This window comes from Pseudomonas sp. GW821-FHT01C01 (assembly GCF_059422645.1).
Map to the genome: position 1 here is coordinate 1 of NZ_JBWKXF010000040.1, position 56,312 is coordinate 56,312.

At 60.5% G+C, this 56,312-nt stretch carries 48 protein-coding genes; 21 read left to right on the plus strand and 27 right to left on the minus strand.

Features of this window, described 5'->3' with window-relative positions; translation table 11 throughout:
- Window positions 1–80: 80 nt before the first annotated feature.
- A complete protein-coding gene (locus tag AC07XF_RS21025; protein WP_495027988.1) occupies window positions 81–815 on the minus strand; it encodes a thioesterase II family protein in 735 nt (244 codons plus the stop codon).
- 225 nt (window positions 816–1,040) lie between these two features.
- Window positions 1,041–2,213: an MFS transporter gene (locus tag AC07XF_RS21030; protein ID WP_495027989.1), complete on the minus strand. Its 1,173-nt coding sequence runs from the start codon at window positions 2,211–2,213 to the stop codon at window positions 1,041–1,043.
- A 256-nt stretch (window positions 2,214–2,469) separates the two neighbouring features.
- Here AC07XF_RS21030 and AC07XF_RS21035 point away from each other — a divergent pair, with 256 nt between their 5' ends.
- On the plus strand, window positions 2,470–4,293 hold the full coding sequence (locus tag AC07XF_RS21035) for a glycoside hydrolase family 15 protein (protein WP_495027990.1): 1,824 nt from the start codon (window positions 2,470–2,472) through the stop codon (window positions 4,291–4,293).
- A 333-nt stretch (window positions 4,294–4,626) separates the two neighbouring features.
- The gene (locus AC07XF_RS21040; protein WP_495027991.1) at window positions 4,627–5,016 is read left to right on the plus strand and encodes a hypothetical protein; all 390 of its coding nucleotides are present in this window, start codon (window positions 4,627–4,629) and stop codon (window positions 5,014–5,016) included.
- An 11-nt stretch (window positions 5,017–5,027) separates the two neighbouring features.
- Here the strand turns inward: AC07XF_RS21040 and AC07XF_RS21045 are convergent, their stop codons facing one another.
- Window positions 5,028–6,011 carry a GlxA family transcriptional regulator gene (locus AC07XF_RS21045; RefSeq protein WP_495027992.1) on the minus strand — a complete coding sequence of 328 codons (984 nt, stop codon included), beginning with the start codon at window positions 6,009–6,011 and terminating at the stop codon, window positions 5,028–5,030.
- A gap of 88 nt (window positions 6,012–6,099) precedes the next feature.
- Here AC07XF_RS21045 and inhA point away from each other — a divergent pair, with 88 nt between their 5' ends.
- Complete coding sequence (gene inhA / locus AC07XF_RS21050) at window positions 6,100–6,786, plus strand: isonitrile hydratase (protein WP_495027993.1); 687 nt, start codon at window positions 6,100–6,102, stop codon at window positions 6,784–6,786.
- Window positions 6,787–7,121: 335 nt separating this feature from the next.
- Here inhA and AC07XF_RS21055 read toward each other — a convergent pair whose 3' ends face one another.
- Window positions 7,122–7,610 carry an SRPBCC family protein gene (locus AC07XF_RS21055; RefSeq protein WP_495027994.1) on the minus strand — a complete coding sequence of 163 codons (489 nt, stop codon included), beginning with the start codon at window positions 7,608–7,610 and terminating at the stop codon, window positions 7,122–7,124.
- Between the two features lie 198 nt (window positions 7,611–7,808).
- Between AC07XF_RS21055 and AC07XF_RS21060 the strand changes: the two genes are divergently transcribed.
- Window positions 7,809–8,207, plus strand: a complete 399-nt coding sequence (locus tag AC07XF_RS21060; protein ID WP_495027995.1) for a GFA family protein — start codon at window positions 7,809–7,811, stop codon at window positions 8,205–8,207.
- Window positions 8,208–8,270: 63 nt separating this feature from the next.
- Window positions 8,271–8,672: a lysozyme inhibitor LprI family protein gene (locus AC07XF_RS21065; RefSeq protein WP_495027996.1), complete on the plus strand. Its 402-nt coding sequence runs from the start codon at window positions 8,271–8,273 to the stop codon at window positions 8,670–8,672.
- 119 nt (window positions 8,673–8,791) lie between these two features.
- Here AC07XF_RS21065 and peaD read toward each other — a convergent pair whose 3' ends face one another.
- The 4 genes from peaD to peaA form a co-directional block, all read right to left on the minus strand.
- A complete protein-coding gene (peaD, locus tag AC07XF_RS21070; RefSeq protein WP_495027997.1) occupies window positions 8,792–9,910 on the minus strand; it encodes a quinohemoprotein amine dehydrogenase subunit beta in 1,119 nt (372 codons plus the stop codon).
- A gap of 23 nt (window positions 9,911–9,933) precedes the next feature.
- Window positions 9,934–10,257, minus strand: a complete 324-nt coding sequence (gene qhpC / locus AC07XF_RS21075; RefSeq protein WP_007971075.1) for a quinohemoprotein amine dehydrogenase subunit gamma — start codon at window positions 10,255–10,257, stop codon at window positions 9,934–9,936.
- A 1-nt stretch (window position 10,258) separates the two neighbouring features.
- The gene (gene peaB / locus AC07XF_RS21080) at window positions 10,259–11,689 is read right to left on the minus strand and encodes a quinohemoprotein amine dehydrogenase maturation protein (RefSeq protein WP_414873285.1); all 1,431 of its coding nucleotides are present in this window, start codon (window positions 11,687–11,689) and stop codon (window positions 10,259–10,261) included.
- Between the two features lie 96 nt (window positions 11,690–11,785).
- Window positions 11,786–13,366, minus strand: coding sequence for a quinohemoprotein amine dehydrogenase subunit alpha (peaA, locus tag AC07XF_RS21085; protein ID WP_495027998.1), 1,581 nt, complete (start codon window positions 13,364–13,366; stop codon window positions 11,786–11,788).
- Between the two features lie 549 nt (window positions 13,367–13,915).
- On the opposite strand from peaA, the gene AC07XF_RS21090 reads away from it, so the two are divergent.
- Entirely contained in the window at window positions 13,916–15,406 is a 1,491-nt protein-coding gene (locus tag AC07XF_RS21090; protein ID WP_495027999.1) for an aldehyde dehydrogenase family protein, read from the plus strand.
- A 13-nt stretch (window positions 15,407–15,419) separates the two neighbouring features.
- Here AC07XF_RS21090 and AC07XF_RS21095 read toward each other — a convergent pair whose 3' ends face one another.
- The 7 genes from AC07XF_RS21095 to AC07XF_RS21125 all read right to left on the minus strand — a co-directional run bounded on the left by AC07XF_RS21095 (window position 15,420) and on the right by AC07XF_RS21125 (window position 24,821).
- Window positions 15,420–16,508 carry an acyltransferase family protein gene (locus AC07XF_RS21095; protein ID WP_495028000.1) on the minus strand — a complete coding sequence of 363 codons (1,089 nt, stop codon included), beginning with the start codon at window positions 16,506–16,508 and terminating at the stop codon, window positions 15,420–15,422.
- Between the two features lie 93 nt (window positions 16,509–16,601).
- Window positions 16,602–17,897, minus strand: coding sequence for a flavin-dependent monooxygenase QhpG (gene qhpG, locus AC07XF_RS21100; protein WP_495028001.1), 1,296 nt, complete (start codon window positions 17,895–17,897; stop codon window positions 16,602–16,604).
- Complete coding sequence (gene qhpE, locus AC07XF_RS21105) at window positions 17,894–18,571, minus strand: subtilisin-like serine protease QhpE (protein ID WP_495028002.1); 678 nt, start codon at window positions 18,569–18,571, stop codon at window positions 17,894–17,896. The genes qhpG and qhpE overlap by 4 nt, the downstream gene beginning before the upstream one ends.
- Window positions 18,561–20,279 (minus strand): ABC transporter ATP-binding protein, encoded by a 1,719-nt coding sequence (locus AC07XF_RS21110; RefSeq protein ID WP_495028003.1) that lies wholly within the window; start codon window positions 20,277–20,279, stop codon window positions 18,561–18,563. Before AC07XF_RS21110 ends, qhpE begins: the two co-directional genes overlap by 11 nt.
- Window positions 20,279–22,183: a sigma-54-dependent Fis family transcriptional regulator gene (locus AC07XF_RS21115; protein ID WP_495028004.1), complete on the minus strand. Its 1,905-nt coding sequence runs from the start codon at window positions 22,181–22,183 to the stop codon at window positions 20,279–20,281. The genes AC07XF_RS21110 and AC07XF_RS21115 overlap by 1 nt, the downstream gene beginning before the upstream one ends.
- A 231-nt stretch (window positions 22,184–22,414) precedes the next feature.
- Window positions 22,415–23,440, minus strand: a complete 1,026-nt coding sequence (locus tag AC07XF_RS21120) for a histone deacetylase family protein (protein WP_495028005.1) — start codon at window positions 23,438–23,440, stop codon at window positions 22,415–22,417.
- A gap of 151 nt (window positions 23,441–23,591) precedes the next feature.
- Window positions 23,592–24,821, minus strand: coding sequence for a Zn-dependent hydrolase (locus AC07XF_RS21125; protein ID WP_495028006.1), 1,230 nt, complete (start codon window positions 24,819–24,821; stop codon window positions 23,592–23,594).
- 834 nt (window positions 24,822–25,655) lie between these two features.
- Here AC07XF_RS21125 and AC07XF_RS21130 point away from each other — a divergent pair.
- From AC07XF_RS21130 to AC07XF_RS21150, 5 genes are all read left to right on the plus strand, one after another.
- Window positions 25,656–26,507, plus strand: a complete 852-nt coding sequence (locus AC07XF_RS21130; protein ID WP_495028007.1) for a sugar phosphate isomerase/epimerase family protein — start codon at window positions 25,656–25,658, stop codon at window positions 26,505–26,507.
- 14 nt (window positions 26,508–26,521) lie between these two features.
- Window positions 26,522–27,592 (plus strand): isopenicillin N synthase family dioxygenase, encoded by a 1,071-nt coding sequence (locus AC07XF_RS21135; RefSeq protein WP_495028008.1) that lies wholly within the window; start codon window positions 26,522–26,524, stop codon window positions 27,590–27,592.
- Window positions 27,593–27,638: 46 nt separating this feature from the next.
- Window positions 27,639–28,433: an ABC transporter substrate-binding protein gene (locus tag AC07XF_RS21140; protein ID WP_442097333.1), complete on the plus strand. Its 795-nt coding sequence runs from the start codon at window positions 27,639–27,641 to the stop codon at window positions 28,431–28,433.
- 64 nt (window positions 28,434–28,497) lie between these two features.
- The gene (locus AC07XF_RS21145) at window positions 28,498–30,045 is read left to right on the plus strand and encodes an amino acid ABC transporter permease/ATP-binding protein (RefSeq protein ID WP_495028009.1); all 1,548 of its coding nucleotides are present in this window, start codon (window positions 28,498–28,500) and stop codon (window positions 30,043–30,045) included.
- Window positions 30,046–30,104: 59 nt separating this feature from the next.
- On the plus strand, window positions 30,105–30,893 hold the full coding sequence (locus AC07XF_RS21150) for an SDR family oxidoreductase (RefSeq protein ID WP_495028010.1): 789 nt from the start codon (window positions 30,105–30,107) through the stop codon (window positions 30,891–30,893).
- 104 nt (window positions 30,894–30,997) lie between these two features.
- On the opposite strand, the gene AC07XF_RS21155 is transcribed toward AC07XF_RS21150, so the two are convergent.
- From AC07XF_RS21155 to AC07XF_RS21175, 5 genes are read right to left on the minus strand one after another with little or no spacing between them, the layout of a single operon-like run.
- On the minus strand, window positions 30,998–31,831 hold the full coding sequence (locus AC07XF_RS21155) for a class I SAM-dependent methyltransferase (RefSeq protein WP_495028011.1): 834 nt from the start codon (window positions 31,829–31,831) through the stop codon (window positions 30,998–31,000).
- Window positions 31,825–32,982 (minus strand): acyltransferase family protein, encoded by a 1,158-nt coding sequence (locus AC07XF_RS21160; protein WP_495028012.1) that lies wholly within the window; start codon window positions 32,980–32,982, stop codon window positions 31,825–31,827. Before AC07XF_RS21160 ends, AC07XF_RS21155 begins: the two co-directional genes overlap by 7 nt.
- Window positions 32,979–33,863: a class I SAM-dependent methyltransferase gene (locus tag AC07XF_RS21165; RefSeq protein WP_495028013.1), complete on the minus strand. Its 885-nt coding sequence runs from the start codon at window positions 33,861–33,863 to the stop codon at window positions 32,979–32,981. The genes AC07XF_RS21160 and AC07XF_RS21165 overlap by 4 nt, the downstream gene beginning before the upstream one ends.
- A complete protein-coding gene (locus AC07XF_RS21170; protein WP_495028014.1) occupies window positions 33,860–35,155 on the minus strand; it encodes a glycosyltransferase in 1,296 nt (431 codons plus the stop codon). Before AC07XF_RS21170 ends, AC07XF_RS21165 begins: the two co-directional genes overlap by 4 nt.
- Window positions 35,149–36,726, minus strand: a complete 1,578-nt coding sequence (locus AC07XF_RS21175) for a glycosyltransferase (protein ID WP_495028015.1) — start codon at window positions 36,724–36,726, stop codon at window positions 35,149–35,151. Before AC07XF_RS21175 ends, AC07XF_RS21170 begins: the two co-directional genes overlap by 7 nt.
- Before the next feature lie 422 nt (window positions 36,727–37,148).
- On the opposite strand from AC07XF_RS21175, the gene AC07XF_RS21180 reads away from it, so the two are divergent.
- The 9 genes from AC07XF_RS21180 (at window position 37,149) to AC07XF_RS21220 (ending at window position 47,381) form a co-directional block, all read left to right on the plus strand.
- The gene (locus tag AC07XF_RS21180; RefSeq protein ID WP_495028016.1) at window positions 37,149–38,063 is read left to right on the plus strand and encodes a GDP-mannose 4,6-dehydratase; all 915 of its coding nucleotides are present in this window, start codon (window positions 37,149–37,151) and stop codon (window positions 38,061–38,063) included.
- Window positions 38,060–39,031, plus strand: coding sequence for a GDP-mannose 4,6-dehydratase (gmd, locus tag AC07XF_RS21185; protein ID WP_007988274.1), 972 nt, complete (start codon window positions 38,060–38,062; stop codon window positions 39,029–39,031). Before AC07XF_RS21180 ends, gmd begins: the two co-directional genes overlap by 4 nt.
- Window positions 39,032–39,034: 3 nt before the next feature.
- Entirely contained in the window at window positions 39,035–40,477 is a 1,443-nt protein-coding gene (locus tag AC07XF_RS21190) for a mannose-1-phosphate guanylyltransferase/mannose-6-phosphate isomerase (protein WP_495028017.1), read from the plus strand.
- A complete protein-coding gene (locus AC07XF_RS21195) occupies window positions 40,478–41,275 on the plus strand; it encodes an ABC transporter permease (protein WP_495028018.1) in 798 nt (265 codons plus the stop codon).
- A complete protein-coding gene (locus tag AC07XF_RS21200; protein WP_495028019.1) occupies window positions 41,275–42,528 on the plus strand; it encodes an ABC transporter ATP-binding protein in 1,254 nt (417 codons plus the stop codon). The genes AC07XF_RS21195 and AC07XF_RS21200 overlap by 1 nt, the downstream gene beginning before the upstream one ends.
- Entirely contained in the window at window positions 42,525–43,892 is a 1,368-nt protein-coding gene (locus AC07XF_RS21205; protein ID WP_495028020.1) for a glycosyltransferase family 4 protein, read from the plus strand. The genes AC07XF_RS21200 and AC07XF_RS21205 overlap by 4 nt, the downstream gene beginning before the upstream one ends.
- A complete protein-coding gene (locus AC07XF_RS21210) occupies window positions 43,876–45,006 on the plus strand; it encodes a glycosyltransferase family 4 protein (protein ID WP_495028021.1) in 1,131 nt (376 codons plus the stop codon). The genes AC07XF_RS21205 and AC07XF_RS21210 overlap by 17 nt, the downstream gene beginning before the upstream one ends.
- On the plus strand, window positions 45,007–46,137 hold the full coding sequence (locus AC07XF_RS21215; RefSeq protein ID WP_495028022.1) for a glycosyltransferase family 4 protein: 1,131 nt from the start codon (window positions 45,007–45,009) through the stop codon (window positions 46,135–46,137).
- 326 nt (window positions 46,138–46,463) lie between these two features.
- Entirely contained in the window at window positions 46,464–47,381 is a 918-nt protein-coding gene (locus AC07XF_RS21220; RefSeq protein WP_495028023.1) for a LysR family transcriptional regulator, read from the plus strand.
- Here the strand turns inward: AC07XF_RS21220 and AC07XF_RS21225 are convergent.
- From AC07XF_RS21225 to AC07XF_RS21250, 6 genes are all read right to left on the minus strand, one after another.
- Window positions 47,378–47,989 carry an RraA family protein gene (locus AC07XF_RS21225; RefSeq protein ID WP_495028024.1) on the minus strand — a complete coding sequence of 204 codons (612 nt, stop codon included), beginning with the start codon at window positions 47,987–47,989 and terminating at the stop codon, window positions 47,378–47,380. The genes AC07XF_RS21220 and AC07XF_RS21225 overlap by 4 nt on opposite strands.
- Window positions 47,982–48,374: a RidA family protein gene (locus tag AC07XF_RS21230; RefSeq protein ID WP_495028025.1), complete on the minus strand. Its 393-nt coding sequence runs from the start codon at window positions 48,372–48,374 to the stop codon at window positions 47,982–47,984. The genes AC07XF_RS21225 and AC07XF_RS21230 overlap by 8 nt, the downstream gene beginning before the upstream one ends.
- Before the next feature lie 18 nt (window positions 48,375–48,392).
- Entirely contained in the window at window positions 48,393–49,772 is a 1,380-nt protein-coding gene (locus AC07XF_RS21235) for an MFS transporter (protein ID WP_495028026.1), read from the minus strand.
- A 311-nt stretch (window positions 49,773–50,083) separates the two neighbouring features.
- Window positions 50,084–51,025: a 2-hydroxyacid dehydrogenase gene (locus AC07XF_RS21240; RefSeq protein ID WP_495028027.1), complete on the minus strand. Its 942-nt coding sequence runs from the start codon at window positions 51,023–51,025 to the stop codon at window positions 50,084–50,086.
- Complete coding sequence (locus AC07XF_RS21245) at window positions 51,022–51,777, minus strand: class II aldolase/adducin family protein (RefSeq protein WP_007988289.1); 756 nt, start codon at window positions 51,775–51,777, stop codon at window positions 51,022–51,024. Before AC07XF_RS21245 ends, AC07XF_RS21240 begins: the two co-directional genes overlap by 4 nt.
- A complete protein-coding gene (locus AC07XF_RS21250; RefSeq protein ID WP_495028028.1) occupies window positions 51,774–53,075 on the minus strand; it encodes an MFS transporter in 1,302 nt (433 codons plus the stop codon). The genes AC07XF_RS21245 and AC07XF_RS21250 overlap by 4 nt, the downstream gene beginning before the upstream one ends.
- Window positions 53,076–53,230: 155 nt before the next feature.
- Here AC07XF_RS21250 and AC07XF_RS21255 point away from each other — a divergent pair, with 155 nt between their 5' ends.
- On the plus strand, window positions 53,231–54,190 hold the full coding sequence (locus tag AC07XF_RS21255) for a LysR family transcriptional regulator (RefSeq protein WP_495028029.1): 960 nt from the start codon (window positions 53,231–53,233) through the stop codon (window positions 54,188–54,190).
- Window positions 54,191–54,202: 12 nt separating this feature from the next.
- Here AC07XF_RS21255 and mrdA read toward each other — a convergent pair whose 3' ends face one another.
- Window positions 54,203–56,095 (minus strand): penicillin-binding protein 2, encoded by a 1,893-nt coding sequence (mrdA, locus tag AC07XF_RS21260; RefSeq protein ID WP_495028030.1) that lies wholly within the window; start codon window positions 56,093–56,095, stop codon window positions 54,203–54,205.
- Window positions 56,096–56,312: the final 217 nt, after the last annotated feature.

Sequence of the window (56,312 nt, forward strand, 5' to 3'; positions counted from 1 at the left end):
CGCGAAGGCGGTGTGTCAGTCACATGCATAGCGTCTGATACACCGCCTTCGCGAGCAAGCCCGCTCCCACATGGACCGAGTCAGGCGCTGACTGCCATGGAATGCCGCCGATGATGCCCCTCAAGCTGGTCCTTGATCACCCGCAGCACCTTGGCCTCCTGCTCATGGATGAAGAAGTGCCCGCCGGCCAGCATGTCCACCGAGAATCTGCCGCGGGTTTCCTGGCTCCAGCCAATCAATTGCTCGGTGGTGGCGCGGTCGGCCTTGCCGCCGAGCACGTGCACCGGGCACTTGAGCAACGGGCGCTGGATCGGTGCGAAACGCCCGCACAACAGGAAGTCCGCACGCAGCACCGGCAGGGTCAGGCTCATCAGTTCTTCGTTAGCCAGGATCTCTTCGCTGGTGCCGTTGAGGGTGCGCAATTGCTCGATCAGTTCGGCGTCGGTTTTCGGCTGGGCAAAACCACGATCGTAATCGGCGCGCAGCGTCGGTGCAGCAGTGCCGGAAGCGAACAGCGCCACCGGCTCGGGGCAACCTAGCGAGCGAAATGCGTGGGCCATCTCACAGGCCAGCAACGCGCCCATGCTGTGCCCGAACAACGCATACGGTGCCTTGAGCGTGGCTTTCAGTTCCTGGGCCAATTGCAGCGCCAGACGGCGCATGTCGGTGTGCAAGGGCTCGCCATAGCGCGCACCCCGCCCCGGCAGTTCCACCGGCTGTAGCTTGAGCCACTCCGGCAGTTTTCGCCGCCAGCGGCTATAGACCATGGCACTCGCGCCCGAATAGGGCAGGCACAGCAATGTCAGCGGGGTCACCGGGCTTACCTCGAAAGTTGTCTGCCAAGAGAACGGATGAGGCACGCAGGGAATTAGTCATGCATCGGAGTCGAACTGCACACTGACCTGTGGCGAGGGAGCTTGCTCCCGCTGGGTTGCGCAGCGACCCAAAACATTCGTCCAGTTACACAGCATTCGCCAGTTTTACGACTGCTTCGCAGCCGAGCGGGAGCAAGCTCCCTCGCCACAGGTTCTGTGTTTCGCCTATTTAAGGTGGCGATAGCTCGGGATTGCGGAACCGAGCACCACCGCCCCCGCCGCAATCGCGAGCCAGAACCCGCTGCGTGCGCCGAAGGCGTCCACCAACCAGCCGGAGCCGGCGGCGCCGATCGCTACGCCGATGCTCAGCCCGGTGACCAGCCAGGTCAGGCCTTCGGTGAGTTTGGCCGGCGGTACGATCTGCTCCACCAGGGCCATGGCGACGATCAGCGTCGGGGCAAAAAACAGGCCGGCGACAAACACCGCCAGCGACAAGCCGAAAATATTCACCGCCAGCAGCAACGGCAAGGTAGTCACCGCCGTTGCTACCCCGCCATACAAATACAGGCGCGGTAGCGGCACTTTCGAGCGCAGTGCGCCGAACGCCAACCCGGCCAGGCACGAGCCGATGGCGTACACCGACAGCACGATGCTCGCCGCCGCCGGTTGGCCCTGCTGCTGGGCGAAGGCGACGCTGACCACGTCCACCACGCCGACGATGGTGCCCATAGCGACCATCAACAGCATCAGCAATTGAATGTCGCGAGAACGGATGATCGAACCCTGGTGATGTTCTTCATGGGGATGTACCGGCGGCTCCGTGCCGCGTTGCAGGACGAACGCGGTGACGCCAATGGCCAGCGCCAACAAGGCCGCCAACGGCCCGGCCTCGGGAAACGCCACCACACACAGGCCAACGGAAAGCGGCGGTCCGACGATAAAGCAAACTTCATCCAGCACTGACTCCAGGGCGTAGGCGGTCTGCAGCTCAGGGCGACCGCGATACACCTCGGTCCAGCGCGCCCGCACCATCGCCGACATGCTCGGCATGCAGCCGGCCAACGCCGCGAAGACAAACAGCGTCCAGTGCGGCGCCTGCAACCGAGTGCACAGCAACAACAGCAACAGTGCCCCGCCGCCGAGCAACGCCGCCACCGGCAGAATCCGCCCCTGACCATATCGATCCACCAGCCGCGATACCTGCGGCGCACAAAACGCCGTGGCCAGGGCGAACGTCGCCGCCACTGCGCCCGCCAATCCATAGCCACCCTGCAACTGCGAGAGCATGGTGATCAGGCCGATGCCGGTCATGGAAATCGGCATGCGCGCGAGCATTCCTGCCAGTACGAAGGCACGACTGCCAGGGGCTTTGAACAACTCGCGATAGGGGTTTGCCATGGGACTGGTCTCATCAGGGGACTGCACGTTGCCATAACGGCTGATTGCGGGGGAAGCGTGGAATTGTTGGTTGAATGTGAAGGCCCCTTCGCGAGCAAGCCCGCTCCCACAATGGCCGGCGTACACCGCTCAAATGTGGGAGCGGGCTTGCTCGCGAAGAGGCCTGCAAAACCGCCACAACCACCCCGCCAAATGAACTCTCGGCCGCCCAAACCAGTCACTTACTTAGGCCCCAGATTCCCGGAGTTTCGCGACAATGGCTGATCATCCCGAACGCCAAAGCCCCATCGACGCCCACGGCATCATCGGCGACATGCGCAGCGCGGCGCTGGTCAACGACAAGGGCAGTGTGGATTTTTTCTGCTGGCCGGAATTCGACAGCCCATCGATATTCTGCTCGCTGCTGGACACCCCTGAGGCGGGGATTTTCCAGTTGTCACCGGACTTGCCCGACGCCCGCCGCGAACAGATTTACCTGCCCGACACCAACGTGCTGCAAACCCGTTGGCTCAGTGATCGAGCGGTGGTCGAAGTCACCGACCTGCTGCCCGTTGGCGACACCGAAGATGACCTGCCGCTGCTGATGCGGCGGATCCGTGTGGTCAGCGGCCGCGCCGCGTTCCACATGCGCTGCGCTGTGCGCCATGACTACGCTCGTGCCAGCACCCGCGCTCGCATGGACAAAGACGACGTGATCTTCGAGGCCGCCGATCAACCATCCCTGCGGCTTTCGTCGGATCAGGCTTTACGCATCGACGACAACGCGGCGGTCGCCCGATTCACCCTCGACCAAGACCAGAGCAGCGAATTCCTGCTCGGCGCCATCGACGATCCGCGCTTCAAGAAAGGCGCCGCCGAATTGAGTCTGCAGCGCACCCTGAAGTTCTGGCGCGACTGGATCGGCCAGTCCAACTACCGCGGCCGCTGGCGCGAGATGGTCAACCGCTCGGCCCTGGCGATGAAGCTGCTGACCTCGCGCAAACACGGCGCCATTCTCGCCGCCGCCACCTTTGGTCTGCCGGAAAGTCCTGGTGGCGAACGCAACTGGGACTACCGTTTCACCTGGATCCGCGACGCTTCGTTCACCGTCTACGCGTTTATGCGCCTGGGCTTCGTTGAAGAGGCCAACGCCTACATGCGCTGGTTGCGCGGGCGGGTCAGCGACTGTCGGGGCAAGCCAATGAAACTCAACATTCTGTATGCCATTGACGGTCGCCAGGAGTTGCCGGAAATCGAGCTGGCACACCTGTCCGGTCATGGTGGCGCACAACCGGTGCGCATCGGCAATCAGGCGTATGAACAGGTTCAGCTCGATATCTTTGGCGAGCTGATGGACGCGATTTACCTGGTCAACAAATACGGCGAAGCCATCTCCCATGAAGGCTGGAAACACACTGTGGAAGTGATCGATCAGGTCTGTGAAACCTGGGAACAAAAGGATGTCGGCATCTGGGAAATGCGCGGCGAGCAACACCATTTCCTGCATTCACGGCTGATGTGCTGGGTCGCCCTGGATCGCGCCATCCGCCTGGCGTCCAAACGCTCGCTGCCCGCCCCGTTCGCGCGCTGGGACCAGACTCGCCAGGCGATCTACGCCGACATCTGGGAAAACTTCTGGAGCGAAGAGCGCGGGCATTTCGTCCAGCACATCGGCGGCACCGGCCTGGATGGTTCGATGCTGCTGATGCCGCTGGTGCGCTTCGTCAGTGCCCGCGACCCACGCTGGCTGGCAACCCTGGAAGCCATCGAAAAGAACCTGGTGCGCGACGGCATGATCTACCGCTATCGCAACGACGACAGCCAGATCGACGGCCTGCCCGGCAGCGAAGGCGCCTTCGCCGCGTGCTCGTTCTGGTACGTCGAATGCCTGGCCCGCGCCGGCCGGCTCGACAAGGCCCATCTGGAGTTCGAACAACTGCTCCGGTACGCCAACCCGCTGGGGCTGTACGCCGAAGAGTTCGACAGCCACGGCCGGCACATGGGCAACACCCCGCAAGCCCTGACACACCTGGCGCTGATCAGTGCAGCGTGTTTCCTGGATCGGAGGTTGAGTGGGGAGAAGGTTGTTTGGCAGCCTTGAGAACGCGTCGCCCCTTTCGCGAGCAAGCCCGCTCCCACACTTGATCTTGGCCGGACACAAAATTTATGCCCATTAAAAAGCAAATGTGGGAGCGGGCTTGCTCGCGAAGAGGCATCAGCCACAACACAAGATTGACTAAATACCGCCGGGTGAACCGGTGACCGGTGTAAGCCAATATCCTGCAACTACTAAACAAACCTGCCCGATTATCAGCAAGTAAGGCATCTCCATTGCCCGAAAACGATTGTTGCCAGCCGCTACCACCCCACCTACCATCCTCGATCAACGGGTACAGCGGAGCTGTCCAACACAACCCGAATTCAAGGAACCAGAATGACCCAACGCATCCATCGCAGCATCGACTCCCCGTTCCGAACCGGTTTGAACCGCGAAGAGCTCTGGGAGGCTGACGACAAAGGCCTGATCAAATGCTGGGAAGTCGGCCGCCAGCGCGCCGCTCGCTTCCCCGACCTCGCCCAACAGTGCCGCGCCGGCGAGTTGCCGGTACTGGGCTGGAAAGGTGGCGTCAGCCGCAGCCTGAAGAAACTCGAAAAGTACGGTTCGCTCAAATACCTCGCGCAGTGGCAAGGGCTGCGCGGGGAAGATCTGGACGTGGATCTGGCACAGGAGCAGGCACTGACCTGTTCACGGACAGGCATGGTGGTGACGTTTACGCCGGATCCGGCGAAGTATTTCAATCAGGTAGCGGAAACGGAAGCCTGATAGCAAGGGGCTCAAGTCATGGCGGAATCTGCTCCAGCACCGACCGAAAAGCGCTCCCGATAAGCCTGCGGTGTCACCCCCATGGCCCGCAGGAAACTGCGGCGCAGGGTTTCTTCGCTGCCGAAGCCGCATTGCACCGCCACCCGCTTGATCGGCACGCCAGTGTCGCTGAGTAAACGCCGCGCGGTTTCGACGCGGATCAGTTCGATGGCCCGGGCCGGGGTCTGGCCAGTGTCGGCGCGGTAGTGGCGCACGAAACTGCGTTCACTCATACCGGCCTGCAAGGCCAGGGTCGGAATGCCAAGGTCCTGGGTCAGGTTTTCGCTGATCCAGGCGTGAAGTTCGTCGAATCGATTGCCTTCTTTTTGCAGGGACAGGGTCACGCTGAATTGTGACTGACCACCCGGACGCTTGAGAAACACCACCAGTTGCCGGGCGACTTCCAGGGCCATGGTGCGCCCGAGGTCTTGTTCGACCATGGCCAGCGCCAGGTCGATGCCGGCGGTCACCCCGGCCGAGGTCCAGATCGGACCGTCGTTGATGAAGATCGGGTTGGGCTCGACGTGCAGTTGCGGGTGCTGCTGCGCCAATTGCTCGCAACGGGTCCAGTGGGTAACCACGCGCCGGCCATCGAGCCAGCCGCTGGCCGCCAGCAGAAACGCACCGGTGCACACCGAGGAAATCCGCCGACAGCCCCGCGCGTGTTCGCGAACCCAGGCAACCAATGGCGCATCCTGCGCCGCTGCGTAAACACCCCAGCCACCGGCGATGATCAGGGTATCAGTGCCCTCATCCGGTAACGGCTCGGCCAACAGCGCCAACCCCGCTGACGACATTACCGCCCCGCCGCCGCTGGCAATCACCGTCGGCGCGTAGGGTGGCGGCAGGCCTTGCTGACGGGCAATGTCGTTGGCCGAAGCGAATACCTGCAACGGACCGGTAACGTCGAGCAATTGCACGTTGGCGAAAGCGAGTACGTGAATGGTTTTATGCATTTGGCGTAATTCGTGGGGATATTGGCGTATACGCCAAAGCCTACGGGCCTACAGTTAAACCGTCCACCCACTTCACGAGAAAAACACCATGACGTTGCAGATCGGTTTTCTGTTGTTTCCACAGGTTCAGCAACTGGATCTGACCGGCCCTTATGACGTACTGGCCTCGCTGCCGGATGTGAAAGTGCATCTGGTCTGGAAGGACCTGATGCCGGTCACTGCCAGCACCGGCCTGATGTTGAAGCCGACCACCACCTTCGACGATTGCCCGGCGCTGGACGTGATCTGCGTTCCCGGCGGCAGCGGTGTCGGGCCGTTGATGGAAGATGACCAAACCCTGGACTTCCTCAAGGCCCAGGCCGCCAACGCCCGGTACATCACGTCGGTATGCACCGGCGCGCTGGTGCTTGGCGCGGCGGGATTGCTCAAGGGCAAACGCGCCACCACCCACTGGGCGTATCACCAATTGCTGGCGCCATTGGGGGCGACACCGGTGAAGGATCGGGTGGTTCGCGACGGCAATCTGCTGACCGGGGGCGGGATCACCGCCGGTATCGATTTTGCCCTGACCCTGGCCGCCGAGCTGTTCGACCAGGCCACCGCCGAGCTGGTGCAACTGCAACTGGAATACGCCCCGGCCCCGCCGTTTACCGCGGGCTGCCCCGAGACGGCCCCGGCCAGTGTCTTGGAAGAGGCTCGCAAGCGGGCTGCCGGCTCGTTGAAACTGCGGGCGGAAATCACCGAGCGCGCCGCGGCGAAACTCGACCAACAGTGAAAAAATGGCGGCAGGAACCCGGTTCCTGCCGCCACGGCTTTTCATACGCCCATAAAAAAACCCGCCGAAGCGGGTTTTTCCAAGACCATGACGACTCCTTGTCGTAGCGTTCCTTGCATATGGTCGATCATCCATGATCCTGAGCACATCCTGTGCTTCAGTGGGTGAGGCCAGAATACGCATCGGATCCAATCTGCAACAGGCGACATCGTTACCAGCGCGTGTAAGACATTCGCTATAAGCCCCCTTCCGAAAACCCTTAGACACCCCAGGCTCCGAGCCTGGAGGTCGCGAGTTTAAAGGCCTCCAGCTGACTTTCGACTGCCAGGCTCTCGTCAGTCACCCTGAAGCTCGTGGGCCTTGGCCCTTTCCACAAGAAACTGTTCGATGTTGTTCATCTGCTCATCCCAACCACGGCTGTCCATCCGGAACGCCTTGAGGCGACGATGCTGGGGAATGTGGTCGAAACCCGACTCGGACACCTTGAGAAGCGTGCCGTCATCCATGTCTTCGAGCTCGAACTTCACCAGGGTAGTGGGTTCCTGGGAGTAATCGAACTCTAGCTCTACCGCGTAAGGGTGCCAGCGAAACGAAAACAGCCGCTCCGGCTCGACCCGCTCTACCAGTACATTCCAGCGCAAATGCTCATAACCGGGATAGGTTATCTGCCCCTGGGTCCACTCACCGGCAACAAAACGCTTGCCCTCCAGCGCCACGCCAAACCACTTCCCGAACTCCTCGGCATGGGCTATCACACGCCAGACCTGCGAACGTTTCGCCTTGAGCAGGATTTTCCTTTCGATGCGATCAGATGCTGGGTTCATAAGTCACCTCCTGTACTTGAACAGTAGGTCAGTAAGACCACAAGACCAACCCTAAAGTTGTACCAATCGGGATGTGCAATCAACCATGCCCGAGATATTCGGTTGCATTTACGACGATAAGTTCTGGGGCAAGAGAATAGTCAGAGAATCGAAGCTGCTAACGTTCCCCATTGAAATCGCCCTTGAAAGGAGTCATCCATGAACACTCTGCGCGGCAGCTGCCTGTGTAAAACCGTCGAATACCAACTCGATAGCCTCGACATGCCCATCAGTCACTGTCACTGCCAAACCTGTCGCAAGGCTCACGCGGCGGCTTTTGCATCGACCGCCGGGGTCATGCGCGAGCACTTTCGCTGGACCAAAGGCCAGGATCGCCTGAACCGCTACGAATCGTCGCCGGGTAAGTTTCGGCATTTCTGTTCGGTCTGCGGTTCACACTTGATGGCCGAACGGCTGGCCCAGCCTCACGTTATTGTTCGTGTGGCGACACTGGATAGCGACCCGCAGATGACGCCCCAAGCGCATATCTGGACGTCTCATGATGTGCCATGGCTTGAATACGAATCGGTGGAAAAGCACTCGCAATGGCAAGCGTAGTGGGCGGAGTCCATCTCGGCGCTACACTGCATCTCTACATTCGGTCACTGCGAGCACTCCAGCATGAACCCACGCTTACTATTGGCGCTGACGCCCCTGTTGTTCACCTCAATGGCTTTCGCCGTGGACTGCGACAACGCCAGCGACCAGGCGACGATGAACCAGTGCGCGGCGCAGCAGAATACAGCCGCCGACAAGGAATTGAATGCGCTGTACCAGCAGATCACTTCGCGACTCAAGAGCAATCCGGACAGCAAGAAGCAGTTGGTGAGTGCGCAGCGGGCGTGGGTTGCGTTCCGCGATGCCGAGTGCAAGTTCTCGGCGTCCGGGGTGACGGCGGGCAGTGTTTATCCGCTGATCTACAGCAACTGCACCACGGAACTGACCAAGGCACGAACCCAGACGTTCAAGAACTACCTGAAGTGCCAGGAGGGGGATTTGAGTTGTCCGGTGCCGGGGGTTTGATTTTTCGGTGCTTTTGAGGGCCTCTTCGCGAGCAAGCCCGCTCCCACAGTGTTTGTGAACACCACAAATCCACTGTGGGAGCGGGCTTGCCCGCGAAGGCGTCAGTTCAGGCGCCGCAACTACCGGACAAAAATCTGCGCCGTGGTAATCGCCATGTCCCCGCCCGGCATCTTGATGCTGCCGATCTGCTTCAGGCTGTCGGCATCGAAGATCGCCACATCGTTGAAGGTCCCCGCCAGGTAGATCTTGCTGCCGTCCTTGTTGAAGGAAATGCAGTAGTAGGAGTGATCGAGCGTGGCGGACTGGAGCATTTTCTTCTGTTTGATGTCGTACTTGGCCAGGCGGTTGAGCACGCCAAACATCAGGTTCGGATCCTTGGGCGAGCGCATGCCGCTGAAGTAGATTTCGGTCAGGGGGCCAAAATCGGTGGTTTCGGTCTTGCCGGTCTTCAGGTCGACGCTGAACAGGCCGTACAGGTATTCGGCCGTGGCCGGGTCCTGTTTCTTGTCCTTGAACTTCGCCGCGGTGTAGAGCAGCGAGAAGTCATGCCGGTAAGTCTGCTGGTTCCACACGTAGAGCACGTCCGGCGCGCTGTAGTTCGGACGTTTCCAGTGACGGCTGGGGATCAGCACGTCGAACTTGCCGGTCTGCACATTGACCTTGTAGACATCCGCCCCCGCCACATACAAGGTGCCGTCGTCGCCACTCTGCATGATGGTCAGTTGCCGTGGCGCCGGGAAACTGCGCACAGGCTTGGCGTCCATCCCGGCGTCGGTGGCATACACGTCGAGCCGAGGCTGCTGCACTTCGTAGCGATCGTTCATCATCAGCGTCGGGTTGGCGATGGTGAACAGCTCCTTGCCGTCGTGGCTGAGGGTGAAGGCGAACATCGACTTCGCTTTCTCCCCCGGTTTCTGGGTGATGCTGGCGTGGAACACCTGTTTGCAGCTGTCCAGTTCGACGCCGTAGACATCCGCGTAGTGATTGTTCAGCACATAGGCGGTCTTGCGGTCCGGCGACAGCTGCACGGTACCGGGGCCGAAGGCATCGGGCATCTTGCAGGTCTTGAACAGGGTGTCGGTGGCCAGGTCGATCACGTGCAGGTTGTTCGGGTAATTGGTGGTCAACATGTATTCGTGACCGTCTTGCAACGCGGTGTTTTCATCGGCCAGGACACTGACCGAACAACTGCTCAGGACGGCAAACGCGGCCAGGCCGCAGGCTTTGATATTACGCATGCTGGAATCCTTCTGATATCCGATCACTTGTCTTTCGGGAAGACAGTGCCGAGGTTGCGCCAGTTTTCGTTGGACGCCTGGGCATCCTTGTTCCAGTCCGGGTAGGTGCTCATCATGTCGGGCACCTGGGCCGGCCACCAGCAAGGGTCGGAGCAACCGTAGAGGTCGGCCTCCATCGGCTGGCACAGCGACGACACACCGCCAAACGCATCGATTTCCCAGCCCGGGTCGGTGGTCGAGGCGCAGCCCGCCACGGAACTCATGGCCACCACTTCTTCAATGCGGTTTTCATCCGCGGCCTGATCCAGCTTCAACGCTTTGTTATTGATTGCCTTGAGATGTTTCATATCAGTGAGCCTTGCGCGGAGTGATGTAACTGCTGATGAACGCAGGGTTGTTGGCCATGATCCGGGTGTAGACCTCGATGCCGAAATCGACCCAGTCACGCATCAGTTCGCAATAGTGATAAGTCGGGTGGGTCGGATCGCCGTACCGCGCGTAGCTCTCGTGGTAGCAGCCGCCGGAACACAGGTTGCGGATCTGGCAGTCTTCGCAGCCAGTGTTGGTGCGGTCCAGGCGCTGGGACAGGAAGTCGTTCAGCTCCACCTGCTTGACGCCGCTGTGGACGTTGCCGAAGGTCGGCAGACTCGAACCGGTAAAGCGGTGGCACAGGTTCAGCTCGCCTTTGTGATCCACCGCCAGCATCTTCAGGCCCGCGCCGCACGGCAGGGCTTTTTTGTGCCCTTCATGAATGTCGGTGATCAACTGGTGCAGGTTGGAGAAGCCGATGTTGCGGTGTTCCAGCGCCGCTTCCAGATAGCGCCGACCGAGTTTTTTCATATTGGCGAAAACTTCGATCAACTCGTCGCTGGTCAGGTTGAACGTGCTGATGTCGCCGGAGGTCACCGGGGCAAAGCCGACTTCGGCGAACCCCAGTTCGTTGAACAGGTGATCCCAGATGGTTTCGACGTCGGTGACGCCGGTGGTCAGCGTCACCCGCGCCCCCACCGGACGGCTGTTGTAGCGCGACAGCAGCATCTCGGCCTTGCGCCGCACCACGTCGTACGTGCCCTGGCCGCCCACGGTGATGCGGTTGCGGTCGTGCACGGTTTTCGGCCCGTCGATACTCACCGACAGCCCGAAACGGTGGGCGTTGAGGTAGTCCACGGTTTCTTCGGTGAGCAGCGTGGCGTTGGTGGTCATCACGAACTCGACGAACTTGCCGGCCTCGCGAAAACGCTTCTCACAGTAATCGACCATGTACTCGATCAGCTTGCGGTTACTCAGCGGCTCTCCACCGAAGAACACCACGGTGAAACGCTCTTCATCCGGGGATTCGCGCAACAGCATTTCGACGGAAGCAATGGCCGTTTCCACGTCCATCTTCTTGCCGGCCGACGGCTTGTCGAGGTCTTCCTTGTAGCAATAGGTGCAACTCAGGTTGCAGCCGGTGTTGACGTTCAGCACCACGGTGTTGATCGCCGTGCGCTCGACCCGTTTGGTGGCGATGTCCGGGGTCAGCGGTGAGCCGTCGCTGACCAGTTCCAGGGCCATCAGCTCGCGCAGGGTTTCGGTGACTTCCTCACCGTTGAAGCGCGCGGCCAGGCGCTGGATCAGGTCGTCCGAGGAACAGCCAGGACCGCGCAAGGTATCGATGATGGTGCCCGTCAGTTCATCGCTGGCGAACAGCGAACTGCTGGGAATGTGAAACAGCATGCGGTCGGCATCGACCTGCACTTCGTGCAGGTTGCGTTCGACCAGATTCAAGATAGCGCCCATTGCCAACCTCCTGTGCAAGCCCCGGTTTGCGGGGACTTGCGATCATTCCGAAAAGTGTCTGATGTCTTTGCTTTCAACCAAGCTCACGTTTCAACATCACGGAATGGGTGGATTGTTCCAGCGTTGCACGGTCACGATCATGTGGCCTTCGCCGGTCAGGGATTTCCCTGCATCGTCGATGGCGGCGATCACCTTGAGGTTGCCGGCATTGTTGGTGGACATCTTGCGCGCCGGGTTGGGCCCGGCATCGCCCGGTGTGAATACGCCCGCATCGGCCTGCATGGTGCCGGCAAACTTGACGTCTTCGTCTTCCTTGGCGCGGTCGTCAAAGGCCTCGACCTTCCACTGCGCCGGGAACACGCCGATACGGTACGGCTTGCCGTCAGCGCCCTTGCCCCAGGCTTCCGCGTCGAAACGGCCCTGAACTTTCGGCGTCGAACCACCGCCTTCGCCGATCCGCGCCACCGAAAATTCAGGCACGACCTTGACTGCATCGATCTTGCTGTACACCGACAGGCTCGGGCCTTTCAGTGTGCCGACGCTGACCGCACGCACGCCCGGCTGGGCATTCGCCGCAGCCTTGAGCTTGACCCGCATGCGTTCCGGGGTTTGCTCCAGCACTTCGACCACTTCCACGCCTTTGCCGAAGTCAGGTTTGCCGCTCAAGCCGCTGCCGACCAGGGTGACTTCGCTTTCACTGCCGGCCTTCACATAGCCCGGCTGCACCGCCAGCAAACGGTTGGAACCCTGTTTGGCGGCGACGAAGTCCAGGCCGCGCTCGTCGTGCTCGGCCTCGAACATCCGGCCCAGCAGCGCATTGCCTTGCGCGGCGAACACCTGGCGCATGGTCACGCCATCGATGGTCACGTTGCCGCGCCATTCGTAGCCGGTGTACAGGATGGCGCTGCCGTCACCATTGAACGGGCTGCCGTCGGCGTACTGGCCCTTGATGCTGACCTTGAAGGTGTCGCTGCCATCGGCACTCACGGTCATGACACCCGCCAGCTCACCCTTGCCCGGCAAGTGGCCGCTGAAGCTCCAGTCACCCACCAGCGCCTCGGCTTTCGGCGCCACGCTCTGCCATTTTTTCCACGCCGGGTTGTCCAGCGGATAACGCTTGGCCAGCAGCGGCACCATGTCTTTGCGGGCGATGTCGAACCAGTCGCGGTCGCGGGCCAGCGCCTGGTACTCTAGGGACGGCCACTGACCGAGGTGGAAGTTCACCAGGCGTTCCCATTCCTGCGCCGGACGCCGTTGCAAGGCGACCCGCGCCCCGGAGTGGCAGCGGCCGCACATCTGGCTGGTCTGGTCGTCGAAGTGCTCGACGGTATTGAGCCGCCGCTCCAGCGCATAGCGCACGCCATCGGTCTCGCTCGGCGCCAGGCCCTGGGTGTCGGCCAGGTATTTGACCAGCGTGCGACGGTCGTCATCGCTGATCTGCAAACCGTGCATGGTCTGCATGCGGGCGATGCTCATCAACCAGCCTTCCGGCGTTTTGCGCTGGTGGCTGATACGGCTGAGGGCGTTATCGGCTTCGGGGGTGTGACAGCCCTGACAGGTTTCCTTGAGGATGGTCTGGGCGTCGCGGGCTGCCAGGCTATGAGGCGAATGCAGCGCTACACAAGCGGCTACGGCCAGCAGGCTGGCGCTCATACCTGATCGGAGTTTTCTCTTCATCAACGTCGAACCTCGCACGGTGCGTTCTTATTTTTGTGGCTTATCGTTTTTATGGTTTCTGCCGTCGGCGGTGAACCGCTGACGGAGGCAAGAGAAACGTCTGCGATGAGCAATACACGGAGCGTGCCAGCTTGTTAAAACCTCTTTGAATCAATGATTTGCCGGAAAAGGCAGGGGTTTTGGCAGTACAGCCATCGCGGGAACACGTTTTATTTCGCGACAACAGTTTCACTCTGAGACGAGCATAGGTGAGCCACGTCGATGGGCGATGACCAATGATCGTTTTGCTTTCTGCAGGAGCTGGCTTGCCAGCGATGGACTCTCAGGCAACGCGCTCACTCTGTAAGTACGCGTTATCGTTAACGACCATCGCTGGCAAGCCAGCTCCTACAGGGCGCCAGGAGTGTGTCAGCGGCGTCTCAGTTTGCGACAGTCCTGCGCTCGTTCAAGAGCTGCTTTTTCCGCCGAAGCCTGCTAACACGGCTCTTTTGGCAAACTGGCACAACCGTTGCGAATGACCTCGCCACACGAACAAGACGAGGTTTCATCATGTCGCTCCCAAATGTGCTTCCCGCCACTTCGGCATTCATCCAGCGCGCCCCGCGCATGCTAATCGGCGGTGACTGGGTCGAGGCCGCCGACGGCCAGACCATGCCGCTGCACAACCCGGCCACCGGTGAGGTGCTGTGCGTGGTGCCACGGGCAACGCCGGAGGATGTCGACCGCGCGGTACTCGCCGCCCGCCAAGCGTTCGACGACTCGGCCTGGACCCGCACCCGTCCCCGGGAGCGGCAGAACCTGTTATGGAAACTCGCCGACCTGATGCAGCGCGACGCCGAACTGCTGGCGCAACTGGAATGCCTGAACAACGGCAAAAGCGCGGCCGTGGCCCAGGTGATGGACGTGCAACTGGCTATCGACTTCCTGCGCTACATGGCCGGTTGGGCGACCAAGATTGAAGGCTCTACGGTTGACGTTTCGGCACCGCTGATGCCCAACGACCAGTTCCACAGTTTCATCCGCCGCGAAGCGGTCGGCGTGGTCGGCGCCATCGTCGCCTGGAACTTCCCCCTGCTGCTGGCCTGCTGGAAACTCGGCCCGGCCCTGGCCACCGGTTGTACCGTGGTGCTCAAACCCGCCGACGAAACCCCGCTGACCGCGTTGAAACTCGCTGAGCTGGTGCTGGAAGCCGGGTATCCCGAAGGCGTGTTCAATGTGGTCACTGGCACCGGCATCACCGCAGGCTCAGCCCTGACCCACAACCCACTGGTGGACAAACTGACCTTCACCGGTTCCACCGCCGTGGGCAAGCAGATCGGCAAGATCGCCATGGACTCCATGACCCGGGTCACCCTGGAGCTGGGTGGTAAATCGCCGACCATCGTCATGGCCGATGCCGACCTGAAAACCGCCGCGGCCGGGGCCGCCAGCGCGATTTTCTTCAATCAGGGCCAAGTCTGCTGCGCAGGTTCCAGGCTGTATGTACAGCGCAAGCATTTCGACAATGTGGTGGCGGACATCAGCGATATCGCCAACGCCATGAAACTCGGCAACGGCCTGGACGCGAGCGTCGACATGGGACCGTTGATCTCGGCGCGCCAGCAGGAACGGGTTTATGGCTACATCGAAAAGGGCCGGGAAAGCGGCGCGACTATCGCCTGCGGCGGAGAGCAGTTCGGCCCGGGTTTTTTCGTCAAGCCGACGGTGATTGTCGATGTCGACCAGAAGCACTCACTGGTGCAGGAAGAAATCTTCGGCCCGGTGCTGGTGGCCATCCCGTTCGATGACGAAGCCGATGCCCTGCGCATGGCCAATGACAGCCCCTACGGCCTGGGGGCGAGCATCTGGTCCAATGACCTGGCGGCGGTGCACCGGATGATTCCACGGATCAAGTCAGGGTCGGTGTGGGTCAACTGCCACAGCGCCCTGGACCCGGCGCTGCCGTTCGGCGGTTACAAGATGTCCGGGGTCGGGCGTGAGATGGGGTATGCGGCGATCGAGCATTACACCGAGCTGAAGTCGGTGTTGATCAAGTTGTGATTTGCGGCGTTCGTTAGTCCGCTTTCGCGGGCAAGCCCGCTCCCACATTGGAATGCGTTCCCCGGTGGGAGCGGGCTTGCCCGCGAAGGCGCCCCCCAGCCACTACGCCGCTGTTTCGCGGCCCTGCGGTTGACCCACCCCATTTTTTTGCGCCGGCCCGAAGCGCGTGACGAAGTTTCAGGGCCGGCCGTTCGACGCAGTAGTACGAAACGCCGCTGAGCAGCAACGACAAGGCCAGCACTGTTGCAACAATGGCCCCATCGTAGGCAACCGACCAGATAGCGTGCAGGAAGTACATCACCACATAGTGATTCAGGAACACGCCGTAGCTGATATTGCCGAGGAGCTCGTCAATCCGGTGAAACTGGAGTTTTGTCAGCAGGTACACGGCGGGCACGCCCAGCGCTATGCCGGCGGTCACTTCGGCATTGAACGGTCGGCGCTCTATCCATCCCGCCATGATGGCCGCAAACATCAGGGCCGCCGCCACGGCGGTGCCGGCAGCGATCGCCAAACCCTTCGGCTGCGCTTTGTACAGGTAGCTGCCGCACAGGAACATGAACAGCACGCCCGGCAATAGACGGTAGCCGTACAGGTCGGTGTTGATGAAACCCAGGCACGCGGCCATGAAGACGACGACGGATAGAGCAAACGCAACGCCCCGCGCCCTGTAGATGATCAGGAAAGGGATCACCAGGTAGAAGCACATCTCAAGCCCCAAAGACCAGGCCGGCGGCAAGATCCACGATCCCGCCGCTCCGAACATGTAGAAGCCGAGTGGCACAATAGTCAGGCTTGCGGCGATGTTGCGCAGCGTCAGCTCGGCGGCTTGAGGCGTGCCGGGCAGCAGGAAATAGATCACCGCACAGGAAACTGCGAAGTAGAACAGGAATTGAGGGTAGAGCCGCAGGGCGCGGTCCAGGTAGAACAGGCCAACTTTCTCCGGTGCCTTGTAGTTGCGCTCGATCAGCGAGGTCATTACGAAACCGCTGATGATCAGGAAGGAAATCACGGCAATCACGCCGGGGTTTAGCCCCATGAACGTCTTGCCCATATGAGAAACGGCCACCAGAACGGCCAATAGCAGACGATAGGCTCCCACTTACACCCCAAAAATCCTTGTCATTATGGCGCGTAAATTACGATGCTTTGCGCTGGGAGAACAGGCTTTTCGCCGGATCCGGACGTTCTTCATTCAGGGTTTGAAGCCCTGACCCAGCAACCAGCTGCGAACCATCCGCCCCTGCTCCACCGTCAAACCGGCCAACGCCTGCTCCGCCGGCTCGCTACGCAATCGCCGCAACAACGGCGCCAGTTCAACCCCATGCACATGCCAGATGCCCAACGGCTGATCCGCCGTTATGACCACCTCGGCCTCATCGACCAGCCCATCACGCAACACCGGCGCGCGCTCAATCCTCAGCGCATTGAAATCGGCCTCGACATGGGCCACCTCGGCGTCCGGCCATTGCCGTCGTGCCTGCCAGAACGGCTGGTCAATCCAGCGTTGTTCATCGGCATAAAAATCCCGGCCGATTCGCGCAAAACGCAAAAACAACTGTTCCACCCGCTGCTGGTGAAAACGTTGGGCCAGAGCCGCTCGTTCGGGTTTGCACAGCAGCGTGTTGATCACCGCCGGCGCCTGCAACGCCGAAGACAGCGACTGAAAGATGCCGTTGCCCGACAACGGATCCACCGCCATCGCCGCATCACCGACCCGAATCCAGTTATCGCCGCACACCTGCGGGCTAAGAATCGCCGTGCTGCTGCGGGCATGCAGCTGCAAATCAAGCTCCGGTTCGCCGCCGAAAAACCCACGGGCCACTGCCGACTCCCCACGGCGTTGGCGACAGTATTCGAGCAACTGCGTCTTGCCCGGCAACCCGGCGCTGGCCACGTCCACCGTCCATTGCCAGTAACACTGGCCGTCGGCGCGCCGCGCCATCCACGCCCAACCGTCCTCAAGGCTTTCCACGGCGCTGGCGGTGCTGCCTGGCGTACCTTGCCAGCGATTGAGCAGGCTGACTGTCTCCGGTCCGCGCGAGCCTTTACCGAGGGCCGGCGCCTGGCGTCCGCGGGCCTCTACCAGAAAGTCCGCTACCAGCGGTTCGCGTCCGTCGATTTCGATTCGATGACCATTGGCCGATGACTGAACCGTCAGCACACGACCTTCGATCAGTTCAACCCCCGCCAGGCGTAAATCCTCGCGCAGGCCTCGGTCAAACACCGGACGGTCGAGCAAGTATTCGATGTTCTGCGCATGGTGCTGGCCATTCCACGAGACCTGGCGCTGGGACGGCAACGCCGCATCCGCCAACGCTTGCGCAAGACCCGCGTTGCGCAAGGCCTCCAGAACCCGCACGGACACGCCTTCGAGCGCGGCAAACCGGCGCCACTCGCTGACCAGCGTGACGCCATGGCCCAGCCGCCGTAGCCCCAGTGCGACGGCGGCACCGGCCGGGCCGGCGCCAAGAACTACGATGTCCGTCACGGCCCGAATCGCCGTTCAGGGCCACGGTAACGGGCATGCTCGCGCAACCACTCGATGACTTGCTCATTGCTGGCGTCAGGCTGTTTGGCGAGAAACCCGGCGATGTGCCCGCTCAACGCGGCACAACCGAGGCTCGCCCCGGATTGCCCCGGATAGGTGCCATGCACACACGCGGCGAAATCCGCCTGGGCACTGTTAAGCCACGACCATTCCTGCTCGGCGCACCGCGCATCCCCGGTCACCCGCAACACCTGCGGATAATTCGCCGGAAACACCCCGTCCCCCTGGGCCGGGCTCGACGCACACAGCAGCACGCCCCGCGCCACCGCCGCCGCACAGGCAGCCCGCAACAGGCTGCGATCCTGGCGCAGGCCGAGGCTCAAATTGATCAGTCGCACCTCCTGCGCCACCAGCCAGTCAATCGCCGTTGCGATCTGCAAGGCGCTGGTGACGCCCCGCTGGTCGAACACCTGGGCCACGCAAAACACTGCCGATGGCGCACGCCGGCCGATCGCTTCGATCACCGCACTGCCATGCCCCAGCGGGTCTTCGCGCAAATTGCCCTCGGCCAGGCCGTCTTCAAGCAATGAAAAGCGCCGACCGGCAATCACTTGCACCCGTTGTGCTGCCGAGTGGCCGCTGTCCACCACACCAATGCGCAACTCAGGTTTCATGCAGCACCGTTTTCGAGGTCAGCACGCCGTCGAGCAATTCGAAACGCAGATTGGCATCGGCCAGGGTTGAAGGGCGATGGCTGATCAGAATGCGCGTGCGTCCGGCAAACAAGCGGTCGATGGCGTCGATGACTTCGCGCTCGGTGGCTTCGTCCACCGCGGACGTGGCTTCATCGAGTACCAGAATCAAAGGGTCCTGCAACAGCGCCCGGGCAATCGCAATGCGTTGCTTCTGCCCGCCGGACAACTGCTGGCCACGCTCGCCCAACGGGCTGTCGAGGCCTTCGGGCAAGGACTCGATCAGGCTGTCGAGTTGCGCCAGTCGCGCCACTTCGGCAATCGCCTCGCGGCTGGCGTCCGGCACCGCATAGGCCAGGTTGTCGGCGAGGCTGCCGCGAAACAGCACGATGTCCTGACTGACGATGGCAATGCGTCGACGCAACTGGAACAGGTCCAGTTCGCGCAAATCGACGTCAGCCAGCAGTACCCGGCCCGATTGCGGATCGTGATGACGTTGCAGCAGGTCGATCAGGGTCGATTTACCCACGCCCGAGCCGCCGCTGAGGGCCACTTTCAAACCGTAGGGAATCCGCGCTTCGATGCCACGCAGGGTCGATTGGCGACCGGGATGGGCAAAGTGCACGTTGTCGAACCAGAGGTCGCCACCATTTGGCATCGAGCGTGGCCGGGCGGGCGTCAACACGCTCGGTTGTTCGCCGCGCAACTCCATGACCCGGCCGAGGCTGACGGTCATCCGCTGAATCGCGACGTAGAGCCCGAGCAAGCTCTGCACCGGCCCCACGGCCATTCCCAGGTAGGTGGAAAACGCAATCAGGGCACCGAGCTGCCAGGTGCCCTGCACCACCCAATATCCGCCGATCAAAAATGCGCAGGCCCGGGACAGTGAGGTCAGCGTGCCGGGTACGGCCTGGGTGAAAAACTCAGTGACTTGCAGGCGCAGCAACTGGCTCATGTAGCCCTGCCCCAGCGTCTCGAGGCGCCGCGCTTCGCGCTGTTGCTGGCCGGCGGACTGGATGAACTTCATCACCGGCAATGTCTCGACCATGAACGACGACATGTCCGCCGAACGCTCGCGCAACTGCCGCACATCGCGCTCGACCTTGCGCCGCATCCAGCGCAGCCAGAGGACATCGAGGGGAATCAGCACCAGGGCCAGCAGCGAGAGCTTCCAGGACAGCGTCAACAGCATCGCGATGGCAACCACCAGGCCGATCACGCTCGACACGGCCGAGAACAGCGAGTCCACGGCGAACCGCTGGATTTCCGCGACGTCGCCATCGAGGCGCGACATCAGGTCGCCGATGCGTCGCTGGCCGTAGAAACTCGGCGACAGGGTTTGCAAATGCCGATACAGGTCATCGCGCAGGGCAAACAGCATGCGCCCGGACAGGCGCGTGTGCAGGTAGCGATTGATGCCCGAAAGCGCTGTCCCCAACAACCCGGCAACGATCATCAGCCCGGCGATCAGCACCAGCATCGGGAAGTTGCGCGCCAGCAGGCCGTCGTCGATCAGCAGTTTGGTCAGCCACGGCTGGACCAGCACCAGCGCCGAGGCGCAGACAGACAGGCCCAGCAGCCCGGCAATCGCCAGGCGATGAGGTCGCACAAAGCTGTACAGCCAGTGCAGCGACGCTTGCAGGGCCTCGGGGTTCTGGCTGTCGATCAGCCGGACGATCAAGCGCCGCATCACGAACGCAACTGTTTGAGCTTGCGATACAGGGTCGCGCGGCTGATGCCCAGGGCGTCGGCGGCGGCCGAGACGTTGCCCTGATGTGTGTCCAGGGACTGGCGGATCAGCTCCAGTTCATTTTCACGGATGCTGCCGGTCTGGGGCCGTTCGCTGGCGGTCAACTCGTCGAGCATGCTGTCGGGCAAGTGGTCGAGGGTCAGCACGGTGTCACCCGGTTCGCGCATGGCCAGCGCGGTGCGCAGGACCATCTCCAGTTGGCGGATGTTGCCGGGCCAGTGATAGCCGCTGAGCAAGCGATTCAGATCGTCGTGCAGGACCACGGTGGGTGCGCCCAGTGTCGTCAGCATGCGACTGACCAGCGCGGCGAAATCTTCGCGTTCGCGCAGGGCCGGGAGCATCACGCTGATGCCATTGACCCGGTAGAACAAGTCCTCGCGAAAGTGTTTTTCTTCCACCAGACGCTTGAGGTCACGGTGGGTGGCGCAGATCAGCGCGACGTCGATGTCCTGCTCTTCGCCAGCGCCCAGGGGCGCGACCTTGCGATCCTGCAACACGCGCAACAGCCGAGCCTGCAAGGCCAAAGGCATGTCGCCGATTTCATCGAGGAACAAGGTGCCGCCGTGAGCCTGTTGCAGGCGCCCGACCATGCCGCCCCGGCGCGACCCGGTGAACGCGCCTTCGCGATAGCCGAACAGTTCGGACTCGATCAGGCCTTCGGGAATGGCCGCACAGTTCACCGCCACGAAGGGTTTGTCGCAGCGCGCTCCGGCCATGTGTAGGGCACGGGCGATCACCTCTTTACCGGTGCCGGTTTCGCCCAATAACAACACCGGCAGTTCATTGGCCAGGCCTTGACGGGCCATACGCAAGGCACGGGCATAACGCGTATTGCTGCCGGCGAGCGCTTCCAGATCCGGCTGCGCCTTGGCCGGTTTCGCGACTGTGCGCGGTGGGCTGCTGACGTTGATCGAGCGTTGCGGCGCGCGCAGGGTTTTGTAGAAGAATTCACCCTTGGCGGTCTGCAGGCTGCCGGTGCCGCCCTGATGCAAGCGCGCCAACAATTGCAGGCCGTCGACCCCGAGAAACTCCTCGCAGCGCCGACCGACCAGGGCCGAGCGCTCGGCGTGGAGCAACTGACAAGCCTGGGCGCTGACCGCGAGGATCTGCCCGCCAAGGCTCACCGCCAGCAGACCTTGCCACGGGGATTCGAGGTATTGGCGACGGCTGTGGAAGGCGAGGACGATTTCGTCCGGATAGCTGGCGTTGAACACCCGGCTTTCGATCTGGCTGACCGCCATGGCCAACAGTGCAGTGCTGTCGTGGGCACGGCCGAGCGGGCCTTCGCGGGTCAGGTCGAGGACGCCAAGAATGTCGCCTTGGGGGCAATGGATCGGCACCGAGGTGCAGGAAAAATCACTGAGGCGATCCAGATAATGTTCGCCGCAATCGATCAGGGTCGGCCGGGCTTCCACCAGTGCCGTGCCGAGGGCGTTGGTGCCGCGGACGGCTTCGCTCCAGCAGGCGCCAAGGGTGATGTCCTGCAGGCCACTGCCCTTGAGACGGTCGGCGCGGCCTTCGACGGCGAGGATGGTGGCGTCGGAGTTGGCGAGGATGATCAGCCCTTCCTTGCCCTGACGTTCGGCCAGGTAATCGATCGCCGGCAATGCGGCGTCGATCAGCAAGCGATTGCTGGCCAGCAACACGTCCAGGCTCGCACTCGATTCCAGCGCCAGTTCGTGCTTGGCATTGAAATGCACACCATGGCTCAGGCTGCGCCGCCACGAGGCATCGATTTCCGCACGCAGGACGCCGTCCGGTACTTCACCTTCAAGGTGCAGCTTTTCCCGGGCCAGCCGGGCTTCGCGATGCAGTTTGGGGGAGTTTGTTTTTATTAGCGTCATCAAGCGCTCCGGGTCATCCGCCCTGCGCCTTCATACGTCGGCGCCCTGCCGCAATCTTTACGTTAACGTAAGGGCAATGGCAAGTGCCTTACGGCGCTTGTGTTCCGTCAGGTGGACCGAGTCATCGTTCTTCGCTGGCAAGCCAGCTCCTACATTGATCTGCGACGCATCACAAATCCCCCTGTAGGAGCTGGCTTGCCAGCGAAGTCGACCGACCAGACACTGAAGCTTTCAGATCTTCCACACCTCGGCATTCACAAAAAATGCTCGCGCATTATCCTCCAGACTCTCCAGGTGATACCCGCCCTCCTGCACGATCAGGCATGGCAACCCAAGGCTGCGAATGCGCTCACCGAGCACGGCGAACCCTTCGCGGGTCACCGCCACTTTGCTTTGCGGGTCCAGCTCGAAAATATCGAAGCCCAGGGACAGCACCAGTACCTCGGCACCAAAGTCCTTCACCGCCTTCAGCGCTACTTCCAATTGCTCCAGGAAGTCGGCCTCGCTGGCGCCATGGGCCATCGGCAGGTTGAGATTGAAACCCTCGCCTGCGCCGACACCGCGTTCATCGGCAAAGCCTGCGACACCCGGATAGAAGTTGGTTGGATCGCCATGCACCGAGACGTAAAGCACGTCCTCGCGGTCGTAGAAAATCTCCTGGATCCCTTGGCCGTGATGCATGTCGGTATCCAGCACCGCCACCCGCGAAAAACCCGCGCGCAATACCTGCGCCGCCACTGCCGCGTTGTTCACATAACAGAAACCACCCGCGGCTTCGGCCCGGGCGTGGTGACCCGGTGGACGGCACAAGGCATACGCTGCCGGCTCGCCATCGAGCAACGCCCGGGCGCCGGCGATGGCGCTTTGCGCCGACCAGTAAGCCGAACGCCAGGTCTGCTCGCCCACCGGGCAACTGCCATCGGCCAGATAGCGCGCGGCTTGCGCGAGAATCCCGCGCAGGGCATTGGGTTCGCGAACGAAGATGTTCGACATGACTTCGTCGCCCCAATCCTCAGGAATCTCTTTCCAGCGCCGGTGGGCTTCCTGCAAGAACCTCAGGTACGGTGCGCCGTGCACCGCCAGCAACGGATCGAGCCCGGCATCGGCCGGTTGCTCAACGGTAAAACCCAATGCATGAGACGCCTGCACCAGGCGCTGCGCACGTTCCGGCACCTCCTGCGGCGTGCGCATCTGGCCACGGGAGTAGTAACTGCGTGGATGGTGAAGCAATTGTTTGGGATGGAAAAAACTGCGCATGGAATGAATACCTGTCAGTTAACGTAGATCTTGAAGGCGCACGCATCCCCCTGTGGGAGCGGGCTTGCTCGCGAAAGCGGCGTGTCAAGCAACATTGGCGTCGACTGACACTCCCTCTTCGCGAGCAAGCCCGCTCCCACATGGATAGCGTTCAGTCGATTTTTTCGGCGCGGGCCAACACCGCATTGAGCAACACATCCGTGCCCTGGCGCACATCTTCGGGCAGTACGTCTTCGGCTTCGTTGTGGCTCAAGCCGCCTACGCACGGGATGAACACCATGGCCGTCGGACAGAACCGCGCCAGGTGGATCGCGTCATGCCCGGCACCGCTGACAATCGACTGCTGAGCGTAGCCCAGCGCATCCACCGCCTGCTGCACCGCCGCCACGCAGTCCGCGTCGAACGGTGTCGCCGGGCTGATCCAGTGCGGGGTGATTGCCAGATGCAAACCGCGCTCGTCGGCTATCGCCTGAAGCCGCGCACGGACTTGTCGCTCCATCGCCTCGATGGTTTCATCGCGGTGATGACGCAGGTCGACAGTGAAATTCACAAGACCCGGAATGGTGTTGCGCGACGACTTGTTGATGCTCAACTCACCGACCGTGGTCAGGCCTTCAGGGGCGAAGTCCGCCGCCAGGGCTTCGATGGCCTGGATCATCTGCGCCACGCCGTACAAGGCATCCTTGCGCAGCGGCATCGGCGTGGTGCCGGCGTGGGCCGCCATGCCTTCGACCCGCACGTCGAGCCAGCGAATCGCCTGGCCGCCGCTGACCACGCCGATGCTCTTGGCGTTGTCTTCGAGGATCGGCCCTTGCTCGATGTGAGCTTCAAAGTAGGCATCCACCGCGCCACCCAGCGGGCGCTCGCCGGCATAACCGGTACGTTGCAGCGCCTCGGCAACGCTGATGCCATCGATGTCGCGCACCGCCAGCGCGGCGTCCAGCGCCATGATGCCGGTGAACACCGCCGAACCGAACATCGCCGGGGTGAAACGTGCGCCCTCTTCGTTGGTCCACACCGCCACTTCCAGCGGCTTGCGGGTCTGGATGCCCAGATCGTTCAGGCAGCGCACCACTTCCAGACCGGCGAGCACACCGTACACGCCATCGAACCGCCCGCCTTCGGGCTGGGTGTCGAGGTGACTGCCCATCATCACCGGTGCCGCGTCCGGATCAGTACCCGCGCGGCGGGCGAACAGGTTGCCGATGGCATCCACGCTCAGGGTCATGCCGGCTTCGCGGCACCAGTGGGCAAAGAGTTCGCGACCGGCCTTGTCCTCGTCGCTCAGGGCCAGGCGGCAGCTGCCGCCACGGGCGGTGGCGCCGATTTCGGCCATCGCCATCAGACTCGCCCAGAGGCGTTCGCCATTAATCTTCAACATGAGTTTCTCCAGGAAAATTCAAAGCAACGATCTCTGTAGGAGCCGGCTTGCCGGCGATAGCGGTTTGTCGGGCGACATCGATGACAATTGCGCCACCGCCATCGCCGGCAAGCCGGCGCCTACAGGTTCAAATGTTCAGGCCTTGGCCAGTTCCAGGCGTTCAGCGCTGGCATGGCGACGGGCCAGGGACAGGACACACAGCAGCGGAGTCGCAAGGCAGTGGCTGCCGCACGGCACGGCGCGGCTGGGACGAAGCGGGAGGCTTCATGGAGGGACTCCTTTGGTTATTTTTTTGGCAGGAGAGAAACGGCAAATCCGCGGCGCTCTGGCGGCGCCGGTCTGGGGATGATTTTTCGTTCCCGGACCATGATTAGTCAATTTTCTATTTATTATTCGAAGTATTACGCAAGCTTATAATAGAGAGCGGCAGCTGAACGTCGTGGACAGTGGCTTGAGGGAATCAGCGATCGCCTATGTCTGCCGCCTCTGAAAGATTTAGCCAATCTGTTGCATCGACCGATTGAATCCACAGCCAAAAACGAACCATCAGCGGCCCAGCGTCGCTTGGGAGTCTTCAAAATGATGCCGTAACAATGGCATCTCTCGCTGATAGCCAACGTAGGCACGTACTCGCCCGTAAAGTCCCTTCCGGCAGGCGCGATAAGTAGCTAGCTATTTGTTAACGAAAGTATGAAGTATTCATTTGAACTTTCAGATTCTTTCAGTGCGCGGGCTGTGCCTAACATCGACTCCACAGCGAACCAGTCTCTTATTAGTAGCCTGGCGCCGTCGAAGTGCTTTTGCAGTAGGCCCGGGGATTTTTGAGGATTACCGATGAAGCTGGAAATTTTCCGTACGCTGTGGGGCTATACCGCCAGCAAGGCTCAGGCGCTCGAGGAGTTGCTGCGCGCGGGCTTTGATGGCATGGAAGCACGCCTGCCTCTGGACGCCCGTGAACGGGCTGAGTTTGGCGCTTTTCTCCAGGCCAATCGCCTGGGCTATATCAGCACAGTCTTCACCGCGTACGACGTGCTGCCGGACCAGTCGGCGACCCCTGCCGTCCATCTTAATGACCTCGACCAGAAACTCGCCTGGGCCGCCGAACTCGGCCCACGCTTCGTCAACGCGCTGGCGGGCAATGATCGCTGGTCCTTGCCACAACAAGTGGAGTTCTTCGGTCAGGCGCTGGATCTGGCGCGCAAGCACGGCCAGGTCTGCAGTTTCGAAACTCACCGCTCGCGCTCGCTGTTCAACCCTTGGGTGACCCTGGAGTTGATCCGGCAACTGCCCGATCTGTTGTTCACCAGTGATATCAGCCATTGGGTCGTGACCTGCGAGCGACTGTTGAATGACCCGGCCGATGACCTGAGTGCTTTCATCGAGCGGGTTCACCATATCCAGGCCCGGGTTGGTTATGACCAGGGACCGCAGGTTCCGCACCCGGCGGCGCCCGAATATGCAAAGGAACTGGCTTTCCATCAGCAGCACTGGGAAAGCATCTGGCGCTCGCAGCAAGCCCGCGGTTACCAGGTCAGCACCCTGACCCCGGAATTCGGCGCCGACGGCTACCTGCATCATCTGCCCTTCACCAATGTCCCGGTGGCCGACCTGTGGTCATTGAACGTGTGGATGGGCCGGACCGAACGCGAACACTTCGAGCGTTTCCACCACTCAAGCCATCCTTAGGGAGCCGATGCGTCATGCCTGACAATAAAAACAACAGCGCCAGCACTGACACACACAAAGCCAACTTCAACAGCATCCCGGTGGTCAACATCGCCGGTCTGTTCAGCTTTGAACTGGAACACCGCCTGGCCGTGGCCGAACAATTGGGGCGCGCCGCCAGCGAAGTCGGGTTTCTCTATATCACCGATCACGGTATCGACCCGCAACTGATCGCCAACCTGCGCAAGGCGGCCAAGGACTTTTTCGACCAGCCCCTCGACACCAAGATGCGGCACTACATCGGCACCTCGCAAACCCACAAAGGCTTTGTGCCCGAAGGCGAAGAGGTCTATTCCAAGGGCAAACCGGACCACAAGGAAGCCTTCGACGTCGGCTTCGAAGTCCCGGCCGATGATCCGCTGGTGCTGGCCAACACCCCATTGCTGGGGCCTAACGACTGGCCGCAGCTGGCAGGCTTCAAGGCATCGGTGCAGGCCTACTATGAAGCGATCTTCGCCCTGGGCCGGCGCCTGTTCGGCGGCTTCGCCCTGACCCTGGGCCTGGAAGAAAACTATTTCAACAGCCTGGTCACCCGTCCGCCGTCCAAGCTGCGCCTGATCCACTACCCCTTCGACGGTGCCGCCCATGACGCACCAGGTCTTGGCGCCCATACTGATTACGAGTGCTTCACCATCCTCCTGGCCGACAAACCTGGTCTTGAGGTGATGAACAATCTTGGTCAATGGATCGATGCACCGCCGATGCCTGATGCCTTTGTGGTCAACATCGGCGACATGCTGGAATTGATGACCGCCGGCGCATTCGTTGCCACTGCGCACCGGGTGCGCAGCGTGAAGGAGGAGCGTTATTCCTTTCCGCTGTTTTATGCCTGCGACTACCACACCCAGATCAAGCCGCTGCCCGGATTCGCCCAGGCAGGCAACGACTACGAAGAAATCACGATCGGCGAACACATGTATGGCCAGGCGCTGCAGACCTATCAATATCTGCGCCAGAGGGTGGCCAACGGGGAAGTTCAACTGCCAGGCAAGGCACGCAAGCCCGCCAGTTTCGGACATTTGAAAAATCAGGCCCAAGCGTCCTGATTGAAGTATTCAGCTAAACCCCTACCTACGCCGGAGTCAGTAAATAATGAAAAACAATAAGAAAAACCTTTTGAGCCTGGCTGTATTGGCAGCCGGTATGTTCGGTGCCTCGGTGAGCATGGCCGCGGCAGACACGTTCAAGGTCGGCATGGAAATCACCTACCCGCCTTTCGAGTCCTATGACAAGGACAAAAATGTAGTGGGTTCTGACCCCGAACTGGCAACCGCACTGGCCAAACACATGAACGCCAAGGTGGAGTTCGTCGACACCAAGTTCCCGAGCCTGATCCTGGGCTTGAACTCAGGCAAGTACGACGCAGTCATTTCCGGCATGTACATCACACCGGAGCGCCAGACTCAGGCCCAGACCATCGCTTATGCCAACACCGGTGCCGCAGTCATGGTGCCCAAGGGCAGCGAGATCAATGCGAAAAAGCCTGAAGATCTGTGCGGCTTGAAACTGGGCCTGGAACAGGGCACGACCTGGGTCAAGGAATTCCGCAAGCTGTCCGATGAATACTGCGTGCCGAACAACAAAGGCGCCATCACCGTCAGCGAATACCCCTCGGCCCCCGAAGTGACCCAGGCCCTGTTGTCCAAGAACATTCAGGCCCAGGTTGAAATCGCTGGCGCCGCAAAAATGATCGCGGAAAAGACCGGTGGCCGGGTAGTGATCACCACCGAGCATCCGATTTATCAGCAAACCCTGGGCATCTTCGTCAAGAAGGGTAACGATGAAACCTACCAGGCCGTGCAAAAGGCCTTCGAGGAGAGCAAAAAGAGCGGTGAATACGCCGCAATTCTCAAGAAGTATGGCTTGGAAGAGCCGACTGCCAACTAAGAACGTGTCCTTGTAGTCTGGTCATCTGCCTCCCCTGCACCGGGGCGGCAGATCGAGGTGCCCTATGCAATTCGATTGGTCGTATTTCTTCTCCCTGTTCTCCCTGCCAGACTTCTGGAATGCCTGCGTCACGGTGATCCAACTCAGTGCCCTGGCCTGGTTCATCGGCATGCTGCTCGGTTTTGTCCTGGCCACGGCCAAGCTGTCCCAATCGCCCTTGCTGCGCATTCCCGCAGCTGTCTACATCTGGTTCTTCCGCAGCATCCCGTTGCTGGTGCTGGTGGTCTTCGTCTACAACTTGCCGCAATTATTTCCCGGTAGCGGACCGATTCTGTCCAACCCCTTCTACTCCGGCCTGCTGGCCCTGGTGGTCACCGAAGCGGCGTACATGGCGGAAATCCATCGTGGTGGCCTGATCTCTGTGGCCAAGGGCCAGAAAGAAGCCGGGCGTGCACTGGGTGTCGGCCTGTTCGGCATGCAACGCTTGATCGTGATCCCCCAGGCTTTCCGTATTTCGCTGCCCACTTTGATCAATGAATACATCACGGTGGTCAAGCTGACATCGCTGGTCTCGGTCATCTCCCTGACCGAAATCCTCACGGTCGGCCAACGCCTCTATGCCACTAACTTCCTGGTCATGGAAACCCTGGCTGCGGTAGGCGTCTACTACGTGTTGATCGTCACCGTGTTCGGCTATTTCCTGCAGCGCCTGGAGCGCTACCTGGACCTGAACTTCCGCAAGCCGCACACACTCGACGCAGCCACCATCGCCAAGTTCAAGGCCAGCGCCGAAGCGTTGCCCGACAATGCGCGCAAAACAGCAGGCAACAACGCGACGCCAATCCTGCAACTGAAGAACATCCAGAAGAGCTATGGCACACACAAAGTGCTGATGGGTATCGACCTGAATGTCGAATACGGCCAGGTGGTCTCGATCATCGGGCCATCCGGCTCCGGCAAGACTTCGCTGATCCGCACCGTCAACGGCCTGGAAAGCATCGATACCGGCGACATTCTGTTGTTCGGCGAAAAATTCATCGAAGCGTCGGACAAACCCAACAGCTCCCGCCTGCGCAAAGGCGTGCGGCATATCGGCATGGTGTTCCAGAACTTCAACCTGTTCCCGCACCGCACCATTCTCGACAACGTCACTCTGGCGCCGCGTTACCATGGCCAGCCGGGCGAGCTGAGTGAACATCGTGCTTATGCGCTACTGGACAAGGTTGGCCTGCTGGCCCATGCCCACAAGTACCCGCACCAGCTCTCCGGTGGGCAGCAACAGCGTGTGGCAATCGCTCGAGCCCTGGCGATGGAGCCGCAGATCATGCTGTTCGACGAGCCGACCTCGGCCCTCGACCCGGAACTGGTCAACGACGTGCTGAACGTGATCCGCGACTTGGCCAAGGAAGGCATGACCATGCTGATCGTGACCCACGAAATGGACTTTGCCATGTCGATATCCGACAGGGTCGTATTCATGGAGAACGGTAATATCCAACTGGATGCGGCACCTGAAACCATACGATGCGATGCCGAAGGAGAAAGAGTGCGGCGCTTCATGGGAATCAGTACCCGATCGCCAAGCCTGTCTAAAACTGTGGATCATGCATGAGCATGGTGCTGTGCTAGGCGACCACTTACATTGAGCTTCCTTCTTTCAGGAAAACACGCATGAATCTTGGAATAGCAGGACGTTGGGCGCTGGTATGCGCCGCCAGCAAAGGCCTGGGAAAAGCCTGCGCACAGGCACTCGTCCATGAAGGCGTGAACGTGGTAATCACCGCACGAGGCGAACACACGCTGAATGAAACAGCCCGTCAGCTCAGAGCGATAAATCCTGAAGTGACTGTCATCGCCGTCGCCGGAGACATTTCGACGCCCGAGGGCCGGGCGGCAGCGCTCATGGCCCATGAGCATTTCGATATCTTGATCAACAATGCCGGAGGCCCTCCTCCCGGGGATTTCCGCGAATGGAATCGCGACGCCTGGCTCAAGGCGCTGGATGCCAACATGCTTACCCCAATCGAGCTGATCAAGGCCACGGTCGACGGTATGGCGGCACGCGGATTTGGCCGGATCATCAACATCACGTCGAGTGCGGTGAAGTCCCCTATCGAAAGCCTGGGCCTGTCCAATGGTGCGCGCAGTGGTCTGACGGGGTTTATCGCAGGGCTTGCCCGGCAAGAAAACATTGCCAGTCGCAATGTGACGATCAACAACCTGCAACCGGGCTCATTCGACACCGATCGACTGCGTGACAACCTGGTCGCTGCGGCTGAAGAGTCAGGGCAAGACAGTGAGGCATTCCTTGACGAATGCCGTAGCGAAATTCCTGCCAAACGCTTCGGCTCACCCGAGGAGTTCGGTGCTCTATGTGCCTTCGTTTGCAGCAGCCATGCGGGCTACCTGACCGGGCAGAACCTGTTGATTGATGGAGGGGCCATTCGCTCCAGCCAATAATGGGCAATGGCTATGGATGTGAGTACCCCAAACTTCAAAACGGGACGGCCCCCATGGCGGTGACGGACGGTCTGTTGCAGACCGTCGTTCCCACAGCCGGGTGATCAGGGTTTACGCGCAATGATCACCTGACTTTTCGCCACCACGGCATCCAGCGCCTGCTTGATCTGTGCACCCCGTGGCGAAGCCAGAATCGCCTGCCAGGTTTCCGCCCAGTGGTTGAGCAACGGATGATCCGGGCTGCTGAAATCGACCTTGGCTTCCCAGAACAACAGCATCCACATCGACCAGTAAAAGCCGTACTGGCTGTGGCTGATCACTTCCAGACCGGCATCGCTGACCATGGCCTTGAACTGCTCTTCGCTGATGATGCGAATGTGGTTGGGCTTCTGAAAATACACCGGCGCCGCGATATCTTTCTGCAGGTCTTCAGAGCTTGGGTGCGGGACGCTCAGCAGATACAACGCACCCGACTTACCAACGCGCACCAGTTCAGCAAGGAACTGTGCCGGATCATCCACGTGCTCGATGACCTCGGTCGACACCACCCGCGTGGCAGTTTCATCGGCAATCGGCAGCGGGTTGCAGTCGGTGACGTGGCATTCGACATCGCGGGCCGGTGTCTCGCTCAGGCGCTGGCGCGTCGCTTCGACCTTGGCCGCGTCGATATCGGCAATGATGATCTTCGCCCCGCGCATCCCGCAGAAATGCACGTTGCCGCCATCGCCACAGCCCACATCCAGCAGCGTGTCCTCGGGGGTCACCGGGAACCCGCTGAACAATTCGCCGGTTTGCTGATTGAACCAGCCGCTGAGCATCGCGTCGTGCAGGCCGAGCATATAGGGGTCGACCTTGTCCGCCACTGGCGTCGCGGGCGGTGTCTCTGGCTGCACAGGCGCGGGCGTGCCCGCCGTGAGTTTCTTCAAAAGGCTCAGCATGAGGTGGCTCCAGAGGATGAGACGGCTGTTCGGGAGGTGCCCAGGCGTTTGACCAGCGAGGCGCCGCGGTTGCGCATGGGCAATTCGATGAAGCGGTAGTTGAGTTCGCTCAGCAGCACGATCAGGCCGCCAGCCATCAGCAACATCAGAATCGGATGGCCAGCCGGACTGGGCAGCCCGGCAGCCTGTAAACGGAAAATGAATTCGCGAACCAGCAAGTAGGCCGGGATATGGATCAAGTAAATCCCGTAGGAACGACTGCCGACCCACGTCATCAGGTTTTTGAACACGCCGCGCGGCAACAGGTAATCGCGGTTGTAAGAAGCGATCCAGACCAGCAGTGCGCACAGCACCGCAATCAAGCCGATCCGGTAAGAAGCGAAGGTGAAACGATCCGTTGCCATGAAGCTGAGCAGCAGCGACACCGTGATCAGTGCGGCAACACCCGCCCATGGACGACGCAAGAATTTTGGCTCCCAGCGCAGGTACGACGGTAGCGTACTCCATATCGCCAACAGCACGCCAAGGGCCAGCGCGTCAGTGCGTATCACCATCAGGATCGGCGTGCGCAAAGTGAACAACTGCACCGCAACCAACGCCAGCAAAGCCCACACCAGGTGTTTGCGAAACAGCACGATCATCAGCGGAAACAGCAGATAGAACTGTTCCTCCAGCGACAGGCTCCAGTACACGAAACTGGTGCCGTACTCATAGCGATAAAAACTGTCGGCAAAACGGAAGTTGGCGTACTGCGCGACGCCGGCCAGGGTCGCCTGAAAGTTCGCGTGCAGCGTGCCGAACGCACCGGAGCGGTTGAGAAAAAGGCACGCCAGCAACATCAGCGCCAGCCACAGCCAGGCCGAAGGCAGCAAACGAAAGACCCGGCGCAACCAGAAATTGCGCGTCTGCTGCCAATATTCCTGACGCGTTGTGCAGCGGCGCAAGGCCGGGATCAGGCTACGGGCAATGACGAAGCCCGAGATCGCAAAAAACAGATCCACACCCCACCACGGCTGGCTGTACAGCGTGATCGTCTGCAGCAACGGCACAGCCGCCGCGAACAGGCTGTCCTGCAGGTGATGAAACAACACGCCGAGCACCGCAATGCCGCGCAGCAACTCGATGTCCATTATCCGTTTTTCGTTGCTCATGCGCCCTCCTGGACATGAGGTTTTCGAGCAATGATCACCTGGCTCTTGGGCATGAACCGGTCCAGCATCTGCTTGATCGCCAACCCGTCGGGCTGGGCCAGCAGGTCCTGCCAGGTTTTCGCCCAGCTTTCCATCAGCGGCGGGTACGGTGCCTGGATGCGGTCGCGAACCGCACCGCCCAATTCACGCCCGGCGGCCCGCTCACTGGCCCAGAAGAAGATCATGCCCATGACCCAGAAAAACCCGGTGGCCTGGCGATGCTCGATGACCAGGCCCGCGTCTTCCACCAGCGCGGCGAACCGCTCGGGACTGAAAATCTGCACATGATTGGGCGATTGAAAATAGCTGGCCGGGGCGATGCCTTTCTGCAAATGCTCGCCCACCGGGGACGGCACGCTCAGCAAGTACTGCGCCCCGGGACGGCCCATGCGCACCAGTTCGGCCATGAAGGGCTCTGGCTGATCGATGTGTTCGAGCACTTCCATGCACACGACTTTGCTCGCGCATCCGTCGGCCAATGGCAGCGGCAAACTATTGCTGACCAGCCCCAGGTTCGGTTTATCCGATTGTGCGGCCACTTGCCGGGCAAGATCGCGGACCTTGTCGTGTTCACTGTCAGTGAAGATCACCGAAGCGCCCTGGCGGACCGCGAACAACGTCGCCACGCCTTCACCACAACCGACATCCAGCAAGGTGTCGTCGGCGGTGATCGCAAAGCCCTTGAGCAATTCGCCGCTGTCGCCCGAAAACCAGCCGTCATGCATTGCATCGTGCAAGCCCACCACTCTTGGCGACACACGGGATTGCTCGACCGGTAACGGCGCGGGCTGGGGCTCGGGTTTCGTCTCTGGAAAGAAACGTCTGACCAATGCGCGAATCATGCCTCAGGGGGTTCCACGGCAAGGCTCTCGAACAGGCGCTCAAAAAATACGTCAAGCCGCTGTTCGGCAGTGGCCTGGCTGCAGAATTTTTTGAGGCTGGTCACTGCGTGCACGGACATCTGTGCATAACGCTCGGGATCCCCCTTGGCCACGTCATAACTTGATCGGTAAGCCCTGCACAACGACGCCCAATTGGTAACGTAGCGCAAGGTACGAAACGCCCTGCGCGGGTCATGTGGCCAGGCCGTCAGCTCATCGGTGGAGTCAATCAGGAATGCATTGTCGGCATCCAGATAATCGATCATCGCCGTGGTCCTTGGCGCTACCGCCGGTTTGCCACAGGACATGAACTCCATCAGCGGAAGACATTGGCCTTCGCCGTAGGACGTGTTGACCGCATAACTCGTGGCTTGCACTAGCTGCTCATAGTCCGCGTCAGCCAGATAGCCGTAAATCAGCACGACCCGGCAGCGGTAAGACTGGTTTTTGTACAAGTGGTGAAGGATGTCAGTCAGTGCTTCTTCAGCATCGTGGTGCGTCAATTTGAGCACCAGCGTTGCGTCATCCACCTCGCGAAACGTCACGCAAAAGGCACTGAGCATGTCTTCCCAATTCTTGCGCCCATCACCGGGGTTGAACACCGAGGTGTAAATCACGCCATCGAGGACCAACTCGTGTTCACTCGGCGGGGCCTCGAAATCAATACCCACGCCTTCGCGAGTTGCCACGGGTCCGAAGGCACGCAAGTCGAGTTCGCGGCTGTCCGCCAGCAACCCCTTGAGCGTCAACCGCACCTGACTGGCCAAGGGCTGACGTTGCAAGTGGGCGCCGCGCTCGGAAAACCGGTCCCATACCGGGGCAGGTACCGCGATGATCGGATAGTCGGCGCCCATCGCCTCGCGCACCGCATTCACGGTGTAGCTGGAATGCGTAATTGCCGCACCCGCTGCCCGCAACACCGTGCGCCAGTCATTGAGCGGGTCACCGGCAAAGGGTTCGTTGGGGATGGTGCTGAATTCCCACGCGAACACCGGCAGCGTCGGGCAGGCAAAATTGACCGGCGTGCGATGAGGCGGTGAGAACGACAGGAACACGCACGCTTCACCACGAGACAAACAGTCCATGTACAAGGCGTCGACTTCGGTCTGCGGGTCGCTGACTTCTACCACTCGCCCCAGCCGCGCCAGCACGGGTCGGTACTCTTTGAGCACGAAGTAATAGCTGTACTCCGAGCGGCCAAGGTTCTGGGCAATGGTGTGCTGGTTGGTTTCCGAATGAATGATGATCAGCATGGGGCGTTATCCGTCACGGTTGCTGTCGGCAAAGCCTGCGGCGCCAGCCCGAAAAAATCCGCCATGCGTTTCTGCACCGGGGCGAAAGCGCAGTAATCGTGCATGCGCTCGACGGCGGCGAAGGACATGCGCTGATATTCCAGCGGTTGTTCCTTGGCCAGACGGTAGCTGTTTTCGTAAGCGGTTTTCAGCGAACCCCAGTCCGGCCGGTAACGCAGGGTGCGGTAGATGATACGTGTGTCCTGCGGCCAGATGGTCAGCTCTTCGCTGGACTTGACCACAAACGCCACACGCTCATCGATGTAGTCCTCCATGGCCGTGTGATCCGGGGCAATCACCGGTTTACCGCTGGCCATGAACTCCATCAGCGGCAGGCACAGCCCTTCGCAGCGCGAGGCATTGACGTAGTAACTGGCGGCTTCGTACAGCCGGGCGTATTGCGGGTCGTCCAGGTAGCCGTGCATGACCACCACCCGACAGGCGAACGGGGAAAGCTGCGCGAGCAACGTCATCAGTTCGTCGTGGTAGGACGACAGATCGCTTTGGGTAATCTTCAGCACCAGCGTCGCGTCAGACGTTTCGCGGAACGCCCAGCAGAATGCGGTGATCAGTTGATGCCAGTTCTTGCGACCGTCACGCGGGTTGAACACGGTGACGTACACCACACCGTCAACCTGTGTTTCGACCTGGGCGGTGGTGTCCGGCCACTGTCGCGGTTCTGGCTCGGGTACTGCCATCGTCTGCGGGCCGGCGATGGCCGGCAACCAGTCAGCGAAACGCTGATGGGCGGCTTCCGACAATAAGTCGCGAATCCCTTCCCAATACCACTGGCTTAGAAAATGAGTGCGATGCACCGGGATCGGCAGCGATCTACCCTTGTCCATGCGCCACATGTGCATGTAATGGCGAGCAATCACCAAGCGGCGCTTGAGCGTCAGCGGCGGTGGCTTCAATGCCTCCAGCTCGGCCTCGAGCGCCGCCAGTTCCTCGGCGGTCGGCACGACGGGAATCAGTGCATCGGCGCTCAGCCCGAGTGTGCGTGTATCGAAAATGCAACCCTTGATGTCCAGTGTCGAGCCGGCACTGATCGGGACGCTGGTGTGGCGACTACGAATGTCGGCGTAGTTTTCCCACAACGGCGTCGGCAGCACCAGCACCGGAAAGTCTTCGCCCATGGTCCGACGAATCGCCCGGGCGGTATGGCTGGAGAGTGTGATCACCCGGCCCTGGCGCGCCAGCATTTGCGTCCAGTCCTGACGCGGGTCGTTATCCCATTGCTCATCGGGAATCGAATCAAACTCCCAGGCCACTACGCAGACCGTCGGGCACTCAAGGTCGTTCGGGGTTTTCTGCGGCGGCGTAAACGACAGGAACAGACTGTCTTCGCCGGCGGCCAATAATTGTTTGTAGAGCGGATCGACCTCGGCGGTGGAGGACACCACATGCACTCGCCCAAGGCTTTCGAGTACAGGGCGATATGCCTTGAGCACGAAGTAGTAACTGTACTCGGGACGGCCGAGACTCTGGCTGATGGAGCTGTCGTTGACGTCGGAGTAAAGAATGAAATTCATGGCATCCCACGGTGACGCCGCCATCCCGGCAGCCTCACGCTATGACGGGGAAAACACGGTTCGAGCCAGTGTTTACTGGCGCTCGTCCATCGTCTTGCTGCCCGTCTTCGTTCTTGTTTTAGTGGTCAGTTTCTCGCAGTTTCGAAGCGACGCTGCCGAACCCCGGTTAATCGTGACGAGGGGCATTCTAACCACATCCGTTGAGGATTCGTGAACCGCCCGGCGAGAATAAATCAGGCTACGCTGACGAGAACTGACCGGTCACGGTTGGACCTGTTGAAATTGCCGAGTAAATGGCACAGATTGGCTACCAAACAACTACAACAAACATTTCACCTGTCTTTTGAGCCACCCTATCGGTTCCAGAGAGCTTTCCATAAGTCTGTGGGAATTGGATGAAATGAATGACCGGGGGGTCGCTGTTGAAAAGACGTCTGTTTGTCACGGGCCTGACTGGATTCACAGGACAACACATCCAATCGCGTTTGCAGGCCGATGCCTCGGAATGGGAGCTTCTGCCGGTTCCTTGCCGCTACGATCTCGGCGCGCCGGACAGCCTCGAAGGCTTGTGGCCGGAAATACCCGACGCGGTGATTCACCTGGCCGGCCAGACGTTCGTCCCGGAAGCCTTTCGTGATCCGGCGGGCACCCTGAACATCAATCTGCTGGGCACCCTGAACCTGCTGCAAGCCCTCAAGGCGCGCGGATTCACGGGCACCTTCCTGTACGTCAGCTCTGGTGATGTCTATGGCCAGGTCACTGAAGCCCATCTGCCCATCACTGAATTGCAACCACCCTGCCCGCGCAATCCATACGCCGTGAGCAAACTGTCGGCGGAGTTCCTGAGTTTGCAATGGGGCCTGAGCGAAGGCTGGCCCGTACTGGTCGCCCGTCCGTTCAACCACATCGGCACCGGGCAGAAAGACAGCTTCGTCATCGCCAGCGCCGCCCGTCAGATCTGCCGGATCAAGCAAGGCCTGCAAGGGCCACGACTGGAGGTCGGGGACATCGATGTCACACGCGACTTCCTCGATGTCGCAGACGTGGTCTCGGCCTACCTGGCATTGCTGGAAAAAGGTACGCCGGGGCAGGTCTACAACATTTGCTCGGGGCGCGAACAGAGCATTCGCAGTTTGATCGAACAGCTGGCAGACCTTGCCCAGATCGACCTGCAACTGGTCCAGGACCCTGCGCGACTTCGCCGCGCGGATCAGCGTCGGGTGTGTGGCAGCCCTGCCAGGCTGGTCCAGACCACCGGATGGAAGTCTGAAATCACTACACAACAATCCCTGCGGGCGATCCTGTCCGACTGGGAGAAGCGAGTACGACAAGAATGACTAAAAGTGCATTGATCACAGGGATCACCGGCCAGGATGGCGCGTATCTGGCCAAACTGTTGCTCGACAAGGGTTACAAAGTCCACGGCCTGGTAGCGCGACGCAGCAGCGACTCGCGCTGGCGCCTGCGCGAGATGGGGGTCGAGGCGGACATTGTCTACCTGGACGGCGACATGGCCGATGCCTGTTCAGTGCAGCGCGCGGTGATCAAGTCGGCACCGGACGAGGTCTACAACCTCGCCGCGCAAAGCTTTGTCGCGGCCTCCTGGGATCAACCGGTGACCACCGGCATCGTTGACGGTCTGGGCGTTACCCACCTGCTCGAAGCGATCCGTCAGTTCAGTCCGCACACGCGCTTCTACCAGGCCTCCACCAGCGAAATGTTCGGTCTGATCCAGGCCGAGCAGCAGGACGAGAACACGCCGTTCTATCCGCGCAGCCCTTATGGCGTGGCCAAGCTGTACGGCCACTGGATCACCGTGAACTACCGCGAAAGCTTCAACCTGCACGCCAGTAGCGGCATTCTGTTCAACCATGAATCACCGCTGCGCGGTATCGAATTCGTGACGCGCAAAGTCACCGACGCCGCCGCCCGGATCAAGCAGGGCAAGCAGCAGGAACTGCGCCTGGGCAACATCGACGCCAAACGCGACTGGGGCTTTGCCGGGGACTACGTCGAAGCCATGTGGCTGATGCTGCAACAGGACAAACCCGACGACTTCGTGGTGGCCACCGGCGTGACCACTACTGTGCGCGAGATGTGTCGGATCGCCTTCGATCATGTGGGCCTGAACTACCGCGATTACGTGAAGATCGATCCGGCGTTCTTCCGCCCGGCCGAAGTCGAGGTGCTGCTCGGCAACCCGGCCAAGGCCCAGCGTGTGCTGGGCTGGAAACCAAAAACCGACCTGGATACCTTGATCCGCATGATGATGGATGCGGACATGAAACGCGTTGCCAAGGAGTAGGCCATGCTGATTCCCGTGATTCTATCCGGCGGTGCCGGGACAAGGTTGTGGCCGGTGTCGCGTGAAGGCCATCCCAAACCGTTCATGGCCTTGCCTGACGGCCAGTCGCTGCTGGGCAAGACCTATCGGCGTGCCGCTGACCTGCTCGACGGCTGGGGCGATATCGTCACGGTGACCAACCGCGAGTACTACTTCCAGAGCAAGGATCACTTTCGGGACGCGCACCTGGGCCGTCATCGCGGGCATTTCCTGCTGGAGCCGACGGGTCGCAATACGGCGCCGGCCATTGCTGCCGCCGCCCTCTCCCTCCAGGCCCTGCATGGCGACGACGCGATCATGCTGGTCATGCCCGCCGACCACCTGATCGTCAATGTCGACGCGCTGAAGGACGCGGTCGAGCATGCCGTGACATTGGCCAGGGGCGGTCACCTGGTGACCTTCGGTGTCGTGCCGACCGCTGCGGAAACCGGTTTTGGCTACATTGAAGCCGGCACACCGCTGGACGATAAAGGCGCTGCCAGCGTACGGCGCTTCGTCGAAAAACCCGACCTGCAAACCGCGACTCATTACCTGGAAAGCGGCAACTTCCTGTGGAACTCCGGGATGTTCTGCTTCTCGGTCGCCAGCCTGCTTGCCGAACTGCAAACCCATGCTCCCGCCTTGCTGGAGCAGACGCAAAACTGCATGGCCGCCAGTGTTCCCGTGGAAAACGCCGGGAGCGTGCAGCAGGAACTGTCACCGGCCCTGTTTGGCGAAATCACGGACATTTCCATCGACTACGCGTTGATGGAACACTCCGACAAAGTGGTCGTCGTGCCGGCCCGTTTCGACTGGAGCGACATCGGCTCCTGGGGTGCGGTGGCCGCGCTGGTACCGGCGGATGCACAAAACAACCGCGCCGTCGGCGAGTCGATATTCATCGATAGCCACAACAACTTCGTCCAGAGCGAAAACCGTCTGGTTGCGACCGTGGGGGTGGATAACCTGATCATCGTCGACACCGCCGACGCGGTGCTGGTGGCCCACGCCGACCGCGCCCAGGATGTACGCCGGGTGGCCAGGCAACTCAAGGATAAAGAGCACGAAGCCTATCGCCTGCACCGTACGGTCAGCCGGCCATGGGGCACCTACACCGTGCTCGAGGAAGGCCCGCGTTTCAAGATCAAACGCATTGTGGTCAAGCCCGGCGCCAAGTTGTCATTGCAGATGCACCACCACCGCAATGAACACTGGGTGGTGGTCGAAGGCATGGCCAAGGTCACCAACAATGGCACCGGCACGCACCTGGTGGCCAAGAACGAATCGACCTTCATTGCCGCCGGTCACAAGCATCGCCTGGAGAATCCCGGCGTGATTGACCTGGTGATCATCGAAGTGCAAAGCGGCGAATACCTGGGAGAGGACGACATCGTTCGCTTCGAAGACCAATACGGCAGGACGGTTTGAATGCTGCTTTCCCTTTACCGCACGCTGAGCAGCTATCGAGGGTTCATCCTCGGTAGCGTCCAGCGGGAATTTCAGGCGCGTTATCGCAATTCGTTGTTCGGTGCCCTGTGGACCGTGCTCAACCCGCTGTCGATGATCATCGTCTACACGGTGATTTTTTCCCAGATCATGCGCGCCCGTTTGCCTGGGGTGGATGACGGCATGGCCTACAGCATCTACCTCTGCGCCGGGTTGTTGACCTGGGGCCTGTTCGCAGAAATCACGGTGCGCAGTCAGAACATGTTTCTGGATAACGCCAACCTTCTGAAAAAAATCAGCTTCCCACGGATCTGCCTGCCGGTGATCGTGCTGTTGAATGCCGCAATCAACTTCGCAATCATCATCGGGTTGTTCCTCGGTTTTCTGTTGATCACCGGTCGACTACCGGGCATGGCGCTATTGGCGCTCATTCCACTGCTGGCGTTACAGGTGATGTTTTGTGCCGGGTTGGGGATGATTCTTGGCGTATTGAATGTGTTCTTTCGCGATGTCGGACAATTTTTCGCCATCTGCCTGCAATTCTGGTTCTGGCTGACGCCGATTGTGTACCCGATGAGCATCCTGCCCGATTGGGTGCAGCGCTTGCTGCAACTCAACCCACTGACCAATCTGATCACCAGCTACCAGAACATCTTCCTCTACGGTCAATGGCCCGTCTGGGGTTCGCTGCTGCCGATCATGGTTGGCAGCGTATTGTTCTTCGTCATCGGGCTGCGGCTGTTTCGGCACAGGGTCGGCGAAATGGTGGATGAACTCTGATGGGGCACATACGCGTCACCGGCCTGGGCAAGGCCTATAAACAGTACCCTACCCGCTGGAGTCGACTGGCCGAGTGGCTGATCCCGTTTTCACCGATCCGTCATCGCCAGCATTGGGTACTGCAAGACGTGACCTTCCAGATTGCCCCCGGAGAATCGGTGGGCATCGTCGGAGTCAACGGCGCCGGCAAAAGTACCTTGTTGAAGATGATCACCGGCACCACCCAACCCACCTGCGGCACCATTGAGCTCGAAGGCCGCGTCGCTGCCCTGCTGGAACTGGGCATGGGCTTTCATGCGGACTTTACCGGCCGGCAGAATGCAGTCATGGCCGGGCAGTTATTGGGCATGCAGGTCGAAGAGATAGAAGCGTTGATGCCTGAAATCGAACGTTTCGCGGAAATTGGCGACGCCATCGACCACCCGGTGCGCACCTATTCCAGCGGCATGCAAATGCGCCTGGCGTTCAGCGTGGCCACTGCGCGACGCCCGGACATTCTGATCGTCGACGAAGCTCTGTCAGTGGGCGACGCCTACTTCCAGCACAAAAGTTTCGACCGCATCCGCAGTTTTCGCAAAGCCGGCACCACGCTGCTGATCGTCTCCCATGACCGCTCGGCGATTCAGTCGATCTGCGACTCGGCGATTCTCCTGGAAAACGGCCACATGGCCATGCACGACACCCCCGAAACCGTCATGGATTACTACAACGCCCTGCTCGCCGAGCGTGAAGGTCAGACCGTGCGCCAGGAAATGCTCTCTGGCGGTCAAGTCAGCACCATTTCCGGAACGGGTGAAGCCAGGATTCTGAACGTGCGTCTGCTCGACAAACATGAGCGGTCCATCGACGCCGCCGAAGTCGGTCAACCGGTCGTGCTGGAAGTGAATGTCGAAGTTCGCCAGGACATCGAGCGGCTAGTGCTGGGTTTCATGATCAAGGATCGCCTGGGCCAGCCCATGTACGGCATCAACACCCATCGCCAGGATCAGGCGCTGACCGATCTGCAGGCTGGCGAGCGCGTGACCTACCGCTTCGCTTTCGTCATGGGATTGGGCAAGGGTAACTATTCCGTGGCGTTGAGCCTGTCACGCCTGGATTCGCACCTGGACCGCAACTTCGAGTGGCGCGATTACGGGCTGGTGTTCCATGTCATCAACAACCGGCAGGAAGATTTTGTCGGTTGCTCATGGCTGGCCGCGAAGACCACCGTCACGCGCTCGAGCGCGCCAGTCACCTCGGGGAGCACGCCATGACGCGTCTTTTGGTGGAATGCACGCACGTGTTCCAACACCCCAAGGTCAATTCGGGCATTCAGCGGGTGGTGCGCAACGTCGTCAACCAGTTGCCGGAATCGGTCGACGGTGTTGAATGCATTCCGGTTGTGTTGCTTAAGGGCAAACTCTATCGGGTACTGAAACTCGGCGCGCTGAACATTCCATTTTTCGATCAATTGATGACGTTCGGTGGGCGACTTGGCCGGCTGGCACATCGTTTCTGGCAATGGCACCAGCGGCTCGACCAACGCTTGACATCGCGATTCGCCCGACGCGTGTTGTACGTGGCTTATCGACTGACAGCGCTGACCTGCTTCAGCGTGCCGCTGCGTCTGATCGACCAGCTCAATCAGTATCAACTGCCCAAACGTTGCGCACCGTTGCAGCATCAACCGGGAGATCAACTGGTGTTGCTGGATTCGTCCTGGCACACCGACTTTTTCCCGTTTGCCGAACAGCTCAAACGTGAAGGCGTGGGCATTGTTTCAGTGATCTACGATTTGATTCCCCTGACTCACCCGCAATTCTACGACTCACGGCTGGTGCAGGTGTTCAACGAGTGGTTCGACTGGATTACTCAAACTGCCGATGGCTACGTGGCCATTTCCGCCACGGTGCGTGACCAGGTGCGTGAGGAGGTTCAGCGCCGTCTGGGCTCGGCCAAGGCCAATGCATTGTGGTTCGATTATTTCCACCTGGGCTCCGAACTCGATCTGAGCGAAGTCGACGCCGCCGTGGAACCGCGTCTTGCCCGGCTGTTCGCAACGCCGGAACCGGTGTTTTTGATGGTCAGCACCATCGAGCCGCGCAAGAACCACGACTACCTGCTGGATGCCTTCGAACGGGCCTGGGCGGTGGGCTCCAAGGCCCGGCTGTGCATTGCCGGGCGGGTTGGCTGGAAGTGCGACGCACTGCTGGCCCGGGTCCGTAATCACCCGCAACTGAACCAACGACTGTTCATGTTCAACGACCTGAGCGACACCAGCCTCGAACATGCCTACACCCACGCCAGCTCACTGGTGTTTCCCTCGTTTGTTGAAGGCTTCGGCCTGCCGCTGGTAGAAGCCATGCAGCGTGGACTGCCGGCCATGGGCAGCGACATTCCGGTCTTTCGCGAAATCGGCGGCGAGTACATGGCGTACTTCGATCTGGCCGAACCACAAAGCCTGGCTGATCTGGTCATTCGTTTCGAGAGCAACGGTCAATTCCCGGCCACTCGCGACGTCGCGGACTGGCGCTGGATCGGCTGGCGTGAAGCCAGTGCGCAATTGGCCGAACGCACCCTGCGCAATCTCCCGGACGTGCCGCTCGTACAAGAGAGGCAACATGCGCATTGCCCTTAACGCCCGGATTCTCCAGGCGCCGCGCACCGGCATCGGCCACTACGTCGCCGAACTGGCGAACGCCCTGGCGGGTGAACCGGATGTTGAACTGGCACTGTTTCATGGCTGGGGCTGGAGTACTGTGCTGCCTGAAGCGGCCATGCCCGGTTATTCCCGACTGACACCCTTGCTGCGGCAGATTCCGGGGGCCTATCAGGCCCGACGGTGGCTGGAGCAGAAACGCTTCGATCAGGGCCGCACGCAAGCCATCGACCTCTACCACGAACCGAGTTTGTGGCCGCTGTCGTTCGACGGCCCGACAGTCATTACCCTGCATGACCTGACGCACCTGCACTATCCCGAAACACAGCCACCGGCGCGCTTGCGAGAAATCGAACGGCGCGTGGCCGACGGCGTGCGACAGGCAAGCCTGATTCTTACCGACTCGCAATACATTGCTGACGAAGCCCAGGCACATTTCAGGCTACCGAAGGAGCGGTTTGTTGTCGCGCCGCTGGGTGTAGCCGCACGTTTTCACCCGCGGCCCCCCGAGGCTATCGACGCCGTACTCAAGACCCATGGCGTCGAAGCGCGGGAATACTTCCTCTGTGTCGGCACCCTGGAACCGCGCAAGAATCTGTCGCTCGCCCTGCGCGCCCACGCCCGATTGCCGGAATCAGTCCGTCAGCGTTTTCCATTGCTGATCGTCGGCATGGCTGGCTGGCAGCGCGAGCAGTTCAGCGAAGAATTGCACCAGGCCCTGGCCTGCGGTCATGTCTGTTTGCTGGGCTATCTGCCTGACGAGCACGTTGCGCAGCTGTTGGCCGGCGCCCGGGCATTGATTTTTCCGTCGATTTACGAAGGTTTTGGCCTGCCGGTGCTGGAGGCCATGGCCTGCGGCACGCCGGTCATTCTGACCAGACGTTCGGCCATGCCCGAAGTGGCAGGCCCTGCGGGCAACTATATTGAACCTGATGATCCCGACGGCTTGCGCGATGCAATGAGTCGTCTGATCGAGGATCTAGCGCATTGGCAGGTATGCCGGGAAGCCGGATTGCTACAGGCAAGGCTTTTTACCTGGGAACGCTGCGCGCAAGTCACGGCCAGCGCTTACCGCCAGGCTATGGGAGGTTGAATGCGAGTTCTTCATTTTTTCAAGACGTACCTGCCTGACTCGGTCGGCGGGATCGAACAAGTGATTTTCCAGTTGTGCGAAAGCGGTGCCCTGCACGGCGTTGAAGGCAAGGTGCTGACACTCAGTACCGATCCGACACCACCGGTGATGCAGATCGCTCAACATGAAGTCCATCGAGCCAGGCTCGACATTCAGTTCGCCTCCACAGGTTTTTCCTGGAGCGTCTTCAAACAGTTTCGCGAGCTGGCAGCCGAGGCCGACGTGGTCAATTACCACTTTCCATGGCCGTTCATGGACCTGGTGCATTTCGCCAGCGGCCTGAACAAACCCAGCGTGGTGACGTACCATTCGGACATTATCCGCCAGAAACACCTGCTCAAACTTTACCGGCCGCTGATGAATCGCTTTTTGCACAGCGCCGACCGGATCGTCGCGGCATCGCCCAATTACCTGCACACCAGTGATGTGTTGCAACAGTTTCAGCACAAGACCCGAGTGATCCCCTATGGATTGAACAAGGCAGGTTACCCACTGCCGGACAGCAATCGAATGGCTCACTGGCGGCAAAAGCTTGGCGACAAGTTCTTTCTGTTTGTGGGTGTGATGCGCTACTACAAAGGTTTGCATATCCTGCTCGACGCCCTGAAGGACCTGGATTATCCGACAGTGATTGTTGGTGCCGGCCCGCTGGAAGCAGAGCTGCATGCCCAGGCGACTGCCCTGGGTTTACGCAATGTTCACTTCCTGGGGCGTCTGGGGGACGAGGACAAGGTGGCGCTGCTGCAACTGAGCTACGCCATCGTGTTCCCATCGCACCTGCGCTCCGAAGCCTTTGGCATTTCGCTGCTTGAAGGTGCGATGTATGGCAAACCGATGATTTCCAGTGAAATTGGCACTGGCACCAGTTACATCAACATCCATAACGAGACCGGGCTGGTAGTGCCGCCGAGTCATCCTTTGGCGTTTCGTGAGGCGATGCGCACGCTTTGGGAAAACCCGGTGCTGGCGGCGCAAATGGGCGAGAAGGCGCAGGCCCGTTATCAGAATCTGTTTACGGCGGACGAAATGGGTCGCAAATGGGCTGCGTTGTATGAGGAACTGCTGGAAGAAAAAGCCCTCGCCTACGCATGATAATGCTGCTCACTTAAGGACGAACACTGAATCTGTGGCGAGGGAGCTTGCTCCCGCTGGGGCGCGAAGCGGCCCTAAAAATGGGACTGCTGCGCAGTCCAGCGGGAGCAAGCTCCCTCGCCACAGGTTGCTTATTGCTCGCTCTATCTCTTAAGTGAACAGCACTACGCCTACGCATGAGGCTTTTTTTGCAGGATCCGACTTGCCTCGGCTGCGATGTGCCAACAGTGTTACGATCCCGCGACTGTAGATTTTCCACGGCTTGCGTACGGCGTGTGCAAGCCGTCGACTTTTCCCATTGGCCCCTGACTGGCTGCTGAACGCCTATGCAACGCCTGCTCAATGACCGCCTGGACTGGAACCTGCTGCGCACTTTTCGGGTGATTGGCCAGGAGCTCAGCATCAGCCGCGCCGCCGCCCGCCTGCACCTGACGCAACCGGCCGTGAGCCAGGCACTCAAGCGCCTGGAAGAACAACTGGGCCGCCAACTGATTGCCCGGCGCGGGCCGCGCTTTGCCCTGACCGAAGTCGGCGAGCAGATCTTCGCCCTGGCCGGGGAGATCTATGGGCAAATGTCCCAAGTCAGCAGCGTGCTGGAACAACCGGCCGACGAAGTGATCGGCAAAGTGCGCTTGCTGATCATCAGCCGGATTTTCTCCGAGCGTTTTGATGACTTCCTCGCCGACTACCATCGCCAGTACCCGCGCGTGGATCTGGAAGTCGATGTGCTGCGCAGTTCCGACATCGTCAGCGCCCTTCAGGAAAAAACCGCGACCCTCGGCCTGAGCCTCAATCGGCGCCCGCAGCCACGCCTGGAGCAGCGTTTGTTCCTGCGTCAACGCTATGCGTTTTTCTGCGGCAAGCACCATGAACTGTTCGGCCAACAGGACGTCGCCGAAGGGGATTTGCAACGGGAGAACTTCGTCAGTTTCACCAGTGACCAGATCGGCGGCATGCTCTCGCCGCTGACGATTTTCCGCGATCAACAAGGTTTCAGCGGCCGCATCGTCGCGTCGTCACCGAGCCTGGAAGAAGTCCGGCGACTGGTGATCGCCGGCTTCGGTATCGGTTGTTTGCCCGAGCACGTGGTGGCGGCTGACGTCGACGCCGGATTGCTCTGGCGCCTGCCGCCCCACGAAGGGATTGCCGATGTGGACATTCATTTGCTGTGGAACCGCGAACAGCGCATGAGCCGGGCCGAGACAATTTTTCTCGAAAGCTTGCAACAACGGCTGACGGACTAAACGCGCAAGACCTGCGTCACCGGCTCACCGGCCCGCAAACGTTCGAGCAAGCGCGGCTCGGCGCGATCCGAGGCCAGCGCCTGCTCGATGACAGCCGCCGCCGATGCCGTGTCGAGAAACAACACGCCGTTGTCGTCCGCCAGCACCCAATCCCCCGGTTGCACCGTCACGCCGGCGCAGTGGATGGACTGATTGATTGCGCTGTCGCCGCGACCGTGCAGCTTGGTGGTCAACAGACTGGTGCCACGGGCGAACACCGGCAACCCGGCTTCACGCAGTTCCAGCAGATCGGTTACCGCACCGTCCACCACAATACCTGCCGCTCCAGCGCAGCGCGCCGCGCAACTGGTCACCGCACCGACCGGCGCGTGCCGATGATCGCCACCGGTGTCGATCACCAGCACGTCGCCCGGCCTGATTTGCCCCAGGGCCTGGTTGACGGCGATGGCATCGGCACCCACCAGTTTCAGGGTTAGCGCACGTCCCACCACCTTCACATTGGGCACCATGGCCCGCAGTTGCGGGTCGGCAAAACCCTCGTCGAGAAAATGCCCGAGGGTCGGAAAGCTCACGATCCTGAGTTGTTCGATCAGTTGCGATTCATCCATGTTGCGGCTCCCCGGCAATCAGTTCAGCGACACAGTCGATTTCCAGCGACACACCCCACAGCGCCACGCACACCGTGGTGCGCGCCGGTGGCGCATGGCCGAGGAACTCGCGGTACACGGTGTTGAATGGCTCCAGCTGCGCGGGATCGGTCAGGTAGGCATTGACCTTGATCACGTGGCTGAAACCGGACCCGGCTTCTATCAGGATCGCTTCGAGATTGCGCAAGGTTTGCCGCACTTGCTCCGGGAAATCAGCGGGTTGTTCATCGAGACTGTTCCGGGCCGGAATCTGCCCGGCGGTGAACACCAGGTGGCCGCTGACCACTGCCTGGGAGTAAGGGCCGACCGGGCCGATATAGCCCGGGGCCGATTGAATTCTGCGCATGTTGTATAACTCCCGGGATCAGGCCGTAGCCGATTTGAAGGGTTTTGCGGGGGCCGGATCGTCTGTCGGGACGCCGCTGGGGATTTCGCTGATGTCCTGCTTGAAGGTTTCGCTCAACAGCAACAACGCCACCAGGGAAATCAATGCCGCACCGATCATGTACCAGGCCACCGACGAACCTTTGCCCGTCGCGGCCAGCAATGCCGTGGTGACGATAGGCGTCGCCGCACTGCCGAGCAGGCCGGACAACATGTAGCTGATCGACAACCCGGAGTAACGCACCCGGGTGCCGAACAGTTCGGCAAGGAACGTCGCAATCGGCCCGTAGTTGGCGGCGAACGCGGTCATCAACAACAGATAACCGAACACCACCATCGACAGCTCTTTGGTGTCCATCAGCCAGAACATCGGGAACGCCACCAGCGCTTCGGCAATGATGCCGCCGACGATGATCGGCTTGCGTCCGACACGGTCCGATAGCGCGCCGAACACCGGCAACATGACGATGCACCAGGCGCAGGACAGCAGCACCACACCAAGCATCACGCTGCGGCTGAAGCCGAGATTCTGCGTGCCATAAGTCAAACCGAACGCCACGATAATGTTGAACGAAGCACCCGTGGACATGGTGGCAATGCCGCCCAGCACCACTTGCTTCCAGTACTTGCGGAATACTTCCGCCAGGGGCATTTTCACTTGCACCTCGGCTTCCTTGACCTTGTTGAAGGCCGGGGTTTCCGAGATGTTAAGACGGATGTACAAGCCAACAGCGATCAGCAATACGCTGGCCAGGAACGGAATACGCCAGCCCCAGGCCAACAGCTCCTCAGGAGACAACCACGCCGCGATCAACAGGAACGCCAGATTGGCAATCATGGTCCCGGCCGGTACGCCGATCTGCACCCAGGAACCGTACAGGCCACGCTTGTTGGCCGGCGCATGTTCCACCGCCATCAACACCGCCCCGCCCCACTCGCCACCCAATGCCAGGCCTTGAATAACCCGCAGCAGCAACAGCAGGATCGGCGCCCAAATTCCAATGGCTGCAAAGTCGGGCAATAAACCGATGGCGAAGGTGGCCGCGCCCATGGTCAACAGCGAGATCAACAACATCGACTTGCGCCCGAGGCGATCGCCGAAATGCCCGAACAACGCCGCGCCGACAATCCGCGCCAGATACGCCGAAGCGAACGTGCCGAAAGCCAGCAGCGTTCCGATCAGCGGCACGAAATCCGGAAAGAACACTTTGTTGAACACCAGCGCTGACGCCGTGGCAAACACGAACAAGTCATACCACTCCACGGTGGTACCAATCACACTGGCCACCGCGACTTTTTTCATGCTGATTGCAACTTCCGGTGGTGCGCCGGACTTTTCTGCGGACGATAGATCGCTCATCACTGTCTCCAGGAATTCATCAAGAACTCGTTATTTAATTGTTTTGACTGGCAGTAAAACGGTTGAGGCGAAGTTTGTTGTTATGGCTCGCCCAACTGAGCGGGCGAGTTCGCAGGGCATTTTTTTGGCCTTGGAAGCGGTCTCTTGTAGGAGCCGGCTTGCCGGCGATGGACTCAAGTGCGCCGTGTCTATCCGGTTTACATGCGTTATCGTTAACGACCATCGCCGGCAAGCCGGCTCCTACAGGTGTTGCGTTATCGGTGTTTCCCGGGATTGCGTGAAAATCCATTTTTAATGGAATAGCGGTGGGTTCAATAACCCAGTAATCGGTCCGCACAGTTCAATAACGGTTCGTCGCTACTCAATCGGCGGAAGTTTTCCGCTACTTGTTCGGCAATACAGTCATGGGAAGCCGCCGAAGCCATGTGCGGGGTAATGGTGACACCGGGCATTGTCCAGAGCCGGTGATCGACCGGCAGCGGTTCCTGTTCGAAGACATCCAGCAGCGCACCGCGCAATTGCCCTCGGGCCAGTGCCTGTTCGAGGTCATCGATGTTCAGGTGACCACCCCGGCCACAGTTGACCAGTGCTGCGCCGTTGGCGAGTTGGTCGAAAGTGCTCCGGCCGAGTATGCCGCGGGTTTCGCCGGTGAGTGGCAACAGATTGATCAGCAACTCGACACCATCGAGAAACGGATTCAACGCATCAGCCCCGGCGAACGTGCGCACACCCGGCAAGTCCTTGCTGCGCCGCGCCCAGCCGCGCACGTCATAACCGGCTGCGGCCAGATCCTGAGCAATCGCGCTGCCCAGCGATCCGAGTCCCATCACGCCGACCTTGAACTGCCCCGCCGCCCGTTGCAGCGGCCGCTCCCAGCGTTGTTCCCGTTGTTGCGACAACACCTGATCGAAACCGCGGTGATAGTGAATCACCGCCCAGCGCACGTACTCGGTCATGCCTTGGCGGTGGCCCGGGTCGACTACGCGGCAAATCGGCAGATCCGGGCATGACGGATCGTGATCGAGATGATCGATACCGGCAGCCACCGAGTGAATCACCTGCAGGTTCGGCAATGCGCCGAGACTGCCCGGCAAGGGAAACCAGCACGCGGCCATCTGCGCATTGGCGGCCCGGGAATCGTCGGCCAACACGGCCGTGAGTTGCGGCGCGCTGCGGGCAAACGCCGCCTGCAATTGCTTGAGCAGCAAGGTGTCGCGGGACAGCAAAACCACAGTGTTGATGACGGTGTTCATGACAAATAAGACTCGCGCTGGGATTCGATCAACGTCAGGGCGGCCTCCCAGGCCAGGTCGATGATGTTGTCCTGCTCATCACGGTCAAACTGTTCGGCGGTGTGCGCGCACACTTCCGGCGACGGGTAATGCAATGCCGAACCACCGGCCAGCGCCTGCACCTGTGCCTGGCAGGCACGCTCCAGAAAGTGGATCTCCTGGAACGCCTGGGCCACGCCCGAACCACCGACCAACAAGCCATGATTGCGCAGGATCATCGCCCGGTGCGGGCCGAGGTCGGCAATCAACCGCTCGCGCTCATCCAGCGACAGCGCGATGCCCTCGTAGGTGTGATAGGCCAACTTGCCGTAGAACTTCAGCGCGTGCTGACTGATCGGCAGCAAGCCCTGCTTCTGCGCCGCGACTGCCATGCCGGCCGCCGTATGGGTGTGAATCACACAGTTCAGGTCCGGACGCGCCATGTGGATCGCCGAGTGAATCACGAAGCCGGCGGCGTTGACCCGATGGCCTGCGTACTCTGGATCGACCACCCGCCCTTCCTGATCGATGCGCACCAGATCCGAGGCGCGCATGCGGTCGAAAATCACCCCGTAGCGGTTGATCAGGAAGTGGTGTTCAGGCCCCGGAATCCGCAGGGTGATATGGGTGTCGATCAGGTCGGTCATGCGAAAGTGCGCGACCAGTCGATACAGCGCAGCCAGTTCGCAACGGGCTTGCCATTCAACCGGGTCGATGTGTGCAGGTTTACTCACGAATACACCTCTTTAGCAGCGTGGGTGACGACCGGGTTGGCGCGCAGGCGGGCCAACCCGCAAACACCGATCAGGGACAGGGCCGAGAGCAAGGTGAAGAACACCGCCAGCGGCAACCATTGTCCGGAAAACTTGCTCGCCAGCAGGGTGCCGATCAGCGGCGTGGTGCCCCCGGCCACGGCGCAAGCCAATTGATACGCGATGGAAATGCCCGAGTAGCGCAGATGCACCGGGAAGGCCTGGGTCATGTAGCCGGCGATCACCGCGTACAGCGCCGAGAGAATCACCACCGCCAGGGCAATGCCAACGGTCATGAACACAATGTTCTGCGTGCCTACCAGCAGGAACATCGGGTATGGCGTGACCATGCACAGCAGCGCGACCCATTTGAGAAAACGACCTTCGCCGATACGTTCGGCGATCAGCGCCGAGACTGGTTGCGAGAGCAGCTGGATGACGGTCACCAGAAACAGACAATCGAGAATCGTCGAACGGGCAATGCCCTGATATTGGGTGACGTAGGTGATCATGAAGGTGTTGGTGAAGAAGAACCCGGCCGAGCCAATAGTCACGGCAGCGGCGGCGAACAGGATCTGCCGCCAGCAGGTGCGGATCACGTCCATCACCGGGTATTTGGCGGTTTCGTTATTGTCCTGGACCTTGGCGAATTCCGGCGACTCGTGAACACCGGAACGGATCAACAGGCCGACCATCATCAACACACCGCTGGCGAGGAATGGCAGGCGCCACCCCCAGGCGAGAAACTCCTCTGACTCAAGGGACGTCACCAGACGGAAGGCGATCAGGGCCAGCAACAAACCGGCGGGACTGCCGAGTTGGGCGAACGACGCGTAGAACGTCTTGCGCTTGGCCGGCGCGTGTTCGCTCGCCATCAACACCGCCCCTCCCCACTCGCCACCGACCGAAATGCCCTGGATCAAACGCAGCACGATCAGACCGATTGGCGCCCAGACGCCAACGCTCGCATAGCTCGGCAACAGGCCAATGCCGGCGGTGGCGATGCCCATCAAGGCCATGGTCACCAACAGCATTTTCTTGCGCCCGAGACGGTCGCCCAGATGACCGAACACCATCCCGGCCATGGGCCGCGCAATAAAGCCGACAGCGAAACTGCCGAATGCCGCGAGGGTACTCATGACCGGATCGCTGCTGGGGAAGAACACTTGCCCGAGGACCAGCGCCGCCGCGGTGGCGTAGATGTAGAAGTCGTAGAACTCGATGGTCGTGCCAATGAAGGCAGCGGCCGCGGCTCGGCGCGGTTGGGGAGTAGTGTGCATGCAAGGACCCTGTGTACTTATAGTTTTTGGGCAGGTGTTAAGGCGAATGACGGTTGCGCTCTGTGGCGCTTGTGGGCTTTATCGCTTCCATGCCAGGATTAGTCAATTTTCAAATCCTTATCTTTACTATTAGCACTGCTACTGCATGAGGTTTTATGCCTACCACTTCCAACCCGTGGGTCGGCCGGCGCTTTCTCAATGACCGCCTCGACTGGAACCTGCTGCGCACTTATCTGGTCATCGGCCAGGAAGGCAGCATGAGCCGCGCTGCCGCGCGACTTCACATCACCCAGTCAGCGGTCAGCCAGGCACTGAAACGACTGGAAGAACAACTGGACTGTGTGTTGATTGCCCGTAGTGGGCGACGCTTTGATCTGACGGAAACCGGGGAAGAAGTCCTGCGCATAGCGGCGGATATCTACGGGGATATTTCACGCTTGGGGACGGTGGTGGAGAGCCGTCACGACGACGTGGTGGGCAAGATTCGTATCCTCACCGTCAGCGGTGTGCAGGCACGGCATTACGATGATTTCCTCGCTGACTTCCATGAAACCCACCCGAAAATCGAGCTGGAAGTCGAGGTGATGGGCAGTTCGAACATCATCAGTTCGCTGCTGCAAAAGACCGCGACCATTGGCGTCGGTCTGTGCCGTTTGCCGCAGCCACGGCTGGAACAACGGGTACTGTTCCGAGAGACGTACGCTTACTTTTGTGGCCAGCGCCACCGGTTGTTCGGGCAACAGAATCTGACCCTGGAACAACTGGCGGCGGAAAACTTCGTCAGCTTCACCAGCGACCAATTGGGCGGCAATCTTTCACCCCTGACGCTGTTCCGCGATCAGCAAGGCTTCACTGGCAAGATCGTCGCGTCTTCCACCAGTTTCGAAGAAATTTACCGCCTGATCTGCGCGGGTTACGGCATCGGCGCCTTACCCACGCATCTGGTGCGCCGGGATGTCGAACAAGGTCTGCTCTGGCGCCTGCCGCCGGAAGACGGGGTGGTGGATTTCGATATCCAGCTGCTGTGGAATCGCGAACAGAAGATGAGCCAGGCCGAAACGGTGTTCCTCGAGAGCTTCCAGCACATGCTCAGCATCCGTGAGCCTGTGTTGTGAAGCCATGCGGGTTCAGACGTGAGGATCGCCCGGCGCCTTGCTTGGCGCTGCGTATTGCGGCTTCAGGTGCCCGTCCTGATCGAGTAGCCAGGCGTCCATGATCTCCCGGACGACCGGTCCGGCGACGCGACCACCCGCCTCGCCGTTTTCGATCATTACCGAAATCACGATCTTCGGGTGCTCGGCCGGAGCGAAACCGACGAACAAGGCATTGTCGCGGTTACGCTCACGGGTTTTCTCCCGGTTGTAACGTTCGCCCTGCTTGATCGCCACCACTTGCGCGGTACCACTCTTGCCCGCAATACGGTACTGCGCCCCCGCGGCGGCGGCCCGGGCAATCCCGCGGGCATCGTGCATCACCATCTGCATGCCATGGTTGACCTGCTCCCAGTCGCGTGGATCCTTGAGCAGAATGTTCTGCATTGGATGCTCATCCACCGGCGCGACGCCGTCCACGGTTTTGGCCAGATGCGGGCGATTCCACACTCCTTTGTTGGCAATCAGCGCCGTGGCCTGGGCCAATTGCAAAGGCGTGACCTGCATGTAGCCCTGGCCGATACCGAGAATCACCGTCTCGCCTGGAAACCAGGCCTGCCGACGCGTGGCGCGCTTCCAGGCTTGGGATGGCATGAGGCCGGGGGATTCTTCGTACATATCGAGAGAGACTTTCTCACCGAGTCCGAACATGGCCATGTAGTCGTGCAGACGATCGATACCGAGCTTGTGTGCGAGGTCATAGAAATAGGTGTCGTTGGAACGCATGATTGCTGCATCCATATCCACCCAACCATCGCCGCTGTGGTTCCAGTTGCGGTACTTGTGATCGAAATCCGGCAGTTGGTAATAACCGGGGTCGAACACGCGGGTCTGTGGCGTCACGACACCCGCATCGAGGCCGGCGATTGCCACTTCCGGCTTGATGGTCGAACCCGGTGCGTACAGGCCGCGTAGCACACGATTGAACAGCGGGCGGTCGATGGAGTCGTGCAGCGCCGCGTACTCCTTGAAGCTGATCCCGGTGACGAACAGGTTCGGGTCGAAGCTCGGCTTGCTGACCATGGCCAGCACTTCACCGGTCGACGGATCGAGCGCAACCACCGAGCCGCGACGATCGCCCAGGGCTTGTTCGGCGGCTTCCTGCAGCTTGACGTCGAGGCTCAGGACAATGTTTTCACCCGGCACCGGATCAGTGTGCTTGAGCACTCGCAGCACGCGACCCTGAGCATTGGTTTCGACTTCCTCATAACCGACATGGCCGTGCAGTTGCGCCTCGTAGAATTTTTCGATCCCGGTCTTGCCAATGGATTGGGTCCCTCGGTACTCGACCGTATCCAGAGCCTTTGACTCTTTCTCGTTGATGCGTCCGACATAGCCGACCGAATGAGCGAAGTGCGCGCCCAACGGATAGTGCCGAACGAACTGCGGCTCGACATCGATGCCCGGCAAGCGGAACTCGTTGACGGCGAGTACGGCGATCTGTTCTTCGTTCAGTTCATAGAACAGCGTCACCGGTACGAAGGGGTGACGTGCCTGCTTCATCACCTTGTCGAATTGCGAGCGGTCTTCAGCGGGCAAGTGCAGGAGATTGGCGACCTCGTCCAGCTCTTCGTTGACATTGGAAGCACGTTCGCGGGTGATGGTCAGGTTGAAGCTGGGACGATTGTCTGCGAGGAGTACGCCATTGCGGTCGTAGATCAATCCGCGGGTAGGTGTAATCGGCAGGACATGTACGCGATTGTTTTCGGAGATGGTCGAGTGATAGTCGAACTCGACGACCTGCAGGACATACAGGCGTACCACCAGAGCACAGGTAATGGCGGCAACGAACAAGGCGCAGGCCAGGAGTCTCTTGTTGACCAAACGTGTTTCTTTTTCGTGGTCCTTGATCGGTATCGGTTCAGGCACTTGTGCAGCAACTCTTTGAAAAGAATGCCGATCCGTGGGCGCAGACTCAGTCCATTAAAAATGAGCTGCACCTTACCAAACCCGGGGAGTCAGGTTTGTGTGATTTTTTTTACAATTGATTTTGAATGGGTCGCTCCCTGTTTTTCACGCGCAAAAACAAAACCCCAACTGCTTTCGCAATTGGGGTTTCGGAATTTAATCTTGACGATGACCTACT

Bases quoted from the DNA above. Each gene is read 5' to 3' on its own strand.
- AC07XF_RS21030 (WP_495027989.1), bottom strand. From the start codon at position 2,213: ATGGCAAACCCCTATCGCGAGTTGTTCAAAGCCCCTGGCAGTCGTGCC.
- AC07XF_RS21035 (WP_495027990.1), top strand. From the start codon at position 2,470: ATGGCTGATCATCCCGAACGCCAAAGCCCCATCGACGCCCACGGCATC.
- AC07XF_RS21040 (WP_495027991.1), top strand. From the start codon at position 4,627: ATGACCCAACGCATCCATCGCAGCATCGACTCCCCGTTCCGAACCGGT.
- AC07XF_RS21045 (WP_495027992.1), bottom strand. From the start codon at position 6,011: ATGCATAAAACCATTCACGTACTCGCTTTCGCCAACGTGCAATTGCTC.
- inhA (WP_495027993.1), top strand. From the start codon at position 6,100: ATGACGTTGCAGATCGGTTTTCTGTTGTTTCCACAGGTTCAGCAACTG.
- AC07XF_RS21055 (WP_495027994.1), bottom strand. From the start codon at position 7,610: ATGAACCCAGCATCTGATCGCATCGAAAGGAAAATCCTGCTCAAGGCG.
- AC07XF_RS21060 (WP_495027995.1), top strand. From the start codon at position 7,809: ATGAACACTCTGCGCGGCAGCTGCCTGTGTAAAACCGTCGAATACCAA.
- AC07XF_RS21065 (WP_495027996.1), top strand. From the start codon at position 8,271: ATGAACCCACGCTTACTATTGGCGCTGACGCCCCTGTTGTTCACCTCA.
- peaD (WP_495027997.1), bottom strand. From the start codon at position 9,910: ATGCGTAATATCAAAGCCTGCGGCCTGGCCGCGTTTGCCGTCCTGAGC.
- qhpC (WP_007971075.1), bottom strand. From the start codon at position 10,257: ATGAAACATCTCAAGGCAATCAATAACAAAGCGTTGAAGCTGGATCAG.
- peaB (WP_414873285.1), bottom strand. From the start codon at position 11,689: ATGGGCGCTATCTTGAATCTGGTCGAACGCAACCTGCACGAAGTGCAG.
- peaA (WP_495027998.1), bottom strand. From the start codon at position 13,366: ATGAAGAGAAAACTCCGATCAGGTATGAGCGCCAGCCTGCTGGCCGTA.
- AC07XF_RS21090 (WP_495027999.1), top strand. From the start codon at position 13,916: ATGTCGCTCCCAAATGTGCTTCCCGCCACTTCGGCATTCATCCAGCGC.
- qhpE (WP_495028002.1), bottom strand. From the start codon at position 18,571: ATGAAACCTGAGTTGCGCATTGGTGTGGTGGACAGCGGCCACTCGGCA.
- AC07XF_RS21110 (WP_495028003.1), bottom strand. From the start codon at position 20,279: ATGCGGCGCTTGATCGTCCGGCTGATCGACAGCCAGAACCCCGAGGCC.
- AC07XF_RS21115 (WP_495028004.1), bottom strand. From the start codon at position 22,183: ATGACGCTAATAAAAACAAACTCCCCCAAACTGCATCGCGAAGCCCGG.
- AC07XF_RS21120 (WP_495028005.1), bottom strand. From the start codon at position 23,440: ATGCGCAGTTTTTTCCATCCCAAACAATTGCTTCACCATCCACGCAGT.
- AC07XF_RS21125 (WP_495028006.1), bottom strand. From the start codon at position 24,821: ATGTTGAAGATTAATGGCGAACGCCTCTGGGCGAGTCTGATGGCGATG.
- AC07XF_RS21130 (WP_495028007.1), top strand. From the start codon at position 25,656: ATGAAGCTGGAAATTTTCCGTACGCTGTGGGGCTATACCGCCAGCAAG.
- AC07XF_RS21135 (WP_495028008.1), top strand. From the start codon at position 26,522: ATGCCTGACAATAAAAACAACAGCGCCAGCACTGACACACACAAAGCC.
- AC07XF_RS21140 (WP_442097333.1), top strand. From the start codon at position 27,639: ATGAAAAACAATAAGAAAAACCTTTTGAGCCTGGCTGTATTGGCAGCC.
- AC07XF_RS21145 (WP_495028009.1), top strand. From the start codon at position 28,498: ATGCAATTCGATTGGTCGTATTTCTTCTCCCTGTTCTCCCTGCCAGAC.
- AC07XF_RS21150 (WP_495028010.1), top strand. From the start codon at position 30,105: ATGAATCTTGGAATAGCAGGACGTTGGGCGCTGGTATGCGCCGCCAGC.
- AC07XF_RS21155 (WP_495028011.1), bottom strand. From the start codon at position 31,831: ATGCTGAGCCTTTTGAAGAAACTCACGGCGGGCACGCCCGCGCCTGTG.
- AC07XF_RS21160 (WP_495028012.1), bottom strand. From the start codon at position 32,982: ATGAGCAACGAAAAACGGATAATGGACATCGAGTTGCTGCGCGGCATT.
- AC07XF_RS21165 (WP_495028013.1), bottom strand. From the start codon at position 33,863: ATGATTCGCGCATTGGTCAGACGTTTCTTTCCAGAGACGAAACCCGAG.
- AC07XF_RS21170 (WP_495028014.1), bottom strand. From the start codon at position 35,155: ATGCTGATCATCATTCATTCGGAAACCAACCAGCACACCATTGCCCAG.
- AC07XF_RS21175 (WP_495028015.1), bottom strand. From the start codon at position 36,726: ATGAATTTCATTCTTTACTCCGACGTCAACGACAGCTCCATCAGCCAG.
- gmd (WP_007988274.1), top strand. From the start codon at position 38,060: ATGACTAAAAGTGCATTGATCACAGGGATCACCGGCCAGGATGGCGCG.
- AC07XF_RS21190 (WP_495028017.1), top strand. From the start codon at position 39,035: ATGCTGATTCCCGTGATTCTATCCGGCGGTGCCGGGACAAGGTTGTGG.
- AC07XF_RS21195 (WP_495028018.1), top strand. From the start codon at position 40,478: ATGCTGCTTTCCCTTTACCGCACGCTGAGCAGCTATCGAGGGTTCATC.
- AC07XF_RS21200 (WP_495028019.1), top strand. From the start codon at position 41,275: ATGGGGCACATACGCGTCACCGGCCTGGGCAAGGCCTATAAACAGTAC.
- AC07XF_RS21205 (WP_495028020.1), top strand. From the start codon at position 42,525: ATGACGCGTCTTTTGGTGGAATGCACGCACGTGTTCCAACACCCCAAG.
- AC07XF_RS21210 (WP_495028021.1), top strand. From the start codon at position 43,876: ATGCGCATTGCCCTTAACGCCCGGATTCTCCAGGCGCCGCGCACCGGC.
- AC07XF_RS21215 (WP_495028022.1), top strand. From the start codon at position 45,007: ATGCGAGTTCTTCATTTTTTCAAGACGTACCTGCCTGACTCGGTCGGC.
- AC07XF_RS21220 (WP_495028023.1), top strand. From the start codon at position 46,464: ATGCAACGCCTGCTCAATGACCGCCTGGACTGGAACCTGCTGCGCACT.
- AC07XF_RS21225 (WP_495028024.1), bottom strand. From the start codon at position 47,989: ATGGATGAATCGCAACTGATCGAACAACTCAGGATCGTGAGCTTTCCG.
- AC07XF_RS21230 (WP_495028025.1), bottom strand. From the start codon at position 48,374: ATGCGCAGAATTCAATCGGCCCCGGGCTATATCGGCCCGGTCGGCCCT.
- AC07XF_RS21235 (WP_495028026.1), bottom strand. From the start codon at position 49,772: ATGAGCGATCTATCGTCCGCAGAAAAGTCCGGCGCACCACCGGAAGTT.
- AC07XF_RS21240 (WP_495028027.1), bottom strand. From the start codon at position 51,025: ATGAACACCGTCATCAACACTGTGGTTTTGCTGTCCCGCGACACCTTG.
- AC07XF_RS21250 (WP_495028028.1), bottom strand. From the start codon at position 53,075: ATGCACACTACTCCCCAACCGCGCCGAGCCGCGGCCGCTGCCTTCATT.
- AC07XF_RS21255 (WP_495028029.1), top strand. From the start codon at position 53,231: ATGCCTACCACTTCCAACCCGTGGGTCGGCCGGCGCTTTCTCAATGAC.